The organism is Rubricella aquisinus (assembly GCF_014199445.1).
Lineage (GTDB): Bacteria > Pseudomonadota > Alphaproteobacteria > Rhodobacterales > Rhodobacteraceae > Rubricella > Rubricella aquisinus.
The window spans coordinates 223088-278129 of the sequence record NZ_JACIJS010000007.1 but is presented as its reverse complement, the minus strand read 5'-3'; the positions used below and the strand labels follow the sequence as shown (position 1 = coordinate 278129).

Here is a 55042-nt window from a genome sequence, read left to right as displayed (position 1 = left end):
TTCCCGGCGCTTCATTTCATTCCGCGCGTTCGGGCGCAAACGCTGCCCCGCAGCGTTTGTCTCTCGCCCTCACCCCAAAGGGAGGCGAAGCCGACATGCGGGAGCGCTACTTTGAGATCTGCGTCAAGCTTTCCGCAAGATCGCCATACCCCGTGAAGCGCCGCTCATAGCTCAGGTCCAGCCGCCCGGCGCAGTGTTCCGCAATCCGGTCGAGATCAGGATCATGGGTTTGAGCGAGGTAGATCAGGCGCTCGTAATGCCCGAAATACATCTCTCGCAAGTCAGGGTGACGGTCGAGCCCCAATGGCTCCCAAACAAATGCATCAAACTGCCGGACAAGGAAATCGGTCAGGTAGAAGGCCCGCATCTCCTCATCGCCGCGCGCGGCGAATGTCTCATTTCCATCGAAGAAGCTATAGCAATGCGGGCCAGCGATCCGGTCCACGCCCTCCGCGGCGCAGACCGCATCCAGCAGTCCGCCCGTGCCGCAATCGGCATAAAGGATGAAGATGCGGGTAAATCCATCCGCGCGCCCCTGCTGAATGCTGTTTCGGACAACCTCGGGGATTTTCTCCGGCGTGTTGTGCAGAATAGCAGGCAGGCAGCGCAGGGTGAAATGATCGGCCCCATTGGCGCGATTGATGGCGAGCACTTCACGGGCCAGCGCACCGCAAGCGATCAGCAGGACCGGACCCGTGCCCGCAGCGCCGCCCTTATGGGTCAGGATATCGGGGTCGGTCATCATCGGGGATTGAGCCGGACAGCCGTGCCATAGGCCAAAACCTCCGACGCGCCCTGCATCACCATCGCTGTTGCGAAGCGCACCTCCACAATCGCATCCGCGCCCAGTGCCTCAGCCTCCGCGCACATCCGGTCAAAGGCCTGCTCCCGCGCGGCCCCCATCATGGCAGAGTACCCTTTGACCTCCCCGCCCACGAGGGACCGCAGCGCGGCGACGATATCGGTGCCAACATGTTTCGTGCGGATCGAGGAGCCGCGCGCGATGCCAAGTGTCGTCACCACCTCCCGCCCAGGAATGGTGGCCGTTGTCACCACGAGCGCCCGGTCAATATTCGACATCGTCATAGGGATCGTCCTTCGCTTCATTGAGCCGTTCCGTGATGACACGCGCGATCACATAGGCCGCGATGCCTACGGGGACCAAGACAAACAGCATCACCGGCCCTGCCATAGCAAAACCGATCATGAGGCCAATTATGTAGAGACACGCCATAAGCGCCGCCGCGACCGCCACGACGATCAGCACGAAAGTGTCCAGTTTCATGGGCGCACCTCCCTTTCTCTAGCAGGTGGTGCGCCCGAAACCGATCCTCAAGGATCAGGCGTGGGCCACCTGATTGTGCTTTCGCGCCATGTAGCTTTTTGCGGTTTCCACTGCCACGGCAGCGTCGCGGCAATAGGCGTCCGCGCCGATTGCTTTGCCGAATTCCTCATTGAGGGGGGCACCGCCCACAAGGACGACGTAATCGTCGCGCATCCCCTTTTCGATCATCGTGTCGATCACGACTTTCATATAGGGCATCGTGGTGGTCAGGAGGGCCGACATGCCAAGGATATCGGCCTCTTCCTTCTCAATTGCTTCGATATAGTTCTCAACCGGGTTGTTGATGCCCAGATCGATAACCTCAAAGCCCGCGCCTTCCATCATCATCGACACGAGGTTCTTGCCGATGTCATGGATATCGCCCTTCACGGTGCCGATCACCATTTTACCCATGCGCGGCGCGCCAGTTTCGGCAAGCAGCGGCTTGAGGATCGCCATGCCCGCTTTCATCGCATTCGCGGCAAGCAACACCTCAGGCACGAACAGGATGCCATCGCGGAAATCATGGCCAACGATGGTCATGCCGCCAACCAGCGGCTCGGTCAGAACCCTATACGGCTCCCACCCACGATCAAGCAGGATGCGCGTGCCCTCCTCGATCTCTTCCTTCATACCGTCATAAAGATCGTCCTGCATTTGCAGAACAAGATCCTCATCACTCAGTTCGGACAGGATGATCTCATCGTCCTCGTCAGCCATAGCGTGTTCCCTGTACCCTATGGGCGCGTTGCCCAAGTCAGCCAATACTCTTTCACAGATACGCAATTTGCAGCGGGATTAAAGCGGCAAAACGCGACATGCTTACGCCGCTCAGCGACCGAATTGATTAAATCGGCACAATTGCCCTATCCCCGGCGCCTGCGGCGTTGTCGCTGAGGTGCGGCGGTGCCTTCCGCGTCCGTGGCCCCATCGGAGGCGGAGGAGAAGCCACCCAGCTTTTCCGAAATCTCCTCAAGAGACGGCTTCGGGCCGGGAGGGGTTGTCTCCAGCGCGGCGCGCATGGCGCTGAGATGCTCTGGCATCGTCCCGCAACAGCCACCTATAATCTTCGCCCCGCAATCGCGGGCCAGCACGGCGTAGACCGCCATCAATTCCGGCGTGCCGTCATAATGGATATGACCTTCGACATATTTAGGAATGCCCGCATTGCCCTTGGCGATCAGGGTGCCGGTTTCGGTGGCCTCACGCACACCGATCATCGTTCGCAACAGATCAGAGGCCCCCACACCACAATTCGCGCCAAAGGCTATGGGCGGGTTGGGCAGCCCCTCCATGAAGGCGGCAAGCCGGGTGGAGGTCACGCCCATCATGGTGCGGCCCGCAGTGTCAAAGCTCATCGTGCCACACCATGGGGCGTTGAGCCGCTGCATGGCCTCGGCGGCGGCAACCATCTCTTCTTCGGCGGAGATCGTTTCGAGCCACAGAACGTCCGCGCCCCCTTCCAGAAGCCCGGCGCCTGCCTCCTCGAACATATCGACAGCATCGGCATGGCTGAGTGTGCCGACCGGCTCCATAATCTCACCCGTTGGACCCATGGAGCCTGCCACGATGATTTTGCGCCCCGACGCATCGGCCACTTCGCGCGCCAATTCTGCGGCAACGCGGTTCAGCTCGCGCACGCGGGATTCGGCATTGTGCAGCTTCAGGCGGGAGGCGTTCCCGCCAAAGGAATTGGTCAGGAAAATATCAGAGCCCGCTTCAACCGCCCCGCGATAGAGCGCGCGGATTTTGTCCGGCTCATCCACATTCCACAACTCGGGCGGCTCGCCGCTCGACAAACCCATATTGAACAGGTTGGTCCCCGTCGCCCCATCGGCAAGCAGCCAATCGCGCTGGGAAAGAAGGTCGGTCAGAGCATTCGACATGTGCGCCCTTTACTAAGGTCAGTTGGCCAAGGCGGCCTTGGCAATTTGATCGACGCGGTCGATCATGGCGCGCAGCCCGTTGGAGCGCTGCGCAGAGAGATGTTTATCAAGGCCAAGCCGCGCGAATTCGGCCTGCGCGTCAGTCTTGGCAATATCCGCGGCGGGGCGGCCCGATTGCAGCGTGATCAGGATCGCGATCAGCCCTTTGACGATCAGCGCATCCGAATCCCCGCGAAATGTGACAACAGCATCAGCGCCCGAGCCGGACACTTCAGGCACCAGCCACACCTGACTTGCGCAGCCATCAACCTTCGTCATCGCGGAGCGTTCCGCCTCACTGATCGGCGGCAGAGCTTTTCCCATCTCAATGACATGGGCATAGCGGTCCTCCCAATCATTGAGAAATTCAAACGTATCTACGAGGTCTTCAAAGGCGTCCGACGGCATTTTTGCGCTCTCATCTGCTGAGTTAGGTGTGATTTATGGCAGTTAGGGGGTGCCGTCCACCCATCGTCCGCCTGCATACGTTTGCAATTGCGAACGGCTTGCGCGTTGGGTGGTTGTCGTGGCCCGCGCGTCAAGGTAGCGTCGCGCCCAGATTAAGGATGGAGTGTCCCATGCGTTTTGCCGCCCTCGCCCTGCTTGCCCTTACAGTGGCCGCCTGTTCCGCCGATGAGGAGGTCAGCGCCGCCCCGACAATCGAGACATCGCTGGTCGGCGAAGTGCTCTCTGTCAGTGTCGGGCAAATGGTGGATGGCGTGATGATCACCGCGATCGCGCGCGACGGGCATAATGGCAGCCATTCGCCCACGCTCCTGCCCGCCGGGCAACGCGGTGACACGCTGATCTATGACTTCACCGTGGAGCGGCGCGGGGAGCCATTGGGCAATCGCGGGCCGATCAATATTACTGGTGTCACGATTGTGGATCCGCAGACGATCCTCGGCATGTCCTCGGTTCTGGTGCGGGGCGCGAATGGCCAATCCGGCGCGACGCTACCGGGCGCCAACTGATCAACTGCGAATGATCTTGATCGTGTTGCCCTTGACCCCAAGGGCAATATTCCCCGCGATAAGGTCAAGCGCATCCGCCCCGAAAATGTCACGCCGCCAGCCTTTGAGCACCAGATGATCGCCCTCAGGCTCTGACGCGAGTGCATCAAGGTCGGCACTGGTCGCAATCAGCTTTTGCGCCACGCCTGCGCGTTCCGATTTGGCCTTGAGCAACACCCGCAACAGATCACTGAGTGCCGGGCTGATCGGGGCTTGGCGTTTTTGGGCCTGCACGCGCGGCAGCGCGTCATCGGGGCAGTCGATACCACGTTGCACGGCGGCGAGAATCGCCTCCGCCGCCGGACCTTTACGGGCTTCGCGCAACAACAGGCGCGATTTGTTGAGATCCTCGACGCTGCGGGGGCGGTTGGAGGCAACCTCCAAGAGCGCATCATCCTTGATCAGGCGATTGCGGGGCACGTCGCGTGATTGCGCCTCACTCTCCCGCCACTGCGCAAGTTCGCGCACGATCGCCAGAAAACGGCCAGAGGTGGTGCGGGTCTTGAGCCGCTGCCACGCGTCCTCGGGCTTGACCTCGTAGGTGGATGGGGAGCGCAGAATGCTCATCTCCTCCTCCACCCATGGCTGACGCCCGGTTTCATCCAGCCGCTTTTTCAGCGTCAGATAGATGTCGCGCAAATGGGTCACATCCGCGAGCGCATAGGTTTTCTGCTTGGCCGAAAGCGGGCGGCGGGACCAGTCAGTGAACCGGCTCGATTTATCAAGATCGGCCTTGGCAATCTTGCGCACCAGCGTTTCATAGCCGACCTGCTCCCCGTATCCGCACACCATCGCGGCGACTTGCGTGTCAAACAATGGCTCCGGGATCACACGCCCCATGGTCCAGAAAATCTCCAGATCCTGACGCGCGGCGTGAAACACTTTTACCACTGACGGGTCCGCCATCAGATCGAAAAGGGGGCCAAGATCAAGGCCATCGGCCAGTGTATCAATCAGCGCGCCCGCGTCATCGCCCTCTTCCGGCAGCGCCATTTGCACGAGGCAAAGCTGCGCGTAATACGTCCGCTCTCTCAGAAATTCGGTATCAACAGTGACAAAAGAATGTGCCTTTGCACGGGAACAAAACGCGGCAAGCGCGTCCGTGGTCGATATTTCGAGCATTCACTTTCACCCTGTTGTTTAGATACGCTTACAGAAACCGCGCAAGGAATGCAAAAGCCCGCTGCGCGTCATTTAACAGGCCGCACCGCGTGACACAAAAGACTGAGGCCCAAACGGCAGAGATCACCATGCGGCGCGCCATCCGGCTGGGCCTGCCTGCGGTGCTGCTGGCGATACCGGGCACGACGGTGGCGCTCTACCTTCCCAAGTATTTCGGGCTTGATATGGGGTTGGGGCTTGCTGTCGTGGGGCTGGTTTTTGCCATGGCGCGGGTCGTGGATATCCTGCTTGATCCCGTGATGGGACATTTGAGCGACCGGACGCGCAGCCGATTTGGCCCGCGTGTGCCATGGATGCTGGCAGCGTTAGGCCCACTTCTGATCGCATCCTTTCTGCTGACCCATCCCCCTGCCCCGGTTGGCCTCATTTATCTGTCTGCCGCGATTCTGCTCCATTATGTCTCGTGGACCATGCTGGACATTCCTTTTGCCTCCATCGCGCTGGAGACGGGCCGGACCGCGACGGAGCGGGTGCGCCTTTCCTCCGGCGTGGCACTTTGCCAGTTGATCGGCGTGTTGCTGGTCGCGCTGGTCCCGACGGTACTGGGCCTGACCACGTCCGACGCTGTGCCCCTGATCCCGTGGATGCTGGGGTTGATGATGGTGCTTTTGGTGCCGATATTCCTGCCCATCGCCCCGCGCGCCCACACCGCCCCGCCAAAAGCAGAAGGGCTCCTGCGCGCCTATCGCGCCGTGCTGCGCCGCGCCCCGATCCGGCGCATTGTCTTTGCGTTCGTGTTGAGCATGGGGGCGAACGCCTTTGTCAGTGCGCAGATCGTGCTCTATGTCGAGTTTCGGGTGCTGGCGGAGGTGGGGGCCGCGCCCTTCTTCCTCATCGGATTTCTGGCCTCCGGGCTGGCCCTGCCCTTGGTGCTGTGGGGCGCGAAGCGGCTGGGGCGAAAGCGGACTTGGCAGATCAGCCTCTGGATCGCGATCCTCGCACTTTTGTGTATCGGCACGGGCGCGATGATCCCGTTTACCATCGGCATGATCCTGTTTGGCGCGTCGCTCGCCGCGGATGCGGTCATCCCCAACGCGCTCCTCGCCGATGAGATCACGACGGCGCAAAAGGACAACGCCGCTCCCCTCGCCGGGCGCGTGCGGGCCTGCAAGAACGCCAGTCAAAAGATGACGACCTTTGGCCCGATGCTGATCGGATTGCCATTGCTGGATTGGGCCGGGGTTGATCCCGGCGGCACTGGCACGGCCTTCACCCAACCTGCGCTTGTTGTGAGCGTCATCGTGATCCCGCTGATGCTGAAGCTCGGCACGCTTTGGGCCAGCACGCGGATCATCGAAAGCAGGTAAGGCTGTGGCCGCGCGCGACGGCGAAAAACCTGCTTGAACTTATCCGCCATTCGACGGTAGACCCGTCAGCGGAGACGTGGCCGAGTGGTCGAAGGCGCTCCCCTGCTAAGGGAGTAAACGGGCAACCGTTTCGAGGGTTCGAATCCCTTCGTCTCCGCCACTCACGGCGATGAAGACCTGATAGGTGACAACCGGTTTTGGACATTGGACGGAACAGTGTTGATGCGCCGTTGCATCTTGGCATCTTTTGTAAATGCCATCTTGCTGCGCCATCCCAGGAAAGGTGCACACGAAAACCTTAAACGCACAAAGCACAGTGTTTTCGATAAAACCGGGTGCGGCTAGGGGTGCGGTCGACTAGGTGACTGGGCCTGTGTCAACAACAAAACCCTCATCAAGAGAAACTCCCGCCTGCGCGGCTATGGTCGGACCACCAGATCGGGCGCGGATGAGTTTGCCTCCACCACCCGCACATTCCGCATATCATTGCCAAGCGCCCGTGCGCGGGCTTGCTCGGCGGAAAGGCCATAGCTGAGCCAGCGCGCAATCAGCCGCTTTTCCAGTTCCGCGTGATCGACGTCGAGCCGGATGGTCAAGTCGAACAGCGCGGACAATGCGTGCCATGGCGGCAGGGTCAGCAGCAGATAATTGCCTTCAATGACCACAATCCGCGTGTCCGCCGCGATATGGCCGCCATTTGGTACGGTGCGGTCAGCGCTTCGGTCGAAGGTCGGATAGGACACGTCATCCTCAGTGCGCAGGCGCTGGATGAGGGCTATGAACCCGTCCGCGTCGAATGTCTCCGGCGCGCCTTTGCGCTCCAGAAGGCCGCGCGGGATCAAATCCGCGTTGTCGAGGTGAAACCCGTCCATCGGCAAGACCGCCGCCTGTGGCCCGAGGCGCTGTGCCAACGTGTCGGCAAGCGTTGTCTTGCCAGAGCCGGGCGCCCCGGCAATCGCCACGAGCACCCGGCCTGTGCCTGTGTCCTTGGCGGTGATCTCCTGAAGGAGTGTCTCAATGGATGGCTGTGTCACGGTCATACCGTCCCGATGCTGCAAGTCTTGTATGAGGTTCGCGGGCAGGCGCGCGTGGCGTCACCCGGACAAGTAGGTCGCCAAGGTGGCGCGCACGCCCTTGGCCCAGAGCATGTCCAGCCATCGGGCGAAGGAGGCGGCAAACCGGTCATCCTGCCCAAGATCGCCATATATATGGCCCTGAAGAAGCCATGCCTGTGGGTCCGTCCGGGCTGCGTGTGCTACCGTCTGAAGCTCTGTCCACATCGGATCATTCGGCGCGATCACATCGCCTGTTTCGCGGGTGCCTGCACACATCCGTGCCCAAAGCGCCTCGACCAAGGCAAGCCCGTCGATGGATTGCCCGGCTGCAATCGCCTCGCGCAGGATTGGCAGAAGAAAGCCCGGATGCCGGGACGAGCCATCGAACGCAACGCGCCGCGTGGTGTCGCGGATCAGGGGATTGGCAAACCGCTTCTCAATCAGAGCGAGGTAGTCTTGCGTCGTCACCCCCGGCACCGGATCGACATGTGGCAGGATGCCGTCTGTCTCCACCTTGTTGAAAAACGCGGAGATCTGCGGGTCGGCCATGCAATCGGCAATCGTCTCCAGCCCAAGGATTTCGCCCGCATTGGCCAGCACCTGATGCCCGGCATTGAGCACGCGGATTTTCATGCTTTCATGCGTGTGCACATCGTCGGTGATTACGACGCCCGCGTCCTCCCATGGGGGGCGGCCCGCGCAGAACGCGTCCTCAATCACCCATTTGCGGTAGTTCTCATGGGTGACAGGGGCCGCGTCCGCGATGCCCAGTTGTTGCACGAAAGACAACTCAGCCGGCCCGGTTGCCGGCACGATGCAATCGACCATCGCATTTGGAAAGGACGCGTTCTGCTCAATCCAAGCGGCAAGATCGGGATCAATCCGTTCCGCCAAAGACAGGATCGTCCGGCGCAGCACCGCGCCGTTTTCCTGAAGGTTGTCACAGCATTGCCCGGTAAAGGCCGGATGCCCTGCCGCACGGCGCGCCGCATAGGCCGCGATCATCGCGCCAAATGCGGTCACGGGCCGGTCGGGATGGACGATATCGTGCTGGATGTCCGGGTGATCGGTATCAAGCGCGCCCGTGGCCGTCTGATAATACCCGCCTTCCGTCACCGTGAGCGACACGATGCGAATGCGCGGATCAGTCAGGGCCGCGATCAGCGGCTGATTATGGGGATGCACCTCCACAAAACCGATCATCGAGCCGATGACCTCAACGGAGGTGCCATCAGGGTCAAGTTCAATGAGCGTGGTCAGGCAATCCTGCGCCAAAAGCTTTTCGCGCATCATCGCATCGCCCGGTCGCACCCCTGCCCCGATGATGGCCCAATCCTGAGCCAGCCCCTGCTGCATCAGTTTGTGCAGATACCACGCCTGATGCGCGCGATGAAAATTGCCGACACCGATATGCACGATGCCGGGGGTCAGCGCCGACCGGTCATAGCGCGGCACCTCGACCGCTTCGGGCAGGCTCCCAAGCGTGTCGTTGCGCAGCGCGCGGGCGGCGGCCTCATGCGCGTGGAGTTTCATCAGCTCATCCAATTTCCGCCATCCACATTATAGGTTTGTGCGACGATATAGTCGGCCTCCTGGGTCGCCAGAAAAATGGCCATGCCCGTAAGGTCCTCCGCCTGTCCCATCCGGCCAAAGGGGACGGCGGCGCCGACTTCGGCCTTTTTCTGGCCAGGGGCCTTGCCTTCATATTTCGCAAAAAACGCATCGACCCCGTCCCAATGCTCTCCATCGACAACGCCGGGGGCGATCGCGTTCACGTTGATGCCATGCTTTATGAGGTCGAGCCCGGCTGATTGCGTCAGGCTGATCACGGCGGCTTTGGACGCGCAGTAAACCCCGACCAGAGCCTCCCCGCGCCGCCCGGCCTGTGAGGCCATGTTGATGATCTTGCCCCGCACGCCATGCGCGATCATATGCTCAGCGACCGCCTGAAGGGTGAAAAGCGTGCCCTTCACGTTGACATCAAACACGCGGGTATAATCCTGCTCCGTGATCTCGACGATGGGGGCTGCGGTAAAGAGAGCCGCGTTGTTCACAAGAATGTCGATGGGGCCGAAACCTTCGCCCCCGGCCATGGCGATGGCGTCTCGAATGCTGGCCGTGTCGGTCACGTCCAGTTTGACGGCAAGTGCGTTGTCCCGGCCCAAATCGCCCGCCGTTGCCATGGCACCGTCCATGTCGATATCCGCGATGATGACGCGCGCGCCCTCCCGCAAGTACGCGGCGGCAAAGGATCGCCCGATCCCGCGCGCCGCACCCGTGATGAGGGCAGTCTTGCCGGCCAGTCTCGTCATTCGATGCGCAACCCTTGCCCGTCAAAGCGGTGGATTTCCTCCGCGCGTGGCGTCAGATGGATCGTGTCCCCATGCTTGAGGTTCACATCCCCGATGGCGCGCACGGTGATCGTTTCTGCAAGGCCGGTATTGTGAATGTGAAAGAACGTGTCGGAGCCAAGATGTTCGGCCACGCCAACGGTGCCCTGCCACGCGCCATCCGCCTCCACAACGTCGATATGCTCGGGCCGGATGCCGATGGTGGTCGCGTCATATTTCGCGGCTTCCGCCCCGGTCAGCAGGTTCATCTTGGGCGAGCCAATGAAGCCCGCGACAAAGGTGTTGCGCGGCGCACGGTAAAGCTCCAGCGGGCTGCCGACCTGTTCGATCACGCCCGCCTGAAGCACCACGATCTTGTCCGCCATGGTCATCGCTTCGACCTGATCATGGGTGACGTAGATCATCGTCGTCTCCAGCCGCTTGTGCAGTTCGGAAATTTCCAGCCGCATCCCCACCCGCAGCGCCGCGTCCAGGTTCGAGAGCGGTTCGTCAAACAGGAAGGCCGCAGGCTCACGCACGATCGCGCGGCCAATGGCGACCCGCTGTCGCTGACCGCCTGACAACTGACCGGGGCGACGGTCGAGGTAATCCGTGAGGTTCAGAACGGAGGCCGCACTTTCAACCCGGCGCGTGATCTCCGCCTGATCCATCTTGGCCATGCGCAAGGGAAAGGCGATGTTCTTGCGCACCGACATATGCGGATAGAGCGCATAGGACTGGAACACCATCGCCAGCCCCCGCTTGGCCGGGACAAGGTCGGTCGCGTCCTTCCCATCAATCTCGATATGCCCGCTGGAGATATCCTCAAGCCCCGCGATCAGGCGCAACAGCGTGGATTTCCCGCAGCCCGAGGGGCCGACAAATACGGTGAACTCCCCGTCCTCAATCGTCAGATCAAGCGGCGGAATGACCTGCACTTCGCCAAAGCTTTTGGTGACCTGTTTCAGTTGGATTTGTCCCATTGGTCAGGTTCCTTTTTGATGCCCTACCGCGCCACTGCGTCGAAGAGTTATTTCACCGCGCCGAATGTCAGGCCGCGGACAAGTTGTTTCTGGCTGAACCAGCCAAGGATCAGGATCGGTGCAATCGCCATGGTAGAAGCCGCACTGAGTTTCGCGAAAAACAGGCCTTCGGGGCTGGAATAGCTCGCGATAAACGCGGTCAGCGGCGCCGCGTCGACGGCCGTGAGGTTCAGCGTCCAGAACGCCTCGTTCCACGCGAGGATGAAATTCAGCAGCATCGTAGAGGCGATGCCGGGAATGGCCATCGGCGTGAGGATGTAGATCAACTCCTCTTTCAGCGTTGCACCATCCATCCGCGCGGCCTCAAGGATTTCACCCGGAATTTCCCGAAAATAGGTGTAGAGCATCCAGATGATGATCGGCAGGTTGATCAGCATCATCACGATGACAAGGCCCGCGCGGCTGTCCAGCAGCCCCAACTGGATGAAGAGAAGGTAAATCGGATAGAGCACGCCCACCGCTGGCAACATCTTGGTGGAAAGCATCCACAACAGGATGTCCTTGGTCCGCTTGGACGGCACGAAGGCCATGGACCATGCCGCAGGCACCGCGATGATCAGGCCCAGAATGGTCGAGCCGCCCGCGATGATGATCGAATTCCACAAAAAGCGCGCATAGTTCGACCGCTCCATCACCACGCCGTAATTCTCAAGCGTCCAATCGAAATTGATGAACAAGGGCGGGCTGGCGATCGCCTGCGCCTCTGTTTTGAAGCTGGTGAGGATGGTCCACAGAATCGGGAAGAAGATCAGCAATCCAATCGCCCAGGCAATACCTGTATTGATCAGCTTGCGGCGGGATGTAACAGCACGGGCCATGATCAGTTATCCAGATTTTTGCCGACGATCCGCATCAGGAAGATCGCAACAATGTTTGCAAGGATGATGGCATAGACGCCACCGGCGGACCCAAGCCCGATATTCTGGCTTTCCAGCACACGCTGGAAAATGAGGTAAGACAGGGTCCGTGTGCCGAACGCGCCACCTGTGGTCACGAAAATCTCCGCGAAGATCGCAAGGAGGAAGATCGTCTGGATCAGGATCACGATGGTGATCGCACGCGCCAGATGCGGCAGAATAATATAGAAGAACCGCTGCACCTTGGGCGCGCCATCCATTTCGGCGGCCTCCAACTGCTCACTGTCGAGCGACTGGATCGCGGTCAACAGGATCAGCGTCGCAAAGGGCAGCCACTGCCAGCTGACGATCATGATGATCGACGGCATCGCGGCATCTGACAGCCAGCTTACCGGATCCGCCCCGAAAAACCGCCAGATATGGGAAAAGATGCCGTTCACCGGATCCATGAACATGTTTTTCCAAACAAGTGCGGACACGGTCGGCATGACAAAGAAGGGTGCAATGACGAGGATACGGACAATGCCCTGCCCCCACATCGGCTGATCCAGCAGCATCGCGAGAAAGATGCCAAGAACCACAGTGATCACCAACACGCTCAACACGATGATGAGGGTTGTCTGAACAGCGGGCCAGAACGCGCTTGAGGTGACAAACCGGACATAATTGTCAAACCCGGTCCATCCCAGATCGCCCCCCCGCAGCGGCAGATAGGTGCGGAACGAAAACCACAAGGTCATCATGAGAGGAACCAACATCCAACCCAGCAGCAGGATAACGGCGGGTGCCATCATGACACGGGCAGCGGATCGGGATGCTTTGGTCGCCATTGGATGGTCCTCTCCTATGGGCAGGAAAACTGCCCGGGATCGTAACAAAATTTCGAATTATAAAGCAAAAGAGCAAGGGGCGGCCGATTTGGCCCTGACCGCCCCTTGCCGGCACGAAACTTAGCGGTAGCCTGCGGCTTCCATCGCTTCGTTGGTGATCGCCTGCGCTTTTTCAAGCGCCTCTTCGATGGACTGCTGTCCAGCATAGGCGGCGGAGAATTCCTGGCTCACTTCGGTGGCGATGCCCGCAAATTCGGGGATCGCGACGAACTGAATGCCGACATAGGGCACCGGATCGACGGTCGGGTCGGTCGGATCTGCGGCATTGATCGAGTCGAGCGTCATCTGCGCGAACGGCACGTCCTGATACTCTGGCGTCTCATAGAGCGAGGTCCGTGCACCCGGCGGGACGTTGGCCCAGCCTTCATTTGCGGCAACCAGCTCGATATAGTCCTTGGAGGTGGCCCACTCGATGAACTGCTTGGCTTCCGCTTCCTGCTGGGTGCCTGCCGGAATGGCGAGCGCCCATGCCCAGAGCCAGTTTGCCCGCTTCTCAATGCCTTCCGCATTTGGTGCAAGCGCGAACCCAACATGATCTGCCACGGTGGAATCGTCACCCGTCACGAAGGATGCCGCAACGGTCGCGTCGATCCACATGCCGCATTTGCCCTGATTGAACAGCGACAGGTTTTCGTTAAACCCGTTGGTGGCATAGCCCTCGGGGCCATAATCATTCATCAGGTTGACGTAGAAATTGAGCGCATCGGCCCATTCCGGCTGATCAAACTGCGCATTCCAGCCTTCATCGAACCAGCGCGCGCCGAAGGAATTGCCCGTCACAGTGATGAAAGCCCCGCCCTCACCCCAACCGGCCTTGCCGCGCAGGCAGATACCGTTGATGTCGTTGGCCGGATCATCCATCGCGGCTGCGGCTTCGCGAATGAACTGCCATGTCGGTGCGACAGGCATTTCCAGACCCGCTTTCTCCATCAGGTCGGTGCGGTACATCACCATGGAGCTTTCGCCATAGAAGGGTGCCGCGTAGAGCGTGCCGTCATGGGACAGACCGTTGCGCATGGCGGGCAAAATGTCGTCCACATCATATTCGGCAGACAGATCATCGAGCGGGACGAGCCAGCCATTGGACCCCCAGATCGGGGTTTCGTACATGCCGATGGTCATGATGTCGAACTGGCCGCCACGGGTGGTGATGTCGGTGGTCACACGCTGACGCAACACGTTCTCTTCCAGCGTCACCCACTCGACATTGATGCCCGTCTCAGCGGTGAACTGATCCGTGTAGCCCTGCATCCGGATCATGTCGCCGTTGTTTACGGTCGCGATGGTGATGGTGGGGCTGTGGCCTGCCGCGATTGCGCCAGTAGCTGCGACCAGCGTAAGCGCCGACGCCGCACGAAGTGCGTTCTTAAGGTGCATCCTGTTTCCTCCCAAAGGTTTTTGTTTGGTGCCCTCTGAGAGAACGCATTTCCTATCGCGCAGTCAACTAAAAATTTACGCGCGCAAATTTAAATTCCGTCACGCGGATGCTCTCATAATGAGCTTTCCTTCCAATCGCGTGCTTTGCCAAGGTGTTACATGACCATCAATGGCGGCGAACAATGCCTCTGCCGCGGTCTGAGACACCGCATCATAATTGTGCGAAATCGTGGTGAGCGGTGGGCAGGTATAGCGCGAATGGGGGTGCCCATCCTGCCCCGCGACACGAATCGTACACTCCGCCCCGCGCCCCACGCGGATGCCTTTTTCATAGCAGGCAGTCAGCAATCCGATGGCCAGCCGGTCATTGCTGCACAGGATCGTGTTGGTGGAAAACTGGTTCTGATCGAAGGCTGCATGGCCGCCAACCCGCCCGATCTCTTCAAATCCCCACCCTTCCCCATCGACCGAGATGACATGGGGCGTAAAGCCAAAGGATTGCATCGCATCAACATAACTTTGCCGCCGCCGATGCGCATTGGGGTTGGCGGGGGTCTTCATCTCGAAAAAACAGGGTGCCTCCCCAGTCCGGCACAAATAATCGGTGATATGGGAGGTAAACTGGAAATTGTCAGACCCGACAAAAGCGAGGCCTATCTCATCGACACTGCTGTCAAAAATCAGGGTCGGCACATCTGCACAGAACCGCTCAAGGGCCGCCCGGTCCGACGCGCGCCCCAAAGGTGCGAACAATACCCCCGCAGGTTTCATGGAGCGCAGGGTATCGAGCACCTCCACCTCAAAGGCCGGATCACCATGCGAGCTGAACAATGTCGGGCGGTAGCCTGCTGCAATGCAACGTTGTTCCAGATTGCGCGCAATCTCCGCAAAATACGGGTCTGACAAAAGCGGCACGACGATGCCGATGCTCTTTGTCAGTTTGCGATTTTGGTTCATCGCATAAATGTTGGGCCGGTAGTCATATTTCTTGAGCGCCGCGTCAATTTTGCGGCGTGTGGTCTGGCGCACGCTTTCCGGCTCATTGAAATATTTGGACAATGTGGGGCGCGACACGCCGCTGACCCGCGCGAATTCATCCATGTTGCGGATCTTTGAGTCGCTCATCTTCCTGCCTTCCGTCGTAATCCGAAAAAACGGATGTTGTGTGTGAAGATAATTTCTTGCCGCGCGTTATAAATCAACCTTCATGGGTAAATTTCTGAAATTCTCTTGCTCCCTCTTTTTGCACGCGTGTCAGGGGCCAACCCGCAAGGCTTTATACTGCACCTGCGAAAAAACCGCCGAAAGTGCGGAACCAATCCTGACCTTTCACGCTTTATCCATCAGTTAACGGACCACTAAGGCGGAGCAGCCATCCAATGACAGATCAAAGCGGGGTGCGGCCCTATCAGCGATTGGCCGTCATCGGAGCAGGTGCATGGGGCACGGCATTGGCGACGGTCGCACGGCGCGGCGGGCATGACGTGACGCTCTGGGCGCGGCGGGATGATTTGGCGGCTGAGATCAACAATCATCGCACCAACAGCCGTTATCTGCCCGACACCACCTTGCCCGATGGTTTGCGCGCCACCACCGATATGGCCGCCGCTCTCAAGAATGCCGACGCGGTGCTGATCGTCACGCCTTCCAAATCCATCCGCACCATCGCGGCGCAAACCCGCCCGCATATGTCGCCCGGCGTGCCCGTTTTCGTCTGCGCGAAGGGGATTGAGGCCGATACCGGCCTTCTGATGGCGCAAGTCGTCGCGGAAGAAATCCCGGGCCACGCTGTCGGCGTCATCTCCGGCCCCACCTTTGCGATTGAAACGGTGCAGGACCACCCCACCGCCGTGACCGTCGCCTGCAATGGTGATCCGTCTGAGGCGCTGCCCGCCGCGCGCATGGCGCTGACCCTGACGACCGATACGTTCCGCCCTTATGTGTCCAATGACATCACGGGGGTGGAGATCGGCGGCGCGGTCAAGAACGTGATCGCGATTGCCTGTGGCATCCTCGCCGGCGCTGGATTTGGGGAGAATACACGCGCCGCAATCATCACCCGTGGCCTTGGCGAGATGAAGGAACTTGCGGTCAAGCTCGGCGGGACACGCGAAACGGTGACTGGTTTGGGGGGCATTGGCGATCTGATGCTCACCTGCTCCAGCACGAAATCCCGAAATTTCTCCTACGGGGCGCAGCGGGGCGCGGGTGTTGCCGAAGGTGACGTGTTTGACGGTCGGCCCGTGGTGGTTGAGGGGCGCGACAATGCCCGCACTGTCACGGACCTTGCCCGCTCGCTGGGCTTGCATATGCCGATTTGTGAGATGGTGCGCGCCATTGTGGTGGAGGACCACCCGATTGGAGAGGCATTCGCCGCCTATTGGGCCGCCCCGATTGAGGCCGAGCCTCGCGCGCTCGATATCGCCATCGCCCACCCGGCGGAAGACGCCGCCGCAAAACGATTTGAGGACCTACTTCCATGACCGACATGACACCCAACGCCGCCGAGCGCGTGGCCGCGTGGCATTTCGTGCTTGCAACCGATCTGGACGGCACTTTCCTTGGTGGGAGTGCGGCTGACCGGCGCGCGCTCTATGATTGGATCGAGGCGCAACGCAGCAGCGTCGGCCTGATCTTCGTCACGGGGCGCGATCCTGAGTTCATCTTGAAAAGTTGTGCGGAAGGCGTGTTGCCATGGCCCGATTTCGTCGTGGGGGATGTGGGCACGACCATTGGCGCGGTCAAACCCGCCGGGGACACGCGCAAACTCCACATCCTGCACGACCTAGAGGCGGAAATCGCCGCACTTTGGGCGGATGGCACACAGACCGTGCAGCGCGTTTTGAAGGACGCGCCGGGCTTGACCCCGCAGCCAACCGAATTCCGCTACCGCATGTCCTATCACTATGACCCGGCCACGTTCGATCCCGAAGCGATCCGCACGATCGAGGCTTTGGGTTATGACGTGCTGATGTCGGACAATATGTATTTCGATGTCCTGCCCAAGGGCGTCAGCAAAGGGCCGTCCCTGTTGCGCCTCATGGATCACCTTGGCATCGCGAAACAGCGGGTGCTGGTTGCCGGTGACACGCTCAATGATCTGTCGATGTTTGAAACGGGCCTCAAAGGGGCGGTTGTCGGCGGGGCAGAGGCACCACTTCTGGAACGGACCGAACAAATCCCGACCGCCCGCCATTGCACCGCCATCGGTGCTGCTGGCATCTCAGAGGCGATCCGCACCATGAACCTTCACCCAACACCCCCCGGAGCCACAGAATGAAATCCGATCTGGTCATCGTGTATCACCGCCAACCCTATGAGGAGGTTGAGGAAAACGGGAAAACGGTCTTTCGCGAAAACAAAAGCCCGAACGGGATCGTGCCAACGCTGAAAGGATTTTTCGGGCAGGTCGATCAGGCCGCTTGGGTCGCGTGGAAACTGGCGGAGGATCCCTCGAACCCCGGATTTGAGCGGCAGATCGACATCAATGACAGTTTTGGCAGCTATCGTGTCAGCCGCCTGCCGCTGACCGATGCGCAGGTCAAAAGCTTCTATCATGTCAGCTCGAAAGAGGCGTTCTGGCCTATCCTGCATGGCTTTAAGGAACGGTATAATTACGATCCCGTCGATTGGTCCACGTTCCGCGAAGTAAATTGGGCCTTTGCCGAGGCTGCTGCCGCGGAGGCATCCGACGATGCGGTGGTCTGGATCCATGACTATAATCTGTGGCTCGTGCCCGGCTACTTGCGCCAGTTGAAGCCGAATGTGCGCATCGCGTTTTATCACCACACGCCATTCCCCTCTGCCGATATGTTCAACGTGCTGCCATGGCGGGAGGAGATCATTGACAGCCTTCTGGCCTGTGACGCGGTCGGGTTTCACATCCCGCGTTATTCGCAAAATTTCGCGGCCGCCGTGCGCTCCCTGAAAGGGTCGAAAGTCAGTCGGGACATGCCGACCGATCCGGCCATGGCGCGCAAAGGAGCGGCCCTTGCCGATCTGGTCACGCCCGTGGCCATCGCGCATGAGGGGCGTGAAGTGCGGATGGACACCAATCCGGTGGGCGTGAATTTCAACTATATCGAAACGCTGGCCAGCACCGATGAGGTCGCGGAAAAGGTCAAATCCGTGCGCGCGGAATTGGGGGATTGTCAGCTGGTCCTGTCCGTGTCCCGCACCGACTACACCAAGGGCAATATCGAACAGCTTGAAACCTTTGAGCGGCTGTTGCAGCGGCGGCCAGAGTTGAAGGGCAAGGTGCGCCTGATGCTCGTCTCTGTCGGGGCGAACCGGAACATGACCGCCTATGAGGAAGTGCAGCAAAAGATCGAAGAATTGACGGGCCGGATCAACGGCACCTTTGGCAGCTTTGAATGGCAGCCCGTCTCGCTCATTTCCTCTGCCATTCCGCTGAAGGATTTGGTTGCCTATTACCGGGCCGCCGATGTTGCCTCCATCACGCCGCTGGCCGATGGGCTGAACCTTGTGGCGAGCGAATTTTGTGCCGCAAAGGGGCAAGCCCCCGGCGCGCTGATCCTGTCGGAATTTGCGGGGTGCGCGGTGTTGCTGGACGGGGCGATCCCGGTCAATCCGTTCAGCCATGCGTCGATGGACAGCGCCTTGGATCAGGCACTCGCCATGCAGGAGACAGAGGCACTCGACCGGATGAAGCGGTTGCGCCAATCCGCTGCCCGCTGGGATATCGAAAGCTGGACGCAGGCCGAATTGGCCCTGTTCCGCGAATTGGGACAAGCAAAGACGAGCTGATTTGCGCCGCTTTCGGCTGGTCAGGCGGGATCGGGGCGCTATGCTCCGATCAAAGCGATGAACGGAGCCGACCATGCGCCTGATATACTCGATTTGTCTCATGCTGTTCGCCTCCACGGCGACGGCCCATGAATACTGGATCGAGGCGGAGGATTTCGCGCTCGCCCCCGGCGCGGCGCTCAAAGCGGATTTGAAGGTCGGGCAGGATCTATCTGGCAATCGGCTGTCCTATTTCCCACCCGGTTTCGTGCGGTTCGACCTTTATGACAACGCCGGGGCGCGCCCGGTTGAGGGGCGGATTGGGGATCGCCCTGCCCTGTCCGCCAGTGACCTTGCGCCCGGATTGACGATTGCCGCATTGGAGACGACGCCATCCTCCCTCACTTGGTCGGAGGCGGAGACATTTCAGGCTTTCCTTGACTATGACGGGTTGGAATGGGTCGCCGCAGTACATCGGGATCGCGGGCTACCGGCGGAGGGGTTTTCGGAATCCTACACCCGCTATGCCAAGGCGCTGATCTCTGTCGGCACGCCAATCGGGCAGGATCAGGTGACCGGATTAACCTTTGAACTGGTCGCGCTCGAAAACCCATATGCGTTTGACGGCCCCCTGCCCGTGTTGCTGCTCTATCGCGGGGCGCCAAAGGCAGGCACGCAGATCGCGCTGTTCCACCGGGCGCCGGACGGGACCGTTTCGCGCGAGTTGTTTCGCACCGACGCGGCGGGGCAAGCCGTGATCCCACGGCGGGGCGCGGGGTTATCCCTGCTCAGCGCTGTGCATATGGAGCCGCGCGCGGGCGATCCCCATGTCTGGCACAGCCTCTGGGCGTCGCTCACCTATGACGTGGGTGCCAGCCCTAATTCGTAAGGCCAAGCTGCGCCAAAATACCCGGTATCTTTTTCTTAACCTTGAAAAACCCTGCCGTGGCGTGGGGCCAAACAAGCGTATCATAATCCCGGCGCGGCATGTGAAGCGTGATCCCTGCCTCGCTCAAGCGCGGGCGCTCCCGCGCGATCCAGTCGCGTTGCCACCCCGCCGGAATATATGGCGTGATGAGGTGACGGCAGCCCGTCCCCTTCACCCACTCCGTCAACGCGCCCGGTTCCGGATGATCCAGCGTCATGGCCGCCGGGCACCAATGCGTGGCCTCCGCCAATGCAGCGCGTTCAAACGCCACAATCCGTTCAGACACCTGCGATGGACTGCGCCAGCGGGAGGTGGCCACCGTGACAACACCCGCCGCGTCCCGCGCCCCTGCGATCCAATCGGGCGTGCAATCCGCCTCCGTCACGAGAAGCGCAAAGGGCGCGTCCGGCACCCGTGCTGTGGGCGCGATCCCGGCTGCGGGCGGTCGGTCATGTGGCTCGGTCAGCGGCACCGGGTCTTGCGCGAACACATCCTCCACCGTGCCGAACCGTGCCCCTGAAAACGCCTCGATATTCGAGGCGCGCGCGACGTAATGCTTGCCCACAGTGTGCAAGCCCGCCACCCAGCGCCAACTCAGCGTGTTGGAGGCCGCATCCCCATCCAACAGATGCCGCAGAAAGAAATCCGCACCCAATTGCCAAGGCAGCCGCAGCGTGAAAATCCAGATGGAGGCAAACCACATGCGCGCGTGGTTGTGCAGATACCCCGTCTCAATCAGTTCCGCGACCCAAGCATTCATGCATGGAATATCTGAGTTTGCCTGCAAAACGCGCGTGAGCGCCTGATCGTCGGCATGGGTTCGGCTATACCGATCCCGGTCCGCCACATACCACCGCCAGATATCCGGGCGTTGCTCAAGCCAGCCTTTAAAGTATCCGCGCCAGAACACCTCCTGAACGAATTTTTCTGACGTGGCGAGGCTATGCCGGGTCAGGACATGATCCAGAACCTCCCGCTCGGTCACCAGGCGCCGAGTGATCCATGGGGAGAGGTGCGACACGGAATTGTGCGCCATCGGCCCGTGATCGTGGTTGCGACCCTTTGCATAGGCAGCACCCGCCTGATCCGCGAATGCCTGAAGCCGGGTAAGCCCCGCCTGCCGGCTTGGCTGAAATTGTGTTTGTTCCATGATCTCCCCATCAGCGGATACCTGCCCCGCGCCGTTCACCTAGGGCGACGATGCCGGTCGGAAAGGGTCATTGGCGGGGTGCGAGCAACTGTTCCAACTGCGCGCGCGCCTCTCCCGTCAGCTCAAGCGCCTGTCGCGCACGGTCGAGCGCGGGATTGTCCGGCGCAGGTTCCACAACCGGTGCCTCAGGTGGGGGTGACGGGGCAGCAACCGGTTCGGTCCTTTTTTCCTCACTGTCGTCCGGGAGGACCGCATCCGCCACCAATACCGGCTCGACAAGGGGGCGGCCCGCGATCAAATCAGCTGCCAACTGACCAAGGCCAATGCGCCGCAACTCCGCCGCGAGGTGTTCGCGCACGGCACCAGACCCTTCCATGGCAAGAATATCGTCATAATGGCTGATGACGGCGCGGGCAAAGTCACTTGGGCCGACGAGTTCGGCCGTGGACACAGCGAGAAGGCGCTGCTTGGCCAGATAACGCCGCTCCTCTTGGTCCTCATTGGGCAACAGGCCATCTATCCGAGCCAACGCCGCAAGGAGGTTTCCTTGCGCAGCCTCTACCCTCACAAGGGTTTCCGCGATGCGGCGTTCCAGTGGCGTGCCGCGAAACAGTGTCTCAAAGCTGCGGATTTCCGTCAGGCTGGCATCTGTGACCACCGCGCCGCGATCCAAGCGGCTGTTTAGCAATGTGATCTTGGCAATCACGCCGACGTCGTTTGGCTCCTTTGACAATTGAGCGAAGGCCCGCTCTGCCTCCCCAACGCGTCCTTCCTCGCGCATCAGGCGCGCGGCGTTGAGTTCGGCAAGGGGTGTGAGCGCCGTGCCCGTCCGCAGCAAAAGGGACTGCATCTCCCGCGCCAAGTCCGCCCGGCCCAGATCAATGAGCTTTGCCACGGCGCGGTCACCGGGTGTGGCGCGCAAACCGCCCGGCAATTGCGCAAGGCTTTCCAGCACCGACGGCCACAAATCCGGCTGTGGTGGCGCGGGATTTGCTGCCCCGGCCAGCGCCCACAGACCCGCCGCACCGCCACACCCGACCATGGTTTCTATCGGCCCATCCTGTGCGGGCATGCCGCCTTCGACAATCTGGGAGAGGTCCGTCAATAGCGCCGCGTTTGGCAGATCTGCTGCAAATGTTTGCATCATGGCACGTGCTTCCACGCCAAATCCATAATGAATATAAAGCTTTACCACGCGCTCTAAAGCATCCGCATCAACACGGTCGAATTCGCCCACAACCGATTGCCGCAAGGAAGACAGCTCTTGAAGGAAGGGCTGTTCACCCGCCCATTCAGCGATCGCGAGGTCCTCCGGGGGGAGACAGTATTGCGCCACATCCGCGGTGGGCTGCAGGGGTGGAGTGCCTTGCGGGCGGTCCAGAGCCGTCCTCGCTTCGACGCCCGCGCTGTTTGCCAGAAGGCCGGCCAATTCCTCCATCGTCGTGTCATTGCGGGAACTGGCGTCGGGACTATCCGCCATCGGCGTCGCGTCTAGCGTCAGGAAACCCTGATCGACCGCGCGTGTGAGTTGCCGCAGCAATGTGCGCTGTGCGGTTTCTATGTCGGCATTGGACGGCGAAACTGGTTCTGGCGGGTCGGACTGGGGGATCGAAGCCTTAATCGGCACCATTGTTCCACCGGGCGGAAGTGCCGCGCTGCGCCCGGCTTCATACACGTCTAGGACAAGAAGATCGCCGCCCAAACGGGCCGCCATCACGTCACACTCACAAGCCAGCCGAATATCTGCGGCTGCACCCGTGCCGGATGGCGATATGCGCACGTCACTGATCCGCGTCCTTGGGATTCGGTCAAAGGTTTGCGCGGCGGTCAGTGATGCCCCGGCCCGGTCCACCCGCAATGTCAGCCCCGAGCCCGTCTCAAGAAGGCGCACCGGGTCGTTTGGCCCAAGTTGCAGGACGAGCCGAGTGAAATTGGCATGCTCCCCGCCCCGTATGGCGATTTGCGCGGACACGCCCGTGGCCATCACGACCCATAAGAGGATGGCCCAGCGGATCATGCCGCCACGGCCGACAGGGTGGAGCCGCGCATCGCTTCCTCCATCTCATCAAAAGAGGGGCGCAATCCGAGCGGAGTATTTTGGCGCCCCACTTCGATACAAATATTGGGCGCGTGCTTGTGCAGATAGGCGACCAGAACCTCCTTCACCAAAAGGTTGAAATGGTGGTCTTCCTCCACGATCAGTTTCACTTTCGTCGCGAAGGGACCGACGAACGCATAGGCCAAAAACACGCCAAGAAACGTCCCCACAAGCGCGCCGCCGATCATCTTCCCCAAAATGGCCGGGGGCTGGTCGATGGATGACATCGTCTTGATCACCCCCAGAACGGCCGCGACGATCCCGAGGGCTGGCAGACCATCGGCAACCGTCTGAAGGGCATGGCTGGAATGCATCGCGTGGTGAAGCCGCGCCTCCGTCCGCTTATCGAGCACCTCCTCCACCTGATGCGGGTCATCATAATTCATGGAGGCTGATCGCAATGTGTCGCAGATCGTGGCAACGGTCTCCTTATCCGCAAGAATCCTCGGATATGCGGTGAAAATCGAGGACTCCTCCGGCTTTTCGATATGTTCTTCGAGTGCTACGGGGTTTTGCTTTCCGATGCGCAGCAGATCATGCAGCATGACCAGAAGGTCGCGGTAATCCGCCGCCTTCCATTTCGGCCCCTTGAACACCATCCCCAAGGCGCCCAGCGTCTGCTTGACCCCGTGCCCATCATTGGCAATCGCAAACGCCCCGACCGCAGCGCCCGCGATCATCATCATTTCATAGGGCAGAGCCTTAAGAATGATACCAAAACTGCCCCCGGCGAGCATGTACCCGCCAAAGACCATCACGAAAACGATCACGATACCGATAATACCAAGCATTTTGCGCCCCTCCTCACGCTAGCTATGGCGACGAAAGCCTTAACAACACGTCACCAGACGCCCGAAATCAGGGTTAACGGGAGGCCGTCTGAGCATTCCGCCCGGCAAGCGCCACCGACACCGCATAGCCGATATCGGGGGGCAGCCCGGCCAGGATCGCCCCCGCGCTGATCGGATCCATCCGTGCCAGAAAGCCCGCTGCGAAATCGACACGCATTTCCTCAAACAGGGCAGCGGCCTGATCCGGTTTCATGTTCTGGTAAATCAACGTGAGACGGTCGAGATCCTCCTCCGCCGAGGTTTCAACGAGTGTCACGAGCGCCTGAAGCTCGCTTCGGGCCTCTTCCAAGGCGCGCATCTGGGCGCGTAAATCCTCCTCGACCTTGGCCAATGCATCCGCGCGCGCGTCAATCTCCGCCGCGCGGGCCTCCAACGCGGCCCGCTCCGCCACGATTTCGGCCAAGAGCGCGTCGGTGTCGGGTGCGTCTGCCGATGGGCGGGCCTGCGCGGCCATGGTGACACCATGCTCCGAGGCAACAGCGCTGAGCCGGACCAGCCCGGATGCCGCAAGGCAGAGCGCCAACAGAATAAGCGCCCCACTGCGCATCGGTAATTTGCGTGCTTTTGCCATCAGCGCATCGCCCGCTTCACATCGCGCAAGGACTGTAAAAGCTCAGCCCGCGGGTCGATCCGCGGCGCCGGGACCGGCTTTGCCACCGGGGTTGCCTTGCGCTCATGCACGGTTGCGAGCAACAACTCCAACCGACCCGCGGCGATTTCGGCGCGGGAGGTCAATTTCGCGAGATCCCTACTCGATTCCCCCGCAGCCGTTCGCGTCATCGCGAGGGATTTGTGCATCTCATCGACCTGACGCGACAACCCGGCAATCGACGCGCCAAGCCCGCGATCAAGCGCCATAAGCCGCTTCAACCGCCCCGCGAGCACAAAGCAATAGAGTGATGCGGCAAGCGCCCCGATGATCAACAAACCGTCTGAAATCAATGTCATAGCCTCGTCCTTTCTAGCTGAGGATGAATTCTGTAATCAGCAGATCCTGCACACGGCCCGGCCCGGTCACGATCTGCACCCGGCGCAGCATTTGCGCGCGCAGGCGCAACATGCTTGAGGGTGCTTCCAATTCCGCCAGATCGACGGCGCGCAGATAGGTGTTGAACACGTCGTTGATGCGCGGCAGCAGCGCCTCCACCTCGTCCCGATAGGCCCGATCCACTTCAAGCTCGGCCGTGAAGCGCAACATTCTGGTGCGCCCGTCAGGGGGAAAGGTGATGGTTAATTGCGGGATCGGGACAAAAACAGGGCGGTCTCCGGGGCTAAGAGCGACCTTTGATTCTGTCGCCGCACTTCCCGCAGTCGCGCCGCCAATCAGCCCGGAATAGGACACATAAAAGCCCGCCCCGCCCAGCACAACGGCGGCCAAAACACCAATGATGATGGATTTCAGGCCGCCTTTCCCGCCTGTGTCCTCACCCGTGCTGTCCGCGTCGTCGCTCATTTGGTCAATCCCGATGTTCACCTTGTGTCCCGTTTGATTTCGCAGATCGGCACTAACGTTTTCTTAATGCTCCTCAAGATATGCAGACGGGGATGGCGAGCGCAGAACGCGCCTCGTGTGGATGGGGAAAACATCACCGTGGAAAGGTTGAGCACTCTTTGGGCGAGTATGGGCCAGCAGCGTCGAATCGTTGCGGTACTGGCGGCAGTGGCCGTTTTTGCGCTGATCGTCGGGATGGCGCGCATGGCCTCAAGCCCGCAAACCGCGCTGTTATATTCCGGGCTGGACCCGGCTTCGGCGGATCAGATCGTGACGGTGCTGGAGGGTGAGGGCACGTTCTATGAGGTGCGTGGCGATTCGATCTTTGTGCCCATCGCGGAGCGGGACCGGCTGCGCCTGCGGCTCGCCGGGCAAGGACTGCCGCAATCAGGCGGGGCCGGATACGAATTGCTTGAAGGGCTTAGCGGGTTTGGCACTACGTCGCAGATGTTTGACGCGGCCTATTGGCGCGCGAAGGAGGGCGAGCTTGCCCGCACGATCCTCGCCTCGCCCGGCGTGCGCGCGGCGCGGGTCCATATCGCGCGGGAGGAAGGCACGGCCTTTGCGCGCAACACGCAGGTCAGCGCGGCCGTGACCGTCACCTATGATGCGCCGCCCCTGCCCCGCGCACAGGCGGAATCGATCCGGTTTCTGGTGTCTTCCGCCGTCAGTGGCCTTGCCGCACGCGATGTCTCCGTCATTGATGCGGAGGCGGGCGTGATCCTGACCCCCGGCGATATTGGCGGCATGGGCGATGCGAGCAATCCGTTCGATGATCGCGCCGCCATGCTCAAGGCCAATATCGAGCGGCTTTTGGCCGCGCGCGTGGGGGGGGGCCGCGCCATCGTGGAAGTGATGATCGACGCCGACATGGACAGCGAGACCATCACGGAGCGGCGCATTGACCCTGATACCCGCGTGGCCATTCATTCCGATCTGGAAGAGGAGCGGGACAGCGCCAGCGGCTCGACCGGGGGCGGTGTCACGGTTGCCTCGAACCTGCCCGATGGGGAGGGCGGCGCGTCCTCCGGCCGGTCGGAACAATCCTCCCGCACGCGTGAATTGATCAATTACGAGGTGTCCGAGGTCATGCGCGAACGGGTCCGGCCTGCAGGCCAAATCCGGCGCATCACCGTCGCGGTGCTGGTCGATGGCATTCGCACCATCGGGGAGGATGGCGCCCGCGAATGGACCGCGCGCGGCGAGGATGAGATGTCAGCGCTGGCCGAACTCGTCCGTTCCGCGATTGGGTTTGACGCCGCGCGCGGCGATGTGGTCACGATCCGAAGCCTTGAGTTTCCCGCACAAGAAATCGCAGGGACGGAGGTTCGCTCGGACCCGATTGGTGCCATTGGCGCGCGGCTTTGGTCGCTGGCGGAGATTGCGGTGCTGGGCTTTGTCGCGCTGTTGATCGGCCTGTTCGTGTTGCGCCCCTTGCTCAAACCGCGGGAGGCCGATTTGCTCCCCAACCCGCTGGAGATTGAGGGCGAGGTGCTCTCCGGCTCGGGTCAGGTCGTCAAGGCGATTGAGGAAAACCCGGAGGCGCGCGCGCTGGAGGAGCGCAAACCGTCGGGGATCGAGGAATTGCGCGGTCTGATCCAGACGGAGCGGGAGGCGGCAAAATCCTTGCTCCATGATTGGATCGAATCCGAGGAGTCGAAAGCATGACCGTCACCCGCCTGAGACTGGAGGAATTCAGCCCGTCCTTCCGCGCTGTTGAAACGCCCAAGGAGGAAACACCCGTCCTGACCCTGCAAGAGCAGCTCAAGGCTGCCCGCGATGCGGGCTATGCTGAAGGATTTCAGGCTGGCGTGGCCCGCGCCGAGGAGGCTTACGCCAGCAAGGAGCGCAAACTGGACGCGGCGATACAAGAGACGATCTCAGACGGCCTTTTCACCCGGGCCGAGGCGGAATCCGCCATCCTTGCCCAGATTGCCCCGCTCTGTGATGCCATTGCCCGCGCGATCCTGCCCGAGGTGGCGCGCAACGGATTTGCCCGCCTGTTGACCGACGAAATCACGGCAGCACTAGCCCGCACACCCAGCCCGGTGCCGACACTCTTTCTGCACCCCGACAATAGCCCCGCCTTGCGCGCAGCCTTTGCCCGCGCCGACCTTACCATCGGGATCCGGGACGACCCGGCGCTTGGCCCGCTGGAAGCCCGGTTTGAGCAGGGCGACGCACAGACCCGCATCGACCTGACCGCCGCGATAGCAGCGATTGAAACCGCCTGCCGCTCCTATTTCGAGACACTTGTCCCAATGACCGAGGATCAAATCCATGACCGAGACAGACCAGCCGACCGATCCGAAGCCGGATGAGCAGGCCGAGGAAAAGTCCCGCCGTGCCCGCGCCTTTATGGGTGTTCCGATTGAGGTCATGATCTCTGTTGGGCGGGCGCGTCCGCTTGTCAGCGATCTGGTGAAGTTGCACCGCGATTCCGTACTACCGCTCGATAGCCGCGTGGATGATCCGGTCGAACTCTATATTGGCGACCGGCTGATCGCGCGGGGCGAATTGCAGGAAATGGACGACGGGTCCGGCCTCTTGGGCGTGCGCCTGACGGAGGTCGCTGACATGAGCGACGGAGCCTGAGCCATGCGGCTGTCCGCCTTCCTCCTGCTTTGCCTGCTGATGGCGGCCCCGGCCAGCGCGCAGGACGTGACCCTGAGCCTTGGCGATGAGGGGTCGCTGTCCTTGCGGGCGGTGCAGTTGTTCGCGCTGGTCACGGTGCTTAGCCTGGCACCTGGTCTTGCGATTATGGTGACCTGTTTTCCCTTTATGGTCACGGTTCTGTCGATCCTTCGGCAGGCCATCGGGGTGCAACAGGCGCCACCCAATATGTTGATCGTCAGCCTCGCGCTGTTCCTCACATGGTTTGTGATGGAGCCGGTGTTTCGCGCAGCATGGGAGGCGGGCATCCGCCCGATGACCGACGGCAGCCTTGCCCCCGAAATGGCTTTCCGCGCGGGGATCGAGCCGTTTCGCATCTTTATGGAGGGGCGGGTCAACCCAGAATTCCTTGCCATCCTGAGCGACGCGATCCCGCGCCCGCCCGCCGATGACGCGCGCACGCCATTGTCCCTATTGGTGCCGACCTTTCTGTTGAGTGAGATTCAGCGGGGGTTTGAGGTCGGTTTTCTGATCTTCCTCCCCTTTCTGGTGATTGATCTGGTGATTGCGGCGATCCTGATGTCGATGGGCATGATGATGGTGCCGCCTGCCATCGTCGCCCTCCCCTTCAAGCTGGCCTTTTTTGTGCTGGCTGATGGATGGGCGCTGCTCGCGGGTGCATTGGTGCGGAGCTATGGCGGCTGATGGACGGGATTGCGCAAAATCGACAACTCACGGTGCCGGAAACACCACGGGCAAACAGCCGCATGTCCCGGATCGACAAGGCCGCGATCATCCTCGCAGCCCTTGGCCCGGATGAGGCGGCGGGGCTTTTGGCTGGTATGAGCGAGCAGGTCTTGCGCCGGTTCGCCCACGCGATTTCCAAGATCAAACGCATCCCGCCCCATGATCTCGACACCATCGTATCCGAATTCCGCGCCGAATTGAGCGAGGAGCAAGGCATTGTCGGCGGCATGGAAGAAGCCCGCCGCATCCTGTCCAACATCGTTGACCAAAACACCGTATCGCGCATCATGTCGGACGTGGATGGCCATATGCGCCGCTCCATCTGGGAGCAGTTGGGCGCCTGCGCGGACAGCTCCATTGCCCGGTTTTTGCAAGGCGAACACCCGCAAACCGCCGCGGTCGTGCTGGCCGAGCTCTCCGCGGCAAAGGCCGCGGCAGTGCTAGAACGGCTAGACGAGGAATTGGCGCAGAACATCGTCCTGCGCCTGTCGCGGGTGCCACGGCTTGAGGACAGCGTGATCTCCCTGATCGAGGACGTGATCGTGTCTGACTTCCTTTCCGCCCTGCAACAGGAAATGGCGACCCGCAAACCGGCCGAGGTGATCGGCAGCCTGATGAACAACGTGTCCTCCGACGCGCGCGACCGCCTGATGAGCCATCTGGAGGAGCGCAAACCGGCCTTGGCGCAGGATGTGCAGAAGGTGATGTTTACCTTCTCCGACGTGGCGATCCGCGTCGAAGCCCGCGACATCTCCGCCATTGTTCGAGGGGTCGAGGAAGAAGATCTCAAAATCGCGCTGAAACATGCCATCGCGCGCAAAATCGAAAGCGCCGATTTCATCCTCAACAACCTCTCCAAACGCCTCAGCGAACGATACCGCGAAGAGATCGAACAGATGCCAGACGTCAAACAGAAGGACGGAGAACAGGCGCAAAGTAAAATCGTGGAGGAAATCCAGCGTCTCGCCAAAATGGGAGAGATCACGCTGCTCGAGATTGAGAACCAGTAAGGAGAAAATGGTGCCCGGGGGCGGATTTGAACCACCGACACGCGGATTTTCAATCCGCTGCTCTACCCCTGAGCTACCCGGGCATCAGAGGGGTGCATCCGCACCGTGAGCGGGTGTTTAGGCAATGCGCGCGGGGGTGTCCAGCGGATTTTTTGCCTGACTGGCGGAAAACCAGATCAGTGATCCGAGGTGTCGGGATCGGGGGCTTCTTCCTCTTGCACCGGTATTGCGTACTGGCCATTGAACCAACGGCCCAAGTCCACATCCGCGCAGCGTTTGGAGCAAAAGGGGCGGTATTTTTCCACCGGTTCTTTCTTGCAGATCGGGCAACTCATGCGGGTAAAACCTCCGCCAAGGGCAAACGTTCCCGTTTGCGCAGCAACTCCATATGGCCAAGCGGCGTCCATCCGGCAAGCGAGGTTTCCACATCGCCCCGAAACGCTGACTTCAGGGTCGATTCCAGTTGCGGGCGATCCCGCTTGGTCATCGGGGCGAGGTCCAGCACGATCTGCCCGCCAAGCCCACGCAGGCGCAATTGCCGGGGCAAGGCGCGCAGGGCCGCGATATTCGTCGTCAGACTTCCCGCAGGCGACATGTCCTTGCCCGTGTTCACATCCACCGCCACGAGTGCGCGCACAGGCTCGATAAACATATACGCCCCCTGCCCCAACGGCACGCGCGGGCTGCGCAACCCGTCGATCGTGTCCCAGACATTGTGCCGCTCAAACGCGCCCGGCGCATCGTCAAGGATATCCGGCTCCGGCCAATCGCGCCATGCGAGCATCCCGGCATCCGGGGTATCGACCAGCAGTTCCGGCGGGCCGGTCAAATCCGCCATCACAGCGCGCGAAAGCTCCAGCATCGCGGCGGCATCCTCCGCCACATCCTCAAGCACCACGCCCCGCGCGGCGGTGCGGATGATCATGCCCTCCCCCGGCTGCATCAGCGGGGCCACGGCCGCTTCGAGCACGTCGCGTTCTTCTGGATCGCGGATCGAGCGGGAGATATTCAGCCCCGGTGCCATCGGGGTGGCAATCGCATAGCGGGATTTGAACAAAAGGCGCCGGGTCACCGGGGGCGCCTTCCCGGGTTCGGCATGGGTGCTCACCTGTACCAAAAGCGGCTCACCAGGGGCAACGCCCTTTCCCTCTTTCAAAAAACCGTTGCCTGCATCAAGGCGGACCATCAGGCCGCCCATCCCTTTCATCGGGCGGTCGGGTTGCCCGCGCCAGATTTGGCCGGGATGGATGCCCGGCGCGGCAGGATCAATGATGAGATCCTCGACAATGCCATCCTCGATCAGCGCGGCCATGCTGCCCTGCCCGTCCGGGCGCTGGTCAATCGCGATCACGCGCCCTTTCATGCCGGCACTCCCTCATAGCTGACCTGATAGCCAGCACTGGTCAGCAAATTGGCTGTTTCCGTGAGCGGCAGGCCCACCACATTGCTATAGGATCCTGAAATCCATGGCACAAAAGCCGCGCCTATACCCTGAATGGCATATCCGCCCGCCTTACCCTGCCATTCGCCGGAGCGGATATAGGCGGAGATTTCAGCGTCAGAGAGCGGCTTCATCCGCACCTGCGTGGTCACGATCCTGGTCCGGAGCGTCTCTCCCTGTCGCAGGGCCACCGCTGTCATGACACGGTGTCGCCGCCCTGACAGGAGCGTGAGGAAGGCAACGGCCTCCGCCGCGTCATCGGGTTTGCCCAAGATGCGCGTGCCAACAGACACAACCGTATCGGCACACAGAATGAGAGCATCCGGCGCGTTGACCGCCAGCGCCTTTTCACGCGCCAGCCGCTCCGCATAGGCACGCGGTGCTTCGGACTTGAACGGTGTTTCGTCGATATCGGGTGGCAGGATCGCGTCCGGCACCACCCCGATCTGCGCCAACAGCTCCCGCCGCCGGGGCGAGCCGGAGCCAAGCACGAGGCGCATTACTTGAAGCGGTAGTTGATGCGGCCCTTGGTCAGGTCATAGGGGGTCATTTCGACCTGCACCTTGTCCCCGGCCAGCACACGGATGCGGTTCTTGCGCATCTTGCCCGCTGTGTGGGCGATGATTTCGTGGCCGTTTTCGAGCTTCACCCGGAACGTCGCGTTCGGCAAAAGCTCAACCACGGTCCCCGGAAATTCGATAAGCTCTTCCTTGGCCATGCCGTCTCCATCGTGGATTTACACAAGCGTCAACGCAAACCTGCCCTGACGCGTTGCAGCATATGCGATGAATTGCGCGAAAGATCAAGTGCGCCGGGCCAATGCCGTCAGGATACCTGCCCCGATCATAAAGCTCGCGCCCGCCCGGCTCATCCATTTGAGGACAGTGGGCCGCCCGATCCGCGCCCGCATCTCCCCAGCCAAGAGCGCCCAAAGGGCGACATTGATCGACGCCAGCACCACGAAAGTCGCAACAAGGATCACCACCTGCGGCAGAAAGGCAGCGGCGGGATCAATGAATTGCGGCACGAATGCCACGAAAAACACGATGCTCTTGGGATTGAGCGCCGTGACGACATACGCATCGCGAAATCCACGCGCCGCACTGCGCGGGCGTGGCGTGTCGAGTTTTTCGGGCGGGTTGCGCCACAGCTTGATGCCAAGCCAGATCAGATAGGCCGCGCCCACAAACTTCAAAACGGTAAAGGCCGTGGCGGAGGTTGCCAAAAGCGCGCCCGCACCCGCAAGGGAAATGCTCATCGCTGTCAGATCGCCCAGCGCCACACCGGGCACCATCGCGAGAGCCGCGCGTTTGCCCGCGCCGATCCCTTCGGCCACCACCAGCATCACCGTGGGGCCGGGTAGGGCCAGCAGCACGGTGCTTGCCAATGCGAAAGTGATCCATAGCTCCAATGCCATCGCGCGCTCCTGTCTTTTGATGCAGCAAAGACAGCAGACTATCAGGGCGTCAACGCTTAAAACGATCCGCAATCCGGGCGGCAATCTGATCGCGGGTCTGGCGATAGGCGGCGAGCTTGTCCTCCCGGCTGTCGCCGATCCCCGTGGGATCAAGGATCGGCCAATATTCAACCTCCACCGCGTAAGAGCGCGTGTATTCCTGTGCGTGGCGCAGGCTCGCGGGGGTCAGGGCCACGATCAGGTCATAGCCGCCAATATCATCCCCCCATTCCTCCATCTCCTCAAAGGATCGGGCGCGATGCTGGCTCAGCGTCACGTCGATCTCATCACAAACGGAAATCGCGAAGCCGTCGATCTCCAGATCATGGAACACACCGGCCGATTGCACATAGATGTCCTTGCCATGCGCCTTTTTCATCAGCCCCTCCGCCATGGGGGAGCGGACCGCGTTGTGATCGCAGCAAAACAGGACGGATGTGGGCAGATCGCTCAAGGATCAGCCCTTGAAGTGCAGAACACAAATCAAGGTGAACAGGCGGCGGGCGGTGTCATGATCGGTGATCACCTTGCCGTCCAGCCGCTCCATCAGGATGCGGGAACCCTCATCATGGATGCCGCGCCTTCCCATGTCGATGGCCTCGATCTGGGCAGCGGGCAGGCGTTTGACCGCATCGAAATAGGCCGCGCAAATCTGGAAATAATCCTTGATCACCTGCCGGAACGGCGAGAGGGACAAGTGGAATTCCCCGGCGGGGGTGGCATCCTCCGTGGTGACCGAAAACACTAGCCGCCGTTCCCGGATCGCAAGGCCAAGGTGATACGGCCCCTCCGGCACGCCCTCACCCGCTGGCGCGAAGTTATTGGCCTCCAGAAGGTCAAACAGAGCGACCCGCCGCTCCTGCTCAATCTCCGGTGTGGGCGCGGGCAGGCCTGCATCGTCCAACTCGATATGGACCAGTTTTTGCGTGGTCATGACGGCTCCTCACTTTCCATAACGCCTAGCCGGGCTTCTTCCCAATCCGCGAAGGATTGGCCGGTTTGGTGATGTTTCCATTCCTGCCTGCCATTGGCCGGACGTCCATTTACAACACTCGCCGCTGCACTCGGGCTGTTGAACGCATAGTTATCGGTGAATTCAGGTGGCGTGCGACTGGTGTCAATCACCCCGCGCGCACAAAGGTCTGTCGCGATGGCCGCATATCCAAAGTCCCAGTTTCCTTTCCCCGCCCATTCGCCGCGCACTTTCGCGCCTTTCAGGACCACAAATTCCGCCCCACGCAATTCAGCAAGCGCGTCAATGCCATGACGCGGCGTGGTCAGCCGGAAGCGTTCAACTTGTTCGGTCAGTTCGACCGACGGCCCAACATCCGGGCGCGTTCCAGATTGCAAAAGGTCAACACCGATCGCGGGCAACACTATCCCAAGTGTTTCGATGAATTCTTCCATATTGGCCTGCGCCGCCTCAGACAGGCTCGCACCGCCCGGCGTGTTGCCATTGTCGAGCCGCACCCGCCCTGCTCGGCGGGCAAGATCCACTAGCCGGGCTTCGAGATAGCGCACATGCGCCTTATGCAGGCTATCCGCCCCCGTGGTGAGGATGATGACATCTTGCCACCAGTCTTTCTTCACATCGTGAGAGCGAATGCGCGCGGCAACATCCTCGCCTTCCCCGACATAAAGCGCAGGCTGGCCTTCTTGCTCTCCGATCAGCAGATATATGCCAGTAAATTGGGCCTGACGGCGCCGCAGAGCCTCAGCAATGCGCGTGCGGGGCGCTTTGAGGACATGGCCGGTCCAGCCAAAAATCTCCGCCGTCAGGATGCCATCCGGCGTTCCGTCCACAAAGAACAGTTCCAACGACCGGCCACGGCTCATCAATCCTCTCCCTCATTCAGCGCATCAAGGCGCGCGCGCACGCTCAGGCCATGGGCCTCCAGACTTTCGGAGATGGCGAGTGTTTCCGCCGCAGGGCCAATGGCGCGCAGGGCCGCAGGTGTCATCCGGGCAAGCGTCGTGCGTTTCATGAAATCAAGCACCGACAGCCCCGAGGAGAACCGCGCCGACCGCGCCGTGGGCAGCACATGGTTCGGACCGCCGACATAGTCGCCGATTGCCTCCGGCGTCCATTGCCCGATGAAGATCGCGCCCGCGTGGCGGATGCGCCCGGCCACGTCCTCGGCCCCGGCGCAGGCGATCTCCAGATGCTCAGGGGCGATGCGGTCGCTCAACTCGATTGCCTCTTCCATGTCGCGCACCGTGATCACCGCGCCATTGTCGCGCCAGCTTGGCCCCGCGATGGCGGCGCGCTCCAGCGTTTCGAGCCGCTTGTCGATGGCGCGGGCCACGGCCTCCCCGAAATCGGGATCATCGGTGATCAGGATCGCCTGCGCGCTTTCGTCATGTTCGGCCTGACTGAGCATATCGACTGCAATCCAATCAGGATTGTTGTCCTTGTCCGCGATAACCAGAATCTCGGATGGTCCTGCGATCATGTCGATCCCCACCCGGCCAAACACCCGCCGTTTGGCCGCCGCGACATAGGCATTGCCCGGCCCGGTGATCTTATCCACCTTCGCGATGGTGTTGGTGCCATAGGCGAGGGCCGCCACGGCCTGTGCCCCGCCGATCCGGTAGATCGTCTCCACCCCCGCCAGACGGGCCGCGCAAAGCACCAGCGGGTTGACCGCACCATTCGGCGTGGGCGCACAGATCACCAACCGCTCGACCCCCGCCACCGCCGCCGGGATCGCGTTCATCAAAACGGAGGACGGATAGGAGGCAAGACCACCGGGCACATATAGCCCCGCCGCATCCACCGCCGACCAGCGCCAACCAAGTTCGGCGCCGGTGTCATCGGTCCAGCGGGCATCCTCGGGCAGTTGCCGTTCGTGATAGGCGCGGATGCGCTCTGCGGCGAGTTCGAGGGCGGCGCGCTCCTCTTTCGGCACGGTCTTGACGGCGGTGTCGATCTCCCCTTGGGAGAAGGCCATGGTTTGCGGCGTGAGTTTGAGATTGTCGAACCGTTCGGTCAGTTCGATCACCGCCTCATCGCCCCGGTGGGCCACATCCGCGATGATGTCGGCCACGATGCCGTCCACATCCGCGCTCGATTCCCGCTTGGCGCCAAGAAATTCGGTGAAGCTGCGGTCAAATCCAGCCGCGCGGCTGTCGAGGAAAAGGGGCATTTCGGTCTCCGTCCCGAAAGAGGGTCACTGATCTGTCGGGCTTACCGCGCCCTGCCCCGTGCCTCAAGCCCGCTTCAACGCACCAGCCTGCGACGATCAGAAGCGAAATTCGACCCCGATAGAGCCAAGCACCTGCGGAGCACCCTGTGTCGTGAACTCCTCCGACATCCATGTCACCCCATAATTCACATCCGCCGCCCCCACAGGAGCAAAGATCGAGCCGCGCACCCGCGTCCGGGTATTCTCGGCCATCGCGGTGTGGCTTGAGGGGAAGAATTCGGAGCCCTGCACGCTTGCCACATCCATGCCGACTGTCAGTTGTATCTGATCGAGCCTGTCATATCGCACGGGAAACTGCTGGCCGGTGATCATGTCGCGGATCGGTTGGGTGAGGTCGCGGTCAATCCCGATGGAGATATCGACGCCCGCGCGCAGAATATCCTCCAACCCCATTTGTGCCGTCACAAAGGGGCGCAGCATCGGCGCGCCGCCCTCCCCGCCGATTTTGTAGCCCGCCTCCACAACGGGTGTGAAAACGAATTGATCGGCCACCTGCGTCGACCATCCCTGCGGCTCATTCTCCGAGAGGAGGTCATGGAGCGCGGTATGAAGGTCGCTGATCCCGCTGGATGGACCGAGCAGGCCAAGCTCCGCCCCGGCGGCTACGTCCCATCCGGCGAAGGTATAATGGCTGAACGCGCCCGCACCGATATATCCGGCATAGGGCCGGCTGCCCGCGGGCGGCGCACCGTTCAGCTTTTCCGGTGTGACGATCTGGCCGCGCGCGCGCAGCTCAAATCGGGGACCAATGCCGATCTCCCGCAATTCAAGCGAACTGGAAAAAAGCCAGGATGACGAATAGCTCGCGGTCTGCCAGCGGTCCTCGTTATCCCCCAGATAGTCGTTGTTTAGTGCAGCGGAGCGCCCGATCAGCACGTTTTGTGCCTGTGCCGCGCCCGCCGCCATCGCGCCGATCACACAAACTGTCAGAAATCCCGTAAACCGCATACCCATCCCCCGTCTCGCCCCCAAAAACGGGCCGATCCGGGTGCATCAGGGTTAATCATGCGATGGCGTTTTACCGGATGGCGCCCTGTAGGGCTTGGTCACATCCGCCAGTGTGAGGTTAATTGCCTCAACGTCAATTGCAATTTCCCCGTCTCCGGCAAAGATCAGCGTTAACGTGGCGGAGCCGTCCTCCCCGCCCGTGTGTTCAATCGACAGGAGCGACAGGACCACATCCTTTTCGCCCGGTGTGATCCCGGCCGCGCGCACGGCAAGCGCATCGTCGATAACGAGCATGGCGCGCACCCGCTCCACGGGGCGGTTCATGCGCGCGGCAGCATCCCGATCCTCCCAGCGAAAGCGGTTGATCAAAAGTGCGAATTGCCGCCGTTTGCGCGACCATGTGATGTCACCCCCGGTCAGGACAGCATCCTGCACCAGCGCGGAGATAACCTTGAGGTCATCCGCCTCCGCCGCGATCAGGCGCACCGGGCGCTCGGCCCCATCCTCGAATGTAGCGTCGGTCATGCGTCTTCCTTTTCGCGTCTGATCTGCGCACCCACGGCGGAGAGTTTCTCCTCCAGCCGCTCATAGCCACGGTCAAGGTGGTACACGCGGGACACCACCGTCTCCCCTTCCGCGGCGAGCCCCGCCAGCACCAGCGACACGGAGGCGCGCAAATCCGTTGCCATCACTGGCGCGCCGCGCAGCTTCGACACGCCCGTTACCTTGGCGGTGCCGCCATGCACATCAATCCGCGCGCCCATACGGATCAGTTCGGGCGCGTGCATGAAGCGATTCTCGAATATCGTCTCCTCCAACACGCTCTCCCCCTGTGCAAGGGTCAGGAGGGCCATCATCTGCGCCTGCAAATCCGTCGGGAAGCCCGGATAGGGTTCGGTCGTCACATCCGTCGGCAGGATCGTATCGGCAATGCGCGCCACAGTAAGGCCGCGCGGGCTTTCGGTGATCCGCATACCCGCCTGTTCCAGCTTTTCGCAAAACGCCCCCAAAAGATCACGCCGCCCCCCAAGGAGCGTCACTTCTCCCCCCGCAATCGCAGGTGCGAGCATGTAGGTGCCAAGCTCGATCCGGTCGGTCAGGACACGGTGGGTGGCCCCGTGCAGGCGGTCGACACCTTCGACAGTGATGGTGCTGGTGCCTTCGCCCTCGATCCGCGCGCCCATCGCGCGAAGGCATTGGGCGAGGTCCACAATCTCCGGCTCACGCGCGGCATTCTCGATCACGGTGGTGCCCTTAGCGAGGGTGGCGGCCATCAGGATATTCTCCGTCGCCCCGACAGAGACGAAAGGAAAGCTGACCTTCCCGCCCTGCAGGCCGCCCGCCGGGGCCTTGGCATGGACATACCCGTCCCTTAGGTCCAGTTCGGCCCCCAAAGCCTCAAGCGCCTTGAGGTGCAGATCCACGGGCCGCGCGCCAATCGCGCAGCCACCGGGCAAAGACACCACCGCATGGCCGTCCCGCGCCAGCATCGGGCCAAGCACCAGAATGGAGGCCCGCATCTTACGCACGATGTCGTAATGCGCGGTGTGGTTCGTGATCTCCCCACATCCCAGCGCGAGCACCTTGCCGTCCTGCAAAGGGGCCACCTCACAACCGAGGCTTTCAAGCAGCTTTGACATGGTGCGGATATCCGACAGGCGCGGCGCGTTGGTCAGCGTCAACGGCTCCTCGCTCAACAATGCCGCTGGCATTAGCGTAAGGCAGGCATTCTTTGCCCCCGCGATGGGAATATCCCCGTTCAGCGCGTTACCGCCCGTGACCCTGATCTGATCCATTGCCTGCTCCTGATTTCGGCGCCCCGGTCATTCCGGTTTTTCTGTGCGCTCTGTCTGCTCGTCGGTTTGAGATTCGGTGGCGCGGGCGCGTTTTTGCACCTTGCGGCGTTGCAGATTGGCCCGCAACGCAGCGCGCAGGCGCTCTTCGCGCGCGTCTGACAGCTCTGTCCCGTTCGATTTTGTGTCTTTTTGTGGTGCCATGACCCCTTCTCTAAAGTGCGTGACGACGGGCGTCCAGTTTCTGCTTGCGCTCGGTTTTGTTTTCGCTAAAACCCGCGGCCAAGGCGCTGCAGTAGCTCAGTGGTAGAGCGCGTCATTGGTAATGACGAGGTCGGGAGTTCAATCCTCCCCTGCAGCACCATCTCCATACACAGTGAGAATATCCGGCTGGCAATGGTGCGGTGCGCCGTTTTTGCATGAGGCTCCGTCATTTCGGATAATCGGCGCGGGGCGGCGCGCCATGTCGGCAGGTTTCCGCAGCATCCTGACGCTGGCAGGCCATTGCGTGGCGCGAACGGGAAAGACCGGGCTGGTCCGGGTTTGCCATTGTCGCCCCCGCAACTCACGATCCGGTGTCTCATGTTCCATCTTGCCCCCCTTCCCCCGATCACCTTTGGCGCGGGCCAAGCCATGACATTGGCCCTGCCGGGCACGCCCCGCTCTGTCCTGTTGATCGCCGATCCGGTGATGCGCGATCTGGGGATGGCGGAGCGGATCGCAGCCAGTCTGCCCTGCCCCTGCACGATCTTCAGCGACATTCCCGGGGAGCCGAAAGCCGCGACCCTGCGCGCCGCCGTTGCCGCCTATCACGCGGCGCGCGCGGATGTGGTGATCGGGCTGGGCGGCGGGTCCGCGCTTGATGTGGCAAAGATCACCGCGAATATCGCGGCAGGCAGCGGGGAGCCGATGGACTATGCGCTTGCCGCCGCCCCCTTGCCGCCGCGCGCGGCCTTCACTGTCATGATCCCCACAACGGCTGGCACCGGATCGGAATTGTCGGCCACCAATATTTTCAGCGGCGATACGGGAGAGAAGCTTTGGATCTGGGGCGTGGAGACCCGACCCGATCTAGTGGTGCTCGACCCGGAATTAACCACCAGCCTGCCCGCAGCACTTACGGCATGGTGTGGGATGGATGCTTTCGTTCATGCGTTCGAGGCGATGACGAACCGCAATGGCACGCCCGCAACCGCGCTCTTTTCCGAACACGCGATGCGGCTGATCTGGCGCGCGCTGCCCGTCGCGGTGGCCGAACCGGGGAACCTGACCGCACGGGGGGAGATGCTATGGGCGTCCGCCCTTGCGGGCGCTGCGATTGACCTGAGCGGTACGGCGATGGCGCATCACCTGTCCCATGCGCTGGCGGGATGCGCGCCGGTGCAGCACGGGCTGGCCACGGCATTGGCGTTTGAGGCGAGCCTGCCGTGGCTCATAGAAACCCCAACCCCGAAGATGGAGGCCGCTGCCCGCGCGCTCGATTGTGCCGCTGCTGACTTGCCCGCGAAAGTCAGCGGGCTGATGGACGCCTGCGGGATCAACCGCGCGCTGCCCGCGGCGTTTCAGGGCGTGACCGTGGCGCAGGCCATGACGCAGGCGCGGCTGCCCGGCAACATGCCGATGCGGGTGGCCACGGACCGCGATGTCACCGATGGGGATGTGGAGCGGCTGCTTGGGGCTGTTCTGGGATTGGCGTAAATGCAATGCCCTGAGCCGGGTCAGCGGCCGTCCGATGTGGCCGCTGAACCGGATGTGCTTCTCACTTTATCGCGCAAGATCGCACATCGCCGGAGCGAGGCCAATCGCTGCAAAAGCGGCCGCCTGAGGGGCGGACGGCCGCTGGCCCGGCGCCTTCGGCTTGATTCCGGGCCAAGGTCGCACACCCACCTTGCGCTTCCCGCAAAACCACGCTAAAGCGCGCGCACTGAAACCCGCAGGCGGGATTGTGGCGGTATGGGGGAGACATCCCCGCATCGTCCCCCGGTTGGGCCAAATGGCCCTGTCCCCGCCGAGGCGAAACCGGAAAGGAAAACTCGCATGGCTCTTCCTGAGTTCACGCTGCGTCAGCTTTTGGAAGCTGGCGTCCACTTTGGTCACCAGACCCACCGTTGGAACCCGCGCATGGGTCGCTATATCTACGGCGACCGCAACGGCATCCATATCATGGACCTCACCCAAACTGTCCCGATGCTCGACGCGGCCCTCCATGCCGTACAGCAGACCGTGTCCAAGGGCGGGCGCATCCTGTTCGTCGGCACGAAGCGGCAGGCGCAGAAGGCCGTTGCCGATGCGGCTGGCCAGTGCGCGCAATACTACATGAACCACCGCTGGCTTGGCGGCACGCTGACCAACTGGAAAACCGTGTCGAACTCCATCTCCCGCCTCAAGGAGCTGGATGAGCGTCTGGATGGCGGGGCCGAAGGCTTCACCAAGAAAGAGCGCCTGAAGCTGGAGCGCGAGCGCGAAAAGCTGACCCTGTCCCTTGGCGGTATCCGCGAAATGGGCGGCGTGCCGGACCTGATCTTTGTCATCGACACCAACAAAGAGCAGCTTGCCATTGCCGAAGCGAAAAAGCTGGGCATTCCGGTTGTAGCCGTCGTCGACACCAACTCCGATCCGGTCGGCATCGACTACCCGATCCCGGGCAATGACGACGCGGCCCGCGCCATCGCACTTTACTGCGACCTGATCGCGCGCTCCGCACTTGACGGCATGGCAGAGCAGATGGGTGCCGCTGGCGTCGATCTGGGCGAAATGGAAGCCGGTCTCGAAGAAGAGATCGCAGCCGAGGGCGCAGAAGCCCCCGCCGAAGGCTGATCCCTCCCCGGTTCCGTGGCTTGTGTCACGGGACCGACACAGACCACTTGATATTCAACCGGGACACCGCGCCGCTTTGGGCCGCGACCCCGATGAGATGAGGAATATGAGACATGGCTATTACGGCTGCTCAGGTGAAAGAACTGCGCGACACGACCGGCGCAGGCATGATGGACGCGAAAAAAGCGCTCACCGAAAATGACGGCGATATGGAAGCCGCTGTTGACTGGCTGCGCGCCAAGGGCCTTGCGAAAGCGGCCAAGAAATCCGGCCGGACCGCGGCAGAGGGTCTTGTCGCGGTTGCGGTCGAGGGCGGCAAGGGCGTCGTCGTCGAAGTGAACTCCGAGACCGATTTCGTGGCGCGCAACGCCGAATTCCAAGAGATGGTCGCAGGCATCGCGAAAGTGGCGCTCGGCACCTCCTCCACCGAGGAACTCGCGGCTGCAGATATGGGCGGCAAAACCGTCGCTGAAACAATCACGGCCAAGGTCGGCACGATCGGTGAAAACATGTCCCTGCGTCGCATGGGCTATGTCGAGGGCAAGACCGTGGCGGCCTATGTCCACAACGCAGCCACCGCTGGCATGGGCCAGATCGGCGTGCTGGTGGCCGTGGATGGCGACAACGAAGATATCGCGCGCCAGATCGCGATGCATGTCGCCGCGACCTCGCCCGCGTCCCTGTCCGAAAATGACCTCGACCCCGCGCTTGTGGAGCGTGAAAAGCAGGTTCTGACCGATCAGGCGAAAGAAAGCGGCAAGCCCGACGCCGTGATCGAAAAAATGATCGTTGGCCGGATGCGCAAATTCTATGAGGAAGTGACCCTTCTGAACCAGAAATTCGTGATGAACCCCGACCTCACCGTGGCGCAGGCCGCGAAAGAGGCAGGCGTCACCGTCACCGGATACGCGCGCTTTGCCGTCGGTGAAGGGATTGAGAAGGTTGAAGAGGATTTCGCGGCAGAAGTTGCGAAAACCATGGGCGGCTAACAGCCCCCCTTCACTCGTGAATAGAGAAGGCGCGGCGGGAAACCTCCGCGCCTTTTGCGTCCGGCCTCAAGTGTCAGGCGTCAGGCGTCAGGCGCATCGAGTCGCGCGGCCCAATCCATTGACCACGCGCCCAAGGGCCGGATCAGCGCGAAAAGCTCCTCCCCCATCTCCGTCAGGCAATAGCCCGCCTCCCCCCGCGTGATCAGGCCGCTGGCGGTCAATTCCTTGATCCGGGTGTTCAGCACACTGGGCGACACGCCCTCGCACCGCTCTTGCAGCGCGCGAAAGGTCATCGCCCCTGCCGACAATTGCCAGATGATCCCAAGCGCCCAATTGCGCCCGAGAAGGTCAAAGAGCGCCATAATCGGCTTACCGGTTTTGGAGCCGCGCACAGGCTGGCCCGGTCGGGCATATCGCATCGCTGACCTCTTGCTATTTAATTCGTAGCGTATTATCGCTACCGAAATCGTAGCACATATCAGGCACCCTCTCCATGTTGATTTTTCCCGTTCTTGCGGCCCTCACCGCGTCACTTGGTTGGGCTAGCGCGATTGTGATGGCAACCGGGCCCGCGCGGCGTCTCGGCGCGTTCGAATTTGCGCGGGTGCAGCTTATTGCCTGCGCGGCGTTGATGGCCCTGTTGTGCAGCTTGCTTGGGCTGTGGGCGGGTGTGACATGGAGCTATTGGCCCCATTTCGTCGCAAGCGTGGTGATCGGGATCATCCCCGCGAACCTTGCCATGGTGGCCTGCCTGCGCCGGGGTGGGCCGCGTCGGACGGAACTTCTGCTGACCGCGAAACCGGTGATCGTCGCGGCGATGGCCTTCATATGGCTGGGTGAGGTGCCAACGGGGACGGATCTGCTTGGTGCGCTGATCGTCATGGCCGGGATCATCCTTGCCATCCTTTATGGCAGTGCGGAGGGGGCGGAAAGTGACCGGATGGATGGCCCGCTTTGGCCGGTGATCGGGCTGGGCCTGTTGGCCGCGAGCGCCATTGGTTTTGGATTTCTGGTGATGAAGCCCGCGATGCTTGCCGGGACCGATCCGCTGGCGGTGACCGCGATCCGGCTGATGCTTGCGGCCTTTGTCATGTCCGTGATCGGGCTTTGGCCGTCACCCGTGACGCGCCCCGCACCGGACATGACGCCGGCGCTTCTGGGGCGCACGATCCTGCCCGGCGTGATCGGGTATATCCTGTCCTCTTCGCTGCTACTCTACGCGTTTGCGGTGCTCGATGCGGGGGTTGCCTCTGCGCTTGGCTCCCTGTCGCCCGTGCTCATCCTGCCGATCCTGTGGTGGGTGGATGGCAAGCGCCCGCGCCTGATGGGCTGGATCGGCGCCCTGTTGGCGGTGCTGGGCACAGGCGTTATCGTGGCGTTGTAACCTAGAGCCGCTCCAGCCACGCAACCATGGTCGCCACGACCCCATCCGTCTGCGAGGGGCTGAGGATATCGCCCGCGATCACATGCGCGTCCGGGTCATCAAGCTCGGTCGGATCGACCCGCACGAGCGTCACCTCCCCGCCCCACTCACCCGCAACCTCGACCGTGCGGCTATGGTCGATGACCGTATCATCCTCGGAAAAGATCATCAGCACCGGCTCCTCAATCGCCGCGAAAGCGACAGCATTCGCCGCCCGCACACTCGCCGCCATCGGCAGGGTCGCAACGGTCGGATAGCGCTGCGTCCAATAGCGGCGGTGATCGTCGTTATACCCTTCCCAGCTGCGCTCCGCCCCGGCCACGATGGGCACCCATTGGCGGGCGAATGGCAGGGTCAGAAGGGCTGCGGCCGGATTGGCCACCTTGAAATTCGGGGAGACGAGGATCACGCCCGCAAGGTCCGCATTCATCCGTGGATCATCCGCCGCGAGGGTCGCCATCGTACCACCAGAGGAGGTGCCGATCAGCACCACCCGCTCCCCGATGCGGCGGCCAATCTCCATCGCTTCGGCCAGATCATTGCGCCAGTCCAGCACACTTGCCGCGGCCAGCGCATCGCCGTCGCGGCCATGCCCTGTGAGCCGCGTGAAATAGAGGTTCGCGCCAAGCGCCTCCGCCACCCGATCCGGGACCGGGCGAATTTCCTGCGCGGTTGCGGAGAAGCCATGCACATAAACAAGGGCGAGATCGGTCTTTTCCCGCGTCTCAGGATTGGCCCAAATCACCTGTTTTTCAACACCTTCCGTGATGTCGTTAAACGGGGTTTCCGCCCAGATGAGGTATTCATCCACATCCGCGCCAATGCTGTCGGGCGAAAAGCTCAGATCGCCGTCATCAGGCTCTCGCGGCCCAAACAATAGCACAAGGATCAACACGGCCAGCACGCCAATCACGATTTTGAGCACCATCTTCATCCCTGACTCCCCACGGGTCTGATTTTTTCCGCAACCCTAGTCAGCGCGGTCCTGCAAGGGCAAGATAAACCCGACGTAAATGGGAGAGAGACCAGACCATGACCCGCACCTTGATCACAGGCGCCAATCGCGGCATTGGCCGCGCCCTTGCCGAATTGGCCCATGCCGAGGGCCACAAGGTGATCGCAGCCATGCGAGATCCGGCCACCGCCACGGACCTACCCCAAGGGATCACGCGCCTGAAGCTCGATGTCACAGCGCAAGGCGATCTTGACGCGATGGAGCACGCGCTGGCATCCCAGCCACTGGATCGGTTGATGTGCAATGCCGGGCTTGGCTTTCGCAAGGATCGGATCGGTGGCGATACCGGGACGATTGCGGAATGGCAGGCGGTGATGGCCGCGAATGTCACTGGCGTGTTCATGACCATCAGCGCAGCCCTGCCCGCCTTGCGCCGTGCAAACGGGGCCAAGATCAGCATCATCTCCTCCCAGATGGGATCGAGCACACTTGCCGCAGGTGGGGCGTATGCCTATCGCGCGTCCAAGGCAGCGGCGCTCAATATCGGCATGACCCTCGCCGCTGATCTGAAAGCGGAAGGCATCGCGGTGGGCATCTACCATCCGGGCTGGGTGCGCACGGATATGGGGGGCACGCGCGCCGATCTGAGTGCAGAGGAAAGTGCGGTGGGGTTGCTGTCCTGCCTTGAGGCACTCACCCTTGATCAGACCGGTGGGTTCTTTAACTGGGACGGGCGGCCGCATCCCGTCTGATCACCTCTTCAACCGTTTCGGTGAGCAGGGTCAGATCGTCATCCGTGCTCATCCGGTGATCGGCCCTTTGCACGAATATCGCCCGAATGTCCGGGCCGGTCGCGTGATCCAAAAGCCGCAATGTCCAATCCATCGGCACATCCGCATCCGCCGTCCCATGCAACAGCCGCACCGGGAACGGCAGATGCAGCGGCGCATCAAGGACAAGCTGCTGCCGCCCATCCTCAATCAATTTGCGCGTGATCACATAAGGATCGTCGGAATACTCCGATGGCTGCTCCACCCGCCCGTCGCGCATGAGTGCTGCGCGCTCCGCGTCAGAAAAGCCTGCCCACATGCCATTCTCGGTGAAATCAGGCGCAGCGGCGATGCCGATAAGCCCCGCGATCCGCTCGGGCATCCGCCGGGCGAGCAACAGCGATATCCATCCCCCCATGGAGGAGCCGACAAGGATCTGCGGCCCGTTCGTCAGCGCCGTGATCGCGTCATAGGCATCCTGCGCCCATTCGCCGATGCACCCGTCCAGAAAATCGCCCGAACTGATGCCATGCCCGGTATAGTCAAACCGCAAAAAAGCGCGGCCCGTGGACCGGGCCCAGTCCTCCAGATAGATCGCCTTTGTCCCGGCCATGTCGGATTTGAAACCGCCAAGGAAAACGACACCCGGAGCATTGACCCCGGCCCCGCGCGCAGGCAGGTTGTGGTAAGCAATTTTCCGCCCGTCGCCGGGTTCAAATACTTCATGAGTTTTCATGTCTTCTGATGCCCTTGTCATTGAGGATGCGGTCGGTGTTGACACTGCCCGACCGCTCACCGTTCTGCAACTCGTGCCGGGGCTGGAGTCTGGCGGGGTGGAGCGGGGCACCGTGGAGGTCGCGCAAGCGATCACGGCGGCGGGTGGGCGTGCGCTGGTGGCCTCCAATGGCGGGCGGCTTGAGCCCCTGTTGCGCCGCGCAGGTGGGGAGCAGATCGCCCTTGATGTGGGTGCGAAATCCCCCTTTGCCATTGCCCGCAACGCCAAGGCGATTGCCGAGATCATCCGCACCCATCAGGTGGACGTGATCCATGCCCGCAGCCGCGCGCCCGCATGGGCCGGATGGAAGGCGGCACAAGCCACCGGCACGCCCTTTGTCACCACCTATCACGGCACCTATTCGGAGCCGAACTGGTTGAAAAAGCGGTATAATTCGGTGATGGCCAAAGGCCGGCCCACAATCGCAATCTCTGAGTTTATCAAAGGGCTGGTGCAACAGCGCTACGGCCTGTCCGATGAGGATATCGTCGTGATCCCCCGCGGCGCGGATATCGACACCTTTGCCGAAGAGATGGTGTCCACGGAGCGGACGATCGCGCTTGCCCAATCGTGGGGCGTGATCGAAGACCCCCGCCCCATCGTGCTCTTGCCCGGTCGGCTGACCGGATGGAAAGGACATCGCGACATGATCGCGGCCACGGCGAAAGTGGTCGCCATGGGCGAGACCGATTTTCAGGTTGTGTTTGCGGGCGATGATGGCGGCTCCGGCTTTGGCCGCACGCTGGAAAAAGAGGTGGTGGAGGCCGGGCTGACCGGGCAAATCCGCATGGTGGGGCATTGCACCGACATGGAAGCGGCCTACAAACTGGCCGCTGTTGTGGTCAGCGCCTCCACCGATCCGGAGGCGTTTGGCCGGGTCAGTGTCGAGGCGCAGGCCATGGGCCGCCCGGTGATCGCGTCGGCCCATGGCGGCAGTGTCGAGACAGTGGATCACGGCAAGACAGGCTGGCTCTACCCGCCCGGCAATACCGAGGCGCTGGCGCAAGCGATTTGCGATGCGCTCAGGCTCGATCCGTCGGGGCGGGCGCATATGGGGCTGGCGGGGCGCGCGCGCATCCGCTCCCGCTTCACGATACGGATGCTGCAAGACGCGACATTGCGGGTCTATGAACAGGCCGCCGGGCGGTCATTCTGACAACGCACCCGTTTGCCAAATCCCTCAATGCACATCCTGAACCGGCGCGCAGCGCCGGCCCGGCCCAAGGGGTTTTGATGCATCTATGATGCAGCACAAGCGTGCGGGAGCGCTACTCCGCCGCTTGGGCCGTTGGGGTGCCGCCAGCGCGGAAGGCATCCATGATCTCGACCCGGCGTTTCGCTGCTGCTTCGGCGTTTGCCTCCTTCACATGGCCGAAACCACGGATCTGAAGGGGCAACAGCGCCCGCGCGGTGGCCGCGTCCTGCCGGTCCGGTGTCAGAGCAGACAGAATCTCCTCCATATCCGCCTCAAACTCAGCGATCAGAGCACGCTCCATCCGCCGCTCAGCCGTCCGGCCAAACGGATCAAACGCGGTCCCGCGCAGCACCTTGCCCTTCGCCAACAGGCGGAAGGCCGGCAGAATCCACGGGCCAAACTCGGTTTTCTTGGGGTGCCCTTGCGCATCCTTTCGGCCAAGGATCGGCGGGGCGAGGTGGAAGCGCAGGCTGTTATGCGCCTCGAACCGATCCGCGACCGCCTGCTCCACCGTTTCTGCGTGGAGGCGCGCGACCTCATATTCGTCCTTATAGGCCAAAAGCTTGTGATAGCCCTGCGCCACCGCAAAGCCGAACCCCTCATCCACCGCCAATGCGCGATCCACCAGCGCACGGAACCGGCGCGCGAGGGCCGTGTTCTGGTATTTCACCAGCGCCTCTTCGCGGAACGCGATCCGCTCCGCGATGCTGCGCGCCTCTGCCTGCTCCGGCAGGGTCGCGCGTGCGGCATCTGCGGGTGCAAAGATTGCCCAGCGGCCAATCTCAAACGCCCGCTTGTTGCCCTCGATCCCGGCTTTGTTCAGTTCAATCGCGCGCATGATGGCCTCATGGCTGAGCGGCACCAGCCCCGCCTGCCACGCCGCCCCCAGCATCAGCACGTTGGCGTAGATCGCATCGCCCAAGAGTTTCGTCGCAAGATCGGTGGCATTCAGGAAGCTGACCGCCTCCTCCCCCAACCGCGCGCGCAGGGAGAGGGACATGCGGTCGGAGGGCAGTTTGAATTCCGTGTCGCGGGTGAACGCCCCCGTGATGATCTCAAACCCGTTGCACACCGCGCGGGTGCGGCCACGGGTCATCAGGCCCAGCGTTTTCGCGCCAGAGGTCGTGACCATATCGCCGCCAATCACCGCGTCGGCCTCCCCCGTCGCCACGCGGATGGCAGAGATGTCCTGTGGTTTTTCGGCAAGGCGGCAATGGATATGCACCGCACCGCCCTTTTGCGCGAGGCCCGCCATTTCCATGACGCCCGCGCCCTTGCCTTCCAGATGTGCGGCCATGGCCAAAAGCGCGCCAACCGTCACGACGCCGGTTCCGCCGACGCCTGTAATGACCACGTTATGCGTGCCGTTGATCGTGGGCAGCGTCGGCGCGGGCATGTCGGGCAGGTTTACATCGACCGTCGCGGCCTTCTTCACCTTTGCCCCTTCGACCGTCACGAAGGACGGGCAGAAGCCCTTGATGCAGCTGAAATCCTTGTTGCAGGAGGATTGGTCGATCTGGCGTTTGCGGCCCAGTTCCGTTTCCAATGGCAGGATCGAGACGCAGTTTGATTGCACGCCGCAATCGCCACAGCCCTCACAGACCGCCGGGTTGATCATCACGCGGCGATCCGGGTCGGGGAATTTGCCCCGCTTGCGGCGGCGGCGTTTTTCGGCGGCACAAGTCTGGATATAGACGATTGCGGTGACACCCGGCACATCGCGCAATTCCTTTTGCACAGTGTCCAAGTCGTCACGGGGGCGCATTTCCACCGGAAAGGCGCTGGGGTCCACATCTTCTTTCGGATCATAGACGCCAACCACCCGTTTCACGCCCATCGCGACAAGCTCGCGCACGATCTGGAGCGCGCTCAGATCGCCCTCATTCCCCTGCCCGCCGGTCATCGCGACCGCGTCGTTATAGAGGATTTTGTAGGTGATATTGGCCTTTGACGCCAAAGCGGCACGGATCGCCTGCACGCCCGAATGGTTATAGGTGCCGTCGCCAAGGTTCTGGAACACATGATTGGTGTTCGAGAACGGCGCCTCCCCGATCCAGTTGGCACCCTCCCCACCCATATGGGTGAAGCCCGTGGTCTCCCGATCCATCCATTGCACCATATAGTGACAGCCGATGCCCGCATAAGCGCGGGAGCCTTCGGGCACTTTGGTGGAGGAATTGTGCGGACAGCCGGAGCAGAACCACGGCAAGCGGGCCATGATTTCCTCTGCATTGTCGGCTTTTGCAGCCTCGTCGAGGACGCTGATCGCCTTGCTCAATCGTTCGCTCTGCACGCCTTCGGCGGTAAAGATACCGCCGAGTTTGCGCGCGATCATCACAGGATCAAGCGCCCCTTTGACGGTGAACAGCAGATCGCCATTCTCATGCTTCCAGCCGATCACCCGGCGACCGCGCCGATCATCAAAGATGGCTTCCTTGATCTGCACCTCGATGAGTTTGCGCTTTTCCTCGACGCAAATGATCAGGTCCAGCCCTTCGGCCCATTCGCGCATCCCTTGCATATCCATCGGCCAGACCATGCCGACCTTATAGGTGGTGATGCCGAGCCGTTCGGCCTCTGCCTCCGTGATGCCTAGGAGATCGAGCGCATGGGTCAGATCAAGCCAGCTTTTGCCATTGGCGACAATACCGATCCGCGCGCCCTTTTTGCCATAGACACGGTGGTTCAGTTTATTGGCGCGGCCATAGGCTTCAGCGGCGAAGCGTTTGTAGTCATGAAGCCGCGCCTCCTGTGCGGCGGGGGTGTCCTGAAGGCGGATGTTGATGCCATCGGCGGGCATCTGGAAATCGGTGGGCAGCTTGACCTGAACCCTGTCGGGGCGGCCATCGACGACCTCCGTCACTTCGATCGTGTCCTTGAGGCATTTGATGCCCACCCAGCAGCCCGAATAGCGGCTCAAGGCCCATCCATGGATCGCGTAATCCAGCACCTCCTGCACGCCTGCGGGGGCCAGGATCGGGATCAGCGCATCCATCAGCGCAAATTCGGAATGGTGCAGCACGGTGGAGGATTCGCCCGTATGGTCATCGCCCATCGCGACCAGCACACCGCCATTGGCAGAGGTGCCAGCCATATTGGCGTGCCGGAACACATCTCCGGTCCGGTCCACACCCGGCCCCTTGCCGTACCACAGGCCAAAGACGCCATCATATTTGCCCTCACCCCGCAATTCCGCCTGCTGCGCGCCCCAAAGGGCGGTTGCGGCGAGGTCTTCGTTCAGGCCGGGCTGGAACACGACGTTATGCGCGGTGAGCTGCTTTTCCGCGCGCATCATCTGCTGATCCACACCGCCAAGGGGGGAGCCGCGATAGCCCGTGACCAGCCCTGCGGTGTTCAGCCCCGCGCCTGCGTCGCGGACCTGCTGCATCATTGGCGCGCGCACCAGCGCCTGAATACCGCTCAAAAGCACCTGTTCTTTGGAAAGGTCGAACCGATCGTTCAGTGATACATCCTGCAAGGACATGACATCCCGTCTCCCTGATGGCTAAAAATACTGGCCGATTTCGGCTCATTTGCAACGAATATAGGTCAGTTTTTGTGACCTTTCAAGCCAGTTTCGCGCAGCGCATTCCGGGATTTGGTTGCATTATGCTAGCAACACCCCCACTTAATGGAATGAAGGCCGCGATCCGTAAGGATCATTTGGAGTTTACACCGAGATAGTGTAACGTTGGGTTTACACCCATTAAGGATCAAAACCGTGTTTGAAACTCGAACCACTGAAAAGCTTGCCGAAGCTCCGGCGCTGGAAAGCATCGGGGACCGTTGGACGCTGCTCATCATCTGGGCATCGCTGAACGGCGTGACCCGGTTCGATGACTATCAACGGCACCTTGGTGTTGCGCGCAACATCCTCTCGACCCGCCTGTCCCGATTGGTGGAGCAAGGCATTCTGGTCAAACGCCCGGTCCATGAGGGCGCGCGGCGGCTGGAATACCGGATCACACCAAAGGGCGCGGACCTGCGCATCGCACTGACAGAGATTGAGCGTTGGGGTGCCAAATGGAACGGGCCGTCTGTCTGATACCGGCGGCCTGAATTAGAACCGACCCACGCGCTCCGGTACGAAATCGAACCCTTGGGCCGCGCCCGTGATCGGCTGGCCTGCGGAATTGAGTGGCACTGTGCCCAGCCCGACATTCCCATCCTCACGAAACTCAAGAAGCATGAACACAGGAACGCCCTGCACACGGACCGTTCCGATGGCATTCCCGGGGTCTGTCTGGCGCAGTCGCACGACAGATTGCGCGCCGTTGCTTTCGGTAAATGTGCCTTGCACAATTCCATCCAAGGTTGAAAGCTTTAGCTCCATCCCTTCGGCCAAACCAATCCCGCGAAACGTACCATCGCGCGCAGCAGATTGTGCTGAAACTGCGGGTGCAGTCAGAAAGAGGGCTGTCAACAACAGTCCTAATCCTATGAAATTACGGAGATTCACGACCCCAATTTTTCCCACTGCCCACTCACTTTCCTAGAAAGTGCCTGTAAGCTAATCTGACGTCAACGCACTTTGAGGAAGCTATCGCATGGATTGGGACAAACTCAGAATTTTTCATGCTGTCGCAGATGCGGGTAGCCTTACTCATGCCGGTGATAGCCTTCATTTGAGCCAATCTGCCGTCAGCAGACAAATTAGGTCGCTGGAGGAGGGACTCAAGGTCACGCTTTTTCACCGACATGCGCGCGGATTGATTCTGACCGAACAGGGGGAGCTTCTGTATTCCGCGACCCGCGACATGGCCAAACGACTGGCTGCCGCGACGGCCCGCATACGCGACTCGGAAGATGCCGTTTTCGGCGAATTGCGAGTGACCACCACCACCGGGTTCGGCACCCTGTGGCTCGCCCCACGGTTGACCAAACTCTACGATCAATTCCCCAATCTGAAGATCGACCTGATGCTTGATGAACGCATCGTTGATCTGCCGATGCGGGAGGCCGATGTCGCGGTGCGCATGAAGGAGCCGAGCCAAGCCGATCTGATCCGCCGGCGCCTGATGGATGTGCGGATGCGCTTTTTCGCGAGCAAAGCCTATATCGACCGTCATGGGATGCCGGAAACGTCGGATGATCTGATGCGCCACCGGATCGTCGGCTATAGCCCGAATGCGAATCAGGTCTCTGCTGGACAGGCATGGCTCAGGCCGTTCCTGTCCGCCGACACGCCGTCGCATCTGACCATGAACAATTATTATGGTGTGCTTCAGGCCACATTGCATGGGCTGGGCATCGGCGCGCTGCCGGATTATGTGGCGGCGGAGGCAACGGAGCTTGTCAATGTTGTCCCGTCGCAGGCCAGCGGCGTCGTGCCGGTCTACCTCGCCTATCCGGAGGAGTTGCGCCACTCCAAACGGGTCGCCGCGTTTCGGGATTTCATCCTTGAGGAAATCGCACTCTATCGCCGGTCCCTCAAGGATCGGGAGGAAACCTGATGCATAGCTCAGCGCGAGTTATGCACGCAGCGACTAACGGTTATGCACGAGGTGCGACATGATTTTCCTTGATCGGTAGAAGTCTAATCCCTAGATACACCATCAAGACAGGCAGACGCGCAACACTGTGTTGCTTCCCTGCCGGTCTTACCTCCCTGTTGGACTTGGGCCGAGCTTGATGCTCGGCCTTTTTTTTGCGCGTTTGCCTGCTGCGCGCCTATACTCCTGCTCCCACATATTTTGCGTAGGAGTACCCAATGAAACAGAATTCTGATGAAGTGATCGAAACAGCAGAAGGCCTGTCAATCCAACTGGCCAGCGATGGCGGCCTCTTGATCCGTGGAACCATCCACCTCGACATCGTGATCAATGGCACATCCGATCTTTTGCAGTTGCTGACATCTGGTGCGGGAGGCGAACCGGATGACGACGATCAACAAACGCCCGTCGCATTAACACTGGCCGACTTTGATACCGCCGTGACGGGGAAGGCCAAAGCAGCCGATGCGGCAGAAAAGAACCTAAAGAAAAAGCAAGCCGCTGCGCTCAAAGCCTACAACAAAAACAAATCGGCTAAGAATGAGAGCGCATTGGCTCTCATCAATTTGATGCTTGCATTGTTTAGCCTCATCAAAAAAGCCAAGCTGGCAAAAAAGAAAAAGAGCCTCAATGACACCTTAGACAAGATAGGCCCGGTCATCGGAAAGGCGCTTGCCGACCTTGACTGGAACCAGATCAGGGCACTCCTCAAAAAACTCAAGGCGATGAAGGCAGGCTTACCAAAGCCGAAAGCGGGCAGTGCAAATCGGCCCTATTATGATCGGACCATTCAGGCCTTGGACAAGGCCATTGAACGGTTGGAAAAAGTCCCCGGGCTCTAGGCTCCCGTCGCCTCCCGCTTGATCCAAGTGGCGAAGGCTTTCGCGGCGGGGCGCAAGACCCCGCTGCGGTGAATCAGGCTATAGCCTGCGGCAACCTCCTCCGTCCGCCAGATCGGGATGAGCCGTCCGGCGGCGATCTCATCCGTCACGAACATCTCCGCCACCGTGGCCACGCCATGCCCACCGCGTACCGCATCGAGGATCATCGTTCCCGGCAACCACGTCACATTATCCGGGCGCGCGGTCATCTGCCGGAACGCCGCCTGCCACGTGGACATTTCGTCCGAGCCGCTTTCGACGAACCATGGCAGATGGGCCAATGCCTCCAGCCCCTTATAAGGCGTTGAGGCAATCAGGTCTGGCGTGCCGACCACGACGATGGGCGTCGCGACCAGCGGCACGCTCTCCAGACCCGGTGTCTGTTTGCCGTTGAACCGGATCGCGAAATCATAGGTGCCATCGGTCATGTCGATCACAGCACCCGTAGGATGCACCATCAATTCCATGTCGGGATGTTGTGCCCGAAACGCGCCATAGCGCGGCATGAACCAATAGGCCGCAAATGTGGGCGTCGTAGTGATGCGCACAGGGCGCGCAGCACTGGCCTCCGCCACCCGCTCCACCCCGTCCTGAATCAGGGAAAACGCCTGCCCCAGATCGCGGGACAGGCTATGGCCCGCCTCCGTCAGCGCCACGCCCCGGCCCTGTCGCTGGACGAGCGGCGCGTTTAGATGCCGCTCCAGCGCGCGGACCTGCTGATTTATCGCCGCAGGGGTCACGTTCTGCTCCCGCGCGGCGGCGGAAAACGAGCCATGCCGCGCCGTCGCTTCAAACGCGCGCAGGGCGGCCAAAGGGGGCAGTTGCGACCAATTCAATTGAAACCTCACCTAACAATATGGAAATTCCGTTTTCTCGCTAATGGCACGAAAACCCCTCATATATTGAACATCAACGAACAGAATGAGGAAATCAAATGTTATATCTTTATTCCCAAACCTTCAA

The 55042-nt window shown here is 61.4% G+C and carries 60 protein-coding genes and 3 tRNA genes; 22 read left to right on the top strand and 41 right to left on the bottom strand.

Annotated features, from left to right (window positions below; genetic code table 11):
- Positions 1-106: 106 nt before the first annotated feature.
- The 6 genes from FHS89_RS13200 to FHS89_RS13175 form a co-directional block, all read right to left on the bottom strand.
- Positions 107-745 carry a DUF1638 domain-containing protein gene (locus tag FHS89_RS13200; RefSeq protein WP_425502796.1) on the bottom strand — a complete coding sequence of 213 codons (639 nt, stop codon included), beginning with the start codon at positions 743-745 and terminating at the stop codon, positions 107-109.
- Complete coding sequence (locus tag FHS89_RS13195) at positions 742-1086, bottom strand: YbjQ family protein (protein ID WP_184012398.1); 345 nt, start codon at positions 1084-1086, stop codon at positions 742-744. The genes FHS89_RS13200 and FHS89_RS13195 overlap by 4 nt, the downstream gene beginning before the upstream one ends.
- Positions 1067-1285, bottom strand: a complete 219-nt coding sequence (locus FHS89_RS13190) for a hypothetical protein (RefSeq protein ID WP_184012396.1) — start codon at positions 1283-1285, stop codon at positions 1067-1069. The genes FHS89_RS13195 and FHS89_RS13190 overlap by 20 nt, the downstream gene beginning before the upstream one ends.
- 54 nt (positions 1286-1339) lie before the next feature.
- Positions 1340-2044 carry a corrinoid protein gene (locus FHS89_RS13185; RefSeq protein ID WP_184012394.1) on the bottom strand — a complete coding sequence of 235 codons (705 nt, stop codon included), beginning with the start codon at positions 2042-2044 and terminating at the stop codon, positions 1340-1342.
- Positions 2045-2190: 146 nt separating this feature from the next.
- The gene (gene bmt / locus FHS89_RS13180; protein WP_184012392.1) at positions 2191-3210 is read right to left on the bottom strand and encodes a betaine--homocysteine S-methyltransferase; all 1020 of its coding nucleotides are present in this window, start codon (positions 3208-3210) and stop codon (positions 2191-2193) included.
- Positions 3211-3228: 18 nt separating this feature from the next.
- Entirely contained in the window at positions 3229-3657 is a 429-nt protein-coding gene (locus FHS89_RS13175; RefSeq protein WP_184012390.1) for a SufE family protein, read from the bottom strand.
- A gap of 170 nt (positions 3658-3827) precedes the next feature.
- On the opposite strand from FHS89_RS13175, the gene FHS89_RS13170 reads away from it, so the two are divergent.
- A complete protein-coding gene (locus FHS89_RS13170; RefSeq protein ID WP_184012388.1) occupies positions 3828-4223 on the top strand; it encodes a hypothetical protein in 396 nt (131 codons plus the stop codon).
- On the opposite strand, the gene rnd is transcribed toward FHS89_RS13170, so the two are convergent.
- Positions 4224-5384 carry a ribonuclease D gene (rnd, locus tag FHS89_RS13165; protein ID WP_184012386.1) on the bottom strand — a complete coding sequence of 387 codons (1161 nt, stop codon included), beginning with the start codon at positions 5382-5384 and terminating at the stop codon, positions 4224-4226.
- A gap of 89 nt (positions 5385-5473) precedes the next feature.
- Between rnd and FHS89_RS13160 the strand changes: the two genes are divergently transcribed.
- Together FHS89_RS13160 and FHS89_RS13155 are read left to right on the top strand one after the other, a co-directional pair.
- Complete coding sequence (locus FHS89_RS13160) at positions 5474-6751, top strand: MFS transporter (protein ID WP_184012384.1); 1278 nt, start codon at positions 5474-5476, stop codon at positions 6749-6751.
- A 70-nt stretch (positions 6752-6821) separates the two neighbouring features.
- A tRNA-Ser gene (locus FHS89_RS13155) sits at positions 6822-6911 on the top strand.
- A gap of 259 nt (positions 6912-7170) precedes the next feature.
- Here FHS89_RS13155 and FHS89_RS13150 read toward each other — a convergent pair.
- The 8 genes from FHS89_RS13150 to FHS89_RS13115 all read right to left on the bottom strand — a co-directional run bounded on the left by FHS89_RS13150 (position 7171) and on the right by FHS89_RS13115 (position 15428).
- Positions 7171-7791, bottom strand: a complete 621-nt coding sequence (locus FHS89_RS13150; RefSeq protein WP_184012382.1) for a nucleoside triphosphate hydrolase — start codon at positions 7789-7791, stop codon at positions 7171-7173.
- A gap of 54 nt (positions 7792-7845) precedes the next feature.
- The gene (locus FHS89_RS13145; protein WP_184012380.1) at positions 7846-9339 is read right to left on the bottom strand and encodes a mannitol dehydrogenase family protein; all 1494 of its coding nucleotides are present in this window, start codon (positions 9337-9339) and stop codon (positions 7846-7848) included.
- Positions 9339-10118, bottom strand: a complete 780-nt coding sequence (locus FHS89_RS13140) for an L-iditol 2-dehydrogenase (RefSeq protein WP_184012378.1) — start codon at positions 10116-10118, stop codon at positions 9339-9341. The genes FHS89_RS13145 and FHS89_RS13140 overlap by 1 nt, the downstream gene beginning before the upstream one ends.
- Positions 10115-11119, bottom strand: a complete 1005-nt coding sequence (locus FHS89_RS13135) for an ABC transporter ATP-binding protein (protein WP_184012376.1) — start codon at positions 11117-11119, stop codon at positions 10115-10117. Before FHS89_RS13135 ends, FHS89_RS13140 begins: the two co-directional genes overlap by 4 nt.
- Before the next feature lie 47 nt (positions 11120-11166).
- Positions 11167-11997 carry a carbohydrate ABC transporter permease gene (locus tag FHS89_RS13130; protein ID WP_184012374.1) on the bottom strand — a complete coding sequence of 277 codons (831 nt, stop codon included), beginning with the start codon at positions 11995-11997 and terminating at the stop codon, positions 11167-11169.
- A gap of 2 nt (positions 11998-11999) precedes the next feature.
- Positions 12000-12866: a carbohydrate ABC transporter permease gene (locus FHS89_RS13125; RefSeq protein WP_184012372.1), complete on the bottom strand. Its 867-nt coding sequence runs from the start codon at positions 12864-12866 to the stop codon at positions 12000-12002.
- A 120-nt stretch (positions 12867-12986) separates the two neighbouring features.
- Positions 12987-14303, bottom strand: coding sequence for an ABC transporter substrate-binding protein (locus FHS89_RS13120; RefSeq protein WP_184012370.1), 1317 nt, complete (start codon positions 14301-14303; stop codon positions 12987-12989).
- A gap of 99 nt (positions 14304-14402) precedes the next feature.
- A complete protein-coding gene (locus FHS89_RS13115) occupies positions 14403-15428 on the bottom strand; it encodes a LacI family DNA-binding transcriptional regulator (RefSeq protein WP_184012368.1) in 1026 nt (341 codons plus the stop codon).
- 254 nt (positions 15429-15682) lie between these two features.
- Here FHS89_RS13115 and FHS89_RS13110 point away from each other — a divergent pair, with 254 nt between their 5' ends.
- From FHS89_RS13110 to FHS89_RS13095, 4 genes are all read left to right on the top strand, one after another.
- Complete coding sequence (locus FHS89_RS13110) at positions 15683-16786, top strand: NAD(P)H-dependent glycerol-3-phosphate dehydrogenase (RefSeq protein ID WP_184012366.1); 1104 nt, start codon at positions 15683-15685, stop codon at positions 16784-16786.
- The gene (locus FHS89_RS13105; RefSeq protein WP_184012364.1) at positions 16783-17583 is read left to right on the top strand and encodes an HAD family hydrolase; all 801 of its coding nucleotides are present in this window, start codon (positions 16783-16785) and stop codon (positions 17581-17583) included. The genes FHS89_RS13110 and FHS89_RS13105 overlap by 4 nt, the downstream gene beginning before the upstream one ends.
- On the top strand, positions 17580-19070 hold the full coding sequence (ggpS, locus tag FHS89_RS13100) for a glucosylglycerol-phosphate synthase (RefSeq protein ID WP_184012362.1): 1491 nt from the start codon (positions 17580-17582) through the stop codon (positions 19068-19070). The genes FHS89_RS13105 and ggpS overlap by 4 nt, the downstream gene beginning before the upstream one ends.
- A 73-nt stretch (positions 19071-19143) precedes the next feature.
- On the top strand, positions 19144-19938 hold the full coding sequence (locus FHS89_RS13095; protein ID WP_184012360.1) for a DUF4198 domain-containing protein: 795 nt from the start codon (positions 19144-19146) through the stop codon (positions 19936-19938).
- Here the strand turns inward: FHS89_RS13095 and FHS89_RS13090 are convergent.
- The 6 genes from FHS89_RS13090 to FHS89_RS13065 form a co-directional block, all read right to left on the bottom strand.
- A complete protein-coding gene (locus tag FHS89_RS13090; protein WP_184012358.1) occupies positions 19928-21127 on the bottom strand; it encodes an FAD-binding domain-containing protein in 1200 nt (399 codons plus the stop codon). The genes FHS89_RS13095 and FHS89_RS13090 overlap by 11 nt on opposite strands.
- Before the next feature lie 67 nt (positions 21128-21194).
- Positions 21195-23144, bottom strand: a complete 1950-nt coding sequence (locus tag FHS89_RS13085) for a hypothetical protein (RefSeq protein ID WP_184012356.1) — start codon at positions 23142-23144, stop codon at positions 21195-21197.
- Positions 23141-24016: a flagellar motor stator protein MotA gene (motA, locus tag FHS89_RS13080; RefSeq protein ID WP_184012354.1), complete on the bottom strand. Its 876-nt coding sequence runs from the start codon at positions 24014-24016 to the stop codon at positions 23141-23143. Before motA ends, FHS89_RS13085 begins: the two co-directional genes overlap by 4 nt.
- Before the next feature lie 73 nt (positions 24017-24089).
- On the bottom strand, positions 24090-24647 hold the full coding sequence (locus tag FHS89_RS13075; protein ID WP_184012352.1) for a MotE family protein: 558 nt from the start codon (positions 24645-24647) through the stop codon (positions 24090-24092).
- Positions 24647-25024, bottom strand: a complete 378-nt coding sequence (locus tag FHS89_RS13070; protein ID WP_184012350.1) for a hypothetical protein — start codon at positions 25022-25024, stop codon at positions 24647-24649. Before FHS89_RS13070 ends, FHS89_RS13075 begins: the two co-directional genes overlap by 1 nt.
- A gap of 13 nt (positions 25025-25037) precedes the next feature.
- The gene (locus FHS89_RS13065) at positions 25038-25529 is read right to left on the bottom strand and encodes a flagellar basal body-associated FliL family protein (protein WP_184012348.1); all 492 of its coding nucleotides are present in this window, start codon (positions 25527-25529) and stop codon (positions 25038-25040) included.
- Between the two features lie 66 nt (positions 25530-25595).
- On the opposite strand from FHS89_RS13065, the gene fliF reads away from it, so the two are divergent.
- From fliF to FHS89_RS13040, 5 genes are read left to right on the top strand one after another with little or no spacing between them, the layout of a single operon-like run.
- Positions 25596-27236, top strand: a complete 1641-nt coding sequence (gene fliF, locus FHS89_RS13060) for a flagellar basal-body MS-ring/collar protein FliF (RefSeq protein ID WP_281376697.1) — start codon at positions 25596-25598, stop codon at positions 27234-27236.
- Positions 27233-27889, top strand: coding sequence for a FliH/SctL family protein (locus FHS89_RS13055; RefSeq protein ID WP_184012344.1), 657 nt, complete (start codon positions 27233-27235; stop codon positions 27887-27889). The genes fliF and FHS89_RS13055 overlap by 4 nt, the downstream gene beginning before the upstream one ends.
- 37 nt (positions 27890-27926) lie before the next feature.
- Positions 27927-28163 (top strand): FliM/FliN family flagellar motor switch protein, encoded by a 237-nt coding sequence (locus FHS89_RS13050; protein WP_246413889.1) that lies wholly within the window; start codon positions 27927-27929, stop codon positions 28161-28163.
- Between the two features lie 3 nt (positions 28164-28166).
- The gene (gene fliP / locus FHS89_RS13045) at positions 28167-28886 is read left to right on the top strand and encodes a flagellar type III secretion system pore protein FliP (protein WP_184012340.1); all 720 of its coding nucleotides are present in this window, start codon (positions 28167-28169) and stop codon (positions 28884-28886) included.
- Complete coding sequence (locus tag FHS89_RS13040; protein WP_184012338.1) at positions 28841-29938, top strand: flagellar motor switch protein FliG; 1098 nt, start codon at positions 28841-28843, stop codon at positions 29936-29938. The genes fliP and FHS89_RS13040 overlap by 46 nt, the downstream gene beginning before the upstream one ends.
- A gap of 8 nt (positions 29939-29946) precedes the next feature.
- Here the strand turns inward: FHS89_RS13040 and FHS89_RS13035 are convergent.
- From FHS89_RS13035 to FHS89_RS12970, 14 genes are all read right to left on the bottom strand, one after another.
- Positions 29947-30021 (bottom strand) — tRNA-Phe (locus tag FHS89_RS13035).
- Positions 30022-30114: 93 nt separating this feature from the next.
- A complete protein-coding gene (locus FHS89_RS13030) occupies positions 30115-30273 on the bottom strand; it encodes a DNA gyrase inhibitor YacG (protein WP_184012336.1) in 159 nt (52 codons plus the stop codon).
- On the bottom strand, positions 30270-31301 hold the full coding sequence (locus tag FHS89_RS13025) for a ribonuclease E/G (protein WP_184012334.1): 1032 nt from the start codon (positions 31299-31301) through the stop codon (positions 30270-30272). The genes FHS89_RS13030 and FHS89_RS13025 overlap by 4 nt, the downstream gene beginning before the upstream one ends.
- On the bottom strand, positions 31298-31879 hold the full coding sequence (locus FHS89_RS13020) for a Maf family protein (RefSeq protein ID WP_184012332.1): 582 nt from the start codon (positions 31877-31879) through the stop codon (positions 31298-31300). The genes FHS89_RS13025 and FHS89_RS13020 overlap by 4 nt, the downstream gene beginning before the upstream one ends.
- The gene (gene infA / locus FHS89_RS13015) at positions 31879-32097 is read right to left on the bottom strand and encodes a translation initiation factor IF-1 (RefSeq protein ID WP_184012330.1); all 219 of its coding nucleotides are present in this window, start codon (positions 32095-32097) and stop codon (positions 31879-31881) included. The genes FHS89_RS13020 and infA overlap by 1 nt, the downstream gene beginning before the upstream one ends.
- A gap of 84 nt (positions 32098-32181) precedes the next feature.
- On the bottom strand, positions 32182-32796 hold the full coding sequence (locus FHS89_RS13010) for a LysE family translocator (protein WP_184012328.1): 615 nt from the start codon (positions 32794-32796) through the stop codon (positions 32182-32184).
- A 49-nt stretch (positions 32797-32845) separates the two neighbouring features.
- On the bottom strand, positions 32846-33289 hold the full coding sequence (locus tag FHS89_RS13005) for an arsenate-mycothiol transferase ArsC (RefSeq protein ID WP_184012326.1): 444 nt from the start codon (positions 33287-33289) through the stop codon (positions 32846-32848).
- Between the two features lie 3 nt (positions 33290-33292).
- A complete protein-coding gene (locus FHS89_RS13000) occupies positions 33293-33769 on the bottom strand; it encodes a UPF0262 family protein (protein ID WP_184012324.1) in 477 nt (158 codons plus the stop codon).
- Complete coding sequence (locus FHS89_RS12995; protein WP_184012322.1) at positions 33766-34671, bottom strand: GIY-YIG nuclease family protein; 906 nt, start codon at positions 34669-34671, stop codon at positions 33766-33768. The genes FHS89_RS13000 and FHS89_RS12995 overlap by 4 nt, the downstream gene beginning before the upstream one ends.
- Entirely contained in the window at positions 34671-35981 is a 1311-nt protein-coding gene (hisD, locus tag FHS89_RS12990) for a histidinol dehydrogenase (RefSeq protein ID WP_184012320.1), read from the bottom strand. Before hisD ends, FHS89_RS12995 begins: the two co-directional genes overlap by 1 nt.
- 96 nt (positions 35982-36077) lie before the next feature.
- Positions 36078-36989: a lipid A-modifier LpxR family protein gene (locus FHS89_RS12985; RefSeq protein ID WP_184012318.1), complete on the bottom strand. Its 912-nt coding sequence runs from the start codon at positions 36987-36989 to the stop codon at positions 36078-36080.
- Positions 36990-37040: 51 nt separating this feature from the next.
- The gene (locus FHS89_RS12980; RefSeq protein ID WP_184012317.1) at positions 37041-37514 is read right to left on the bottom strand and encodes a DUF2948 family protein; all 474 of its coding nucleotides are present in this window, start codon (positions 37512-37514) and stop codon (positions 37041-37043) included.
- A complete protein-coding gene (murA, locus tag FHS89_RS12975; protein WP_184012315.1) occupies positions 37511-38785 on the bottom strand; it encodes a UDP-N-acetylglucosamine 1-carboxyvinyltransferase in 1275 nt (424 codons plus the stop codon). Before murA ends, FHS89_RS12980 begins: the two co-directional genes overlap by 4 nt.
- 27 nt (positions 38786-38812) lie before the next feature.
- On the bottom strand, positions 38813-38986 hold the full coding sequence (locus FHS89_RS12970) for a hypothetical protein (protein WP_184012313.1): 174 nt from the start codon (positions 38984-38986) through the stop codon (positions 38813-38815).
- A gap of 85 nt (positions 38987-39071) precedes the next feature.
- On the opposite strand from FHS89_RS12970, the gene FHS89_RS12965 reads away from it, so the two are divergent.
- From FHS89_RS12965 to tsf, 4 genes are all read left to right on the top strand, one after another.
- Positions 39072-39146 (top strand) — tRNA-Thr (locus tag FHS89_RS12965).
- Positions 39147-39364: 218 nt separating this feature from the next.
- A complete protein-coding gene (locus tag FHS89_RS12960; RefSeq protein ID WP_184012311.1) occupies positions 39365-40480 on the top strand; it encodes an iron-containing alcohol dehydrogenase in 1116 nt (371 codons plus the stop codon).
- Positions 40481-40819: 339 nt separating this feature from the next.
- Positions 40820-41599, top strand: coding sequence for a 30S ribosomal protein S2 (rpsB, locus tag FHS89_RS12955; RefSeq protein ID WP_184012309.1), 780 nt, complete (start codon positions 40820-40822; stop codon positions 41597-41599).
- A 113-nt stretch (positions 41600-41712) separates the two neighbouring features.
- Positions 41713-42588 carry a translation elongation factor Ts gene (gene tsf / locus FHS89_RS12950; protein WP_184012307.1) on the top strand — a complete coding sequence of 292 codons (876 nt, stop codon included), beginning with the start codon at positions 41713-41715 and terminating at the stop codon, positions 42586-42588.
- Between the two features lie 80 nt (positions 42589-42668).
- On the opposite strand, the gene FHS89_RS12945 is transcribed toward tsf, so the two are convergent.
- Entirely contained in the window at positions 42669-43007 is a 339-nt protein-coding gene (locus FHS89_RS12945; protein WP_184012305.1) for a winged helix-turn-helix transcriptional regulator, read from the bottom strand.
- Between the two features lie 74 nt (positions 43008-43081).
- Here FHS89_RS12945 and FHS89_RS12940 point away from each other — a divergent pair, with 74 nt between their 5' ends.
- The gene (locus tag FHS89_RS12940) at positions 43082-43972 is read left to right on the top strand and encodes a DMT family transporter (protein ID WP_184012302.1); all 891 of its coding nucleotides are present in this window, start codon (positions 43082-43084) and stop codon (positions 43970-43972) included.
- Between the two features lies 1 nt (position 43973).
- Here the strand turns inward: FHS89_RS12940 and FHS89_RS12935 are convergent, their stop codons facing one another.
- Complete coding sequence (locus tag FHS89_RS12935) at positions 43974-44945, bottom strand: alpha/beta hydrolase (protein ID WP_184012300.1); 972 nt, start codon at positions 44943-44945, stop codon at positions 43974-43976.
- A 98-nt stretch (positions 44946-45043) separates the two neighbouring features.
- Here FHS89_RS12935 and FHS89_RS12930 point away from each other — a divergent pair, with 98 nt between their 5' ends.
- On the top strand, positions 45044-45718 hold the full coding sequence (locus FHS89_RS12930; protein ID WP_184012298.1) for an SDR family NAD(P)-dependent oxidoreductase: 675 nt from the start codon (positions 45044-45046) through the stop codon (positions 45716-45718).
- Here the strand turns inward: FHS89_RS12930 and FHS89_RS12925 are convergent.
- Complete coding sequence (locus tag FHS89_RS12925; protein ID WP_184012296.1) at positions 45687-46472, bottom strand: alpha/beta hydrolase; 786 nt, start codon at positions 46470-46472, stop codon at positions 45687-45689. The genes FHS89_RS12930 and FHS89_RS12925 overlap by 32 nt on opposite strands.
- On the opposite strand from FHS89_RS12925, the gene FHS89_RS12920 reads away from it, so the two are divergent.
- Positions 46471-47667 (top strand): glycosyltransferase family 4 protein, encoded by a 1197-nt coding sequence (locus tag FHS89_RS12920; RefSeq protein ID WP_184012294.1) that lies wholly within the window; start codon positions 46471-46473, stop codon positions 47665-47667. The genes FHS89_RS12925 and FHS89_RS12920 overlap by 2 nt on opposite strands.
- Before the next feature lie 112 nt (positions 47668-47779).
- On the opposite strand, the gene FHS89_RS12915 is transcribed toward FHS89_RS12920, so the two are convergent.
- The gene (locus FHS89_RS12915; protein ID WP_184012292.1) at positions 47780-51190 is read right to left on the bottom strand and encodes an indolepyruvate ferredoxin oxidoreductase family protein; all 3411 of its coding nucleotides are present in this window, start codon (positions 51188-51190) and stop codon (positions 47780-47782) included.
- 237 nt (positions 51191-51427) lie between these two features.
- Between FHS89_RS12915 and FHS89_RS12910 the strand changes: the two genes are divergently transcribed.
- Positions 51428-51751, top strand: coding sequence for a winged helix-turn-helix transcriptional regulator (locus FHS89_RS12910; protein WP_184012289.1), 324 nt, complete (start codon positions 51428-51430; stop codon positions 51749-51751).
- Between the two features lie 15 nt (positions 51752-51766).
- Here the strand turns inward: FHS89_RS12910 and FHS89_RS12905 are convergent, their stop codons facing one another.
- Positions 51767-52129, bottom strand: coding sequence for a hypothetical protein (locus FHS89_RS12905; RefSeq protein WP_184012287.1), 363 nt, complete (start codon positions 52127-52129; stop codon positions 51767-51769).
- 124 nt (positions 52130-52253) lie between these two features.
- On the opposite strand from FHS89_RS12905, the gene FHS89_RS12900 reads away from it, so the two are divergent.
- Positions 52254-53159 carry a LysR family transcriptional regulator gene (locus tag FHS89_RS12900; RefSeq protein WP_184012285.1) on the top strand — a complete coding sequence of 302 codons (906 nt, stop codon included), beginning with the start codon at positions 52254-52256 and terminating at the stop codon, positions 53157-53159.
- Between the two features lie 257 nt (positions 53160-53416).
- Positions 53417-54040 carry a hypothetical protein gene (locus FHS89_RS12895; RefSeq protein WP_184012284.1) on the top strand — a complete coding sequence of 208 codons (624 nt, stop codon included), beginning with the start codon at positions 53417-53419 and terminating at the stop codon, positions 54038-54040.
- Here FHS89_RS12895 and FHS89_RS12890 read toward each other — a convergent pair.
- The gene (locus tag FHS89_RS12890; protein WP_184012282.1) at positions 54037-54927 is read right to left on the bottom strand and encodes a LysR substrate-binding domain-containing protein; all 891 of its coding nucleotides are present in this window, start codon (positions 54925-54927) and stop codon (positions 54037-54039) included. The two genes, FHS89_RS12895 and FHS89_RS12890, sit on opposite strands and share 4 nt — an antisense overlap.
- Positions 54928-55042: the final 115 nt, after the last annotated feature.

Excerpts from the sequence above, each read along its gene's own strand:
- FHS89_RS13070 (WP_184012350.1), bottom strand. The coding sequence starts at position 25,024 with ATGACATTGATTTCAGACGGTTTGTTGATCATCGGGGCGCTTGCCGCA.
- ggpS (WP_184012362.1), top strand. The coding sequence starts at position 17,580 with ATGAAATCCGATCTGGTCATCGTGTATCACCGCCAACCCTATGAGGAG.
- FHS89_RS12995 (WP_184012322.1), bottom strand. The coding sequence starts at position 34,671 with ATGAGCCGTGGCCGGTCGTTGGAACTGTTCTTTGTGGACGGAACGCCG.
- FHS89_RS13055 (WP_184012344.1), top strand. The coding sequence starts at position 27,233 with ATGACCGTCACCCGCCTGAGACTGGAGGAATTCAGCCCGTCCTTCCGC.
- FHS89_RS13075 (WP_184012352.1), bottom strand. The coding sequence starts at position 24,647 with ATGGCAAAAGCACGCAAATTACCGATGCGCAGTGGGGCGCTTATTCTG.
- FHS89_RS13085 (WP_184012356.1), bottom strand. The coding sequence starts at position 23,144 with ATGATCCGCTGGGCCATCCTCTTATGGGTCGTGATGGCCACGGGCGTG.
- rpsB (WP_184012309.1), top strand. The coding sequence starts at position 40,820 with ATGGCTCTTCCTGAGTTCACGCTGCGTCAGCTTTTGGAAGCTGGCGTC.
- FHS89_RS13150 (WP_184012382.1), bottom strand. The coding sequence starts at position 7,791 with ATGACCGTGACACAGCCATCCATTGAGACACTCCTTCAGGAGATCACC.
- FHS89_RS13050 (WP_246413889.1), top strand. The coding sequence starts at position 27,927 with ATGGGTGTTCCGATTGAGGTCATGATCTCTGTTGGGCGGGCGCGTCCG.
- FHS89_RS13025 (WP_184012334.1), bottom strand. The coding sequence starts at position 31,301 with ATGAAAGGGCGCGTGATCGCGATTGACCAGCGCCCGGACGGGCAGGGC.
- FHS89_RS12895 (WP_184012284.1), top strand. The coding sequence starts at position 53,417 with ATGAAACAGAATTCTGATGAAGTGATCGAAACAGCAGAAGGCCTGTCA.
- FHS89_RS13110 (WP_184012366.1), top strand. The coding sequence starts at position 15,683 with ATGACAGATCAAAGCGGGGTGCGGCCCTATCAGCGATTGGCCGTCATC.
- hisD (WP_184012320.1), bottom strand. The coding sequence starts at position 35,981 with ATGCCCCTTTTCCTCGACAGCCGCGCGGCTGGATTTGACCGCAGCTTC.
- FHS89_RS12930 (WP_184012298.1), top strand. The coding sequence starts at position 45,044 with ATGACCCGCACCTTGATCACAGGCGCCAATCGCGGCATTGGCCGCGCC.
- FHS89_RS12920 (WP_184012294.1), top strand. The coding sequence starts at position 46,471 with ATGTCTTCTGATGCCCTTGTCATTGAGGATGCGGTCGGTGTTGACACT.
- FHS89_RS12925 (WP_184012296.1), bottom strand. The coding sequence starts at position 46,472 with ATGAAAACTCATGAAGTATTTGAACCCGGCGACGGGCGGAAAATTGCT.
- FHS89_RS13105 (WP_184012364.1), top strand. The coding sequence starts at position 16,783 with ATGACCGACATGACACCCAACGCCGCCGAGCGCGTGGCCGCGTGGCAT.
- FHS89_RS13190 (WP_184012396.1), bottom strand. The coding sequence starts at position 1,285 with ATGAAACTGGACACTTTCGTGCTGATCGTCGTGGCGGTCGCGGCGGCG.
- FHS89_RS13185 (WP_184012394.1), bottom strand. The coding sequence starts at position 2,044 with ATGGCTGACGAGGACGATGAGATCATCCTGTCCGAACTGAGTGATGAG.
- infA (WP_184012330.1), bottom strand. The coding sequence starts at position 32,097 with ATGGCCAAGGAAGAGCTTATCGAATTTCCGGGGACCGTGGTTGAGCTT.
- FHS89_RS13125 (WP_184012372.1), bottom strand. The coding sequence starts at position 12,866 with ATGGCGACCAAAGCATCCCGATCCGCTGCCCGTGTCATGATGGCACCC.
- FHS89_RS13115 (WP_184012368.1), bottom strand. The coding sequence starts at position 15,428 with ATGAGCGACTCAAAGATCCGCAACATGGATGAATTCGCGCGGGTCAGC.
- FHS89_RS13140 (WP_184012378.1), bottom strand. The coding sequence starts at position 10,118 with ATGACGAGACTGGCCGGCAAGACTGCCCTCATCACGGGTGCGGCGCGC.
- FHS89_RS13040 (WP_184012338.1), top strand. The coding sequence starts at position 28,841 with ATGGGCGCTGCTCGCGGGTGCATTGGTGCGGAGCTATGGCGGCTGATG.
- fliP (WP_184012340.1), top strand. The coding sequence starts at position 28,167 with ATGCGGCTGTCCGCCTTCCTCCTGCTTTGCCTGCTGATGGCGGCCCCG.
- FHS89_RS12970 (WP_184012313.1), bottom strand. The coding sequence starts at position 38,986 with ATGGCACCACAAAAAGACACAAAATCGAACGGGACAGAGCTGTCAGAC.
- tsf (WP_184012307.1), top strand. The coding sequence starts at position 41,713 with ATGGCTATTACGGCTGCTCAGGTGAAAGAACTGCGCGACACGACCGGC.
- FHS89_RS13170 (WP_184012388.1), top strand. The coding sequence starts at position 3,828 with ATGCGTTTTGCCGCCCTCGCCCTGCTTGCCCTTACAGTGGCCGCCTGT.
- FHS89_RS13065 (WP_184012348.1), bottom strand. The coding sequence starts at position 25,529 with ATGAGCGACGACGCGGACAGCACGGGTGAGGACACAGGCGGGAAAGGC.
- FHS89_RS13145 (WP_184012380.1), bottom strand. The coding sequence starts at position 9,339 with ATGAAACTCCACGCGCATGAGGCCGCCGCCCGCGCGCTGCGCAACGAC.
- FHS89_RS12900 (WP_184012285.1), top strand. The coding sequence starts at position 52,254 with ATGGATTGGGACAAACTCAGAATTTTTCATGCTGTCGCAGATGCGGGT.
- FHS89_RS12915 (WP_184012292.1), bottom strand. The coding sequence starts at position 51,190 with ATGTCCTTGCAGGATGTATCACTGAACGATCGGTTCGACCTTTCCAAA.
- FHS89_RS13010 (WP_184012328.1), bottom strand. The coding sequence starts at position 32,796 with ATGGCATTGGAGCTATGGATCACTTTCGCATTGGCAAGCACCGTGCTG.
- FHS89_RS12980 (WP_184012317.1), bottom strand. The coding sequence starts at position 37,514 with ATGACCGACGCTACATTCGAGGATGGGGCCGAGCGCCCGGTGCGCCTG.
- FHS89_RS13195 (WP_184012398.1), bottom strand. The coding sequence starts at position 1,086 with ATGACGATGTCGAATATTGACCGGGCGCTCGTGGTGACAACGGCCACC.
- FHS89_RS12960 (WP_184012311.1), top strand. The coding sequence starts at position 39,365 with ATGTTCCATCTTGCCCCCCTTCCCCCGATCACCTTTGGCGCGGGCCAA.
- FHS89_RS13090 (WP_184012358.1), bottom strand. The coding sequence starts at position 21,127 with ATGGAACAAACACAATTTCAGCCAAGCCGGCAGGCGGGGCTTACCCGG.
- FHS89_RS13095 (WP_184012360.1), top strand. The coding sequence starts at position 19,144 with ATGCGCCTGATATACTCGATTTGTCTCATGCTGTTCGCCTCCACGGCG.
- FHS89_RS12940 (WP_184012302.1), top strand. The coding sequence starts at position 43,082 with ATGTTGATTTTTCCCGTTCTTGCGGCCCTCACCGCGTCACTTGGTTGG.
- murA (WP_184012315.1), bottom strand. The coding sequence starts at position 38,785 with ATGGATCAGATCAGGGTCACGGGCGGTAACGCGCTGAACGGGGATATT.
- FHS89_RS13175 (WP_184012390.1), bottom strand. The coding sequence starts at position 3,657 with ATGCCGTCGGACGCCTTTGAAGACCTCGTAGATACGTTTGAATTTCTC.
- fliF (WP_281376697.1), top strand. The coding sequence starts at position 25,596 with ATGCTCCTCAAGATATGCAGACGGGGATGGCGAGCGCAGAACGCGCCT.
- FHS89_RS13135 (WP_184012376.1), bottom strand. The coding sequence starts at position 11,119 with ATGGGACAAATCCAACTGAAACAGGTCACCAAAAGCTTTGGCGAAGTG.
- bmt (WP_184012392.1), bottom strand. The coding sequence starts at position 3,210 with ATGTCGAATGCTCTGACCGACCTTCTTTCCCAGCGCGATTGGCTGCTT.
- FHS89_RS13130 (WP_184012374.1), bottom strand. The coding sequence starts at position 11,997 with ATGGCCCGTGCTGTTACATCCCGCCGCAAGCTGATCAATACAGGTATT.
- FHS89_RS13200 (WP_425502796.1), bottom strand. The coding sequence starts at position 745 with ATGATGACCGACCCCGATATCCTGACCCATAAGGGCGGCGCTGCGGGC.
- FHS89_RS12945 (WP_184012305.1), bottom strand. The coding sequence starts at position 43,007 with ATGCGATATGCCCGACCGGGCCAGCCTGTGCGCGGCTCCAAAACCGGT.
- FHS89_RS12985 (WP_184012318.1), bottom strand. The coding sequence starts at position 36,989 with ATGCGGTTTACGGGATTTCTGACAGTTTGTGTGATCGGCGCGATGGCG.
- FHS89_RS13120 (WP_184012370.1), bottom strand. The coding sequence starts at position 14,303 with ATGCACCTTAAGAACGCACTTCGTGCGGCGTCGGCGCTTACGCTGGTC.
- motA (WP_184012354.1), bottom strand. The coding sequence starts at position 24,016 with ATGCTTGGTATTATCGGTATCGTGATCGTTTTCGTGATGGTCTTTGGC.
- FHS89_RS13030 (WP_184012336.1), bottom strand. The coding sequence starts at position 30,273 with ATGAGTTGCCCGATCTGCAAGAAAGAACCGGTGGAAAAATACCGCCCC.
- FHS89_RS13020 (WP_184012332.1), bottom strand. The coding sequence starts at position 31,879 with ATGCGCCTCGTGCTTGGCTCCGGCTCGCCCCGGCGGCGGGAGCTGTTG.
- FHS89_RS13000 (WP_184012324.1), bottom strand. The coding sequence starts at position 33,769 with ATGACCACGCAAAAACTGGTCCATATCGAGTTGGACGATGCAGGCCTG.
- FHS89_RS12935 (WP_184012300.1), bottom strand. The coding sequence starts at position 44,945 with ATGAAGATGGTGCTCAAAATCGTGATTGGCGTGCTGGCCGTGTTGATC.
- rnd (WP_184012386.1), bottom strand. The coding sequence starts at position 5,384 with ATGCTCGAAATATCGACCACGGACGCGCTTGCCGCGTTTTGTTCCCGT.